General features: G+C 70.1%; 57 protein-coding genes (1 of these 57 running past the window's edge). 37 read left to right on the forward strand and 20 right to left on the reverse strand.

Annotated elements, in window-relative coordinates; all coding sequences use genetic code 11:
* A partial coding sequence (locus H2041_RS12115) for a replication initiation protein (RefSeq protein WP_293413003.1) occupies nt 1–918 on the reverse strand: 918 nt, incomplete at its 3' end.
* Nucleotides 919–1,310: 392 nt separating this feature from the next.
* Between H2041_RS12115 and H2041_RS12120 the strand changes: the two genes are divergently transcribed.
* The 10 genes from H2041_RS12120 to H2041_RS12165 all read left to right on the forward strand — a co-directional run bounded on the left by H2041_RS12120 (nt 1,311) and on the right by H2041_RS12165 (nt 13,759).
* Nucleotides 1,311–1,577, forward strand: coding sequence for a hypothetical protein (locus H2041_RS12120; protein ID WP_293393338.1), 267 nt, complete (start codon nt 1,311–1,313; stop codon nt 1,575–1,577).
* Between the two features lie 9 nt (nt 1,578–1,586).
* Nucleotides 1,587–2,351, forward strand: coding sequence for a ParA family protein (locus H2041_RS12125; protein ID WP_293413005.1), 765 nt, complete (start codon nt 1,587–1,589; stop codon nt 2,349–2,351).
* 4 nt (nt 2,352–2,355) lie between these two features.
* Nucleotides 2,356–3,297: a ParB/RepB/Spo0J family partition protein gene (locus H2041_RS12130; RefSeq protein WP_293393341.1), complete on the forward strand. Its 942-nt coding sequence runs from the start codon at nt 2,356–2,358 to the stop codon at nt 3,295–3,297.
* A 56-nt stretch (nt 3,298–3,353) separates the two neighbouring features.
* Entirely contained in the window at nt 3,354–4,277 is a 924-nt protein-coding gene (locus H2041_RS12135) for a toprim domain-containing protein (RefSeq protein ID WP_293393343.1), read from the forward strand.
* Between the two features lie 62 nt (nt 4,278–4,339).
* Nucleotides 4,340–6,328 (forward strand): ParB/RepB/Spo0J family partition protein, encoded by a 1,989-nt coding sequence (locus tag H2041_RS12140; protein WP_293393345.1) that lies wholly within the window; start codon nt 4,340–4,342, stop codon nt 6,326–6,328.
* Between the two features lie 171 nt (nt 6,329–6,499).
* Nucleotides 6,500–10,753 (forward strand): bifunctional class I SAM-dependent methyltransferase/DEAD/DEAH box helicase, encoded by a 4,254-nt coding sequence (locus H2041_RS12145; protein ID WP_293413008.1) that lies wholly within the window; start codon nt 6,500–6,502, stop codon nt 10,751–10,753.
* A gap of 245 nt (nt 10,754–10,998) precedes the next feature.
* Entirely contained in the window at nt 10,999–11,886 is an 888-nt protein-coding gene (locus H2041_RS12150; protein WP_293413009.1) for a zincin-like metallopeptidase domain-containing protein, read from the forward strand.
* Nucleotides 11,887–11,958: 72 nt separating this feature from the next.
* Entirely contained in the window at nt 11,959–12,450 is a 492-nt protein-coding gene (locus H2041_RS12155; protein WP_293413011.1) for a GcrA family cell cycle regulator, read from the forward strand.
* A gap of 11 nt (nt 12,451–12,461) precedes the next feature.
* Nucleotides 12,462–13,061 (forward strand): hypothetical protein, encoded by a 600-nt coding sequence (locus H2041_RS12160; RefSeq protein ID WP_293413013.1) that lies wholly within the window; start codon nt 12,462–12,464, stop codon nt 13,059–13,061.
* On the forward strand, nt 13,058–13,759 hold the full coding sequence (locus H2041_RS12165) for a RadC family protein (RefSeq protein WP_293413015.1): 702 nt from the start codon (nt 13,058–13,060) through the stop codon (nt 13,757–13,759). The genes H2041_RS12160 and H2041_RS12165 overlap by 4 nt, the downstream gene beginning before the upstream one ends.
* A gap of 16 nt (nt 13,760–13,775) precedes the next feature.
* Here the strand turns inward: H2041_RS12165 and H2041_RS12170 are convergent, their stop codons facing one another.
* A complete protein-coding gene (locus H2041_RS12170; protein WP_293392747.1) occupies nt 13,776–14,012 on the reverse strand; it encodes a hypothetical protein in 237 nt (78 codons plus the stop codon).
* 146 nt (nt 14,013–14,158) lie between these two features.
* Here H2041_RS12170 and H2041_RS12175 point away from each other — a divergent pair, with 146 nt between their 5' ends.
* The 11 genes from H2041_RS12175 to H2041_RS12225 all read left to right on the forward strand — a co-directional run bounded on the left by H2041_RS12175 (nt 14,159) and on the right by H2041_RS12225 (nt 22,401).
* Nucleotides 14,159–15,145 (forward strand): hypothetical protein, encoded by a 987-nt coding sequence (locus H2041_RS12175; RefSeq protein WP_293392750.1) that lies wholly within the window; start codon nt 14,159–14,161, stop codon nt 15,143–15,145.
* Nucleotides 15,145–16,101, forward strand: coding sequence for a phosphoadenosine phosphosulfate reductase family protein (locus tag H2041_RS12180; protein ID WP_293413017.1), 957 nt, complete (start codon nt 15,145–15,147; stop codon nt 16,099–16,101). The genes H2041_RS12175 and H2041_RS12180 overlap by 1 nt, the downstream gene beginning before the upstream one ends.
* Nucleotides 16,102–16,178: 77 nt before the next feature.
* Nucleotides 16,179–16,370 (forward strand): hypothetical protein, encoded by a 192-nt coding sequence (locus H2041_RS12185; protein WP_293392755.1) that lies wholly within the window; start codon nt 16,179–16,181, stop codon nt 16,368–16,370.
* Nucleotides 16,371–16,421: 51 nt separating this feature from the next.
* A complete protein-coding gene (locus tag H2041_RS12190) occupies nt 16,422–17,024 on the forward strand; it encodes a GNAT family N-acetyltransferase (protein WP_293392757.1) in 603 nt (200 codons plus the stop codon).
* A gap of 102 nt (nt 17,025–17,126) precedes the next feature.
* Nucleotides 17,127–17,393, forward strand: a complete 267-nt coding sequence (locus H2041_RS12195) for a hypothetical protein (RefSeq protein WP_293392760.1) — start codon at nt 17,127–17,129, stop codon at nt 17,391–17,393.
* A gap of 1 nt (nt 17,394) precedes the next feature.
* Nucleotides 17,395–18,165, forward strand: coding sequence for a hypothetical protein (locus H2041_RS12200; RefSeq protein ID WP_293392763.1), 771 nt, complete (start codon nt 17,395–17,397; stop codon nt 18,163–18,165).
* A gap of 271 nt (nt 18,166–18,436) precedes the next feature.
* On the forward strand, nt 18,437–19,363 hold the full coding sequence (locus H2041_RS12205) for a DUF2493 domain-containing protein (RefSeq protein ID WP_293392766.1): 927 nt from the start codon (nt 18,437–18,439) through the stop codon (nt 19,361–19,363).
* A 95-nt stretch (nt 19,364–19,458) separates the two neighbouring features.
* On the forward strand, nt 19,459–20,367 hold the full coding sequence (locus H2041_RS12210; protein WP_293392768.1) for a hypothetical protein: 909 nt from the start codon (nt 19,459–19,461) through the stop codon (nt 20,365–20,367).
* A 596-nt stretch (nt 20,368–20,963) separates the two neighbouring features.
* Nucleotides 20,964–21,368 (forward strand): single-stranded DNA-binding protein, encoded by a 405-nt coding sequence (locus tag H2041_RS12215; protein ID WP_293392770.1) that lies wholly within the window; start codon nt 20,964–20,966, stop codon nt 21,366–21,368.
* 85 nt (nt 21,369–21,453) lie between these two features.
* Nucleotides 21,454–21,711 (forward strand): type II toxin-antitoxin system Phd/YefM family antitoxin, encoded by a 258-nt coding sequence (locus H2041_RS12220; protein WP_293392773.1) that lies wholly within the window; start codon nt 21,454–21,456, stop codon nt 21,709–21,711.
* A gap of 81 nt (nt 21,712–21,792) precedes the next feature.
* Nucleotides 21,793–22,401 carry a hypothetical protein gene (locus H2041_RS12225; protein WP_293413021.1) on the forward strand — a complete coding sequence of 203 codons (609 nt, stop codon included), beginning with the start codon at nt 21,793–21,795 and terminating at the stop codon, nt 22,399–22,401.
* Here the strand turns inward: H2041_RS12225 and H2041_RS12230 are convergent.
* The 5 genes from H2041_RS12230 to H2041_RS12250 form a co-directional block, all read right to left on the reverse strand.
* Nucleotides 22,398–22,994, reverse strand: coding sequence for an RES family NAD+ phosphorylase (locus tag H2041_RS12230; RefSeq protein ID WP_293392778.1), 597 nt, complete (start codon nt 22,992–22,994; stop codon nt 22,398–22,400). The genes H2041_RS12225 and H2041_RS12230 overlap by 4 nt on opposite strands.
* Entirely contained in the window at nt 22,991–23,701 is a 711-nt protein-coding gene (locus H2041_RS12235) for a hypothetical protein (protein WP_293413023.1), read from the reverse strand. The genes H2041_RS12230 and H2041_RS12235 overlap by 4 nt, the downstream gene beginning before the upstream one ends.
* 262 nt (nt 23,702–23,963) lie before the next feature.
* Entirely contained in the window at nt 23,964–24,944 is a 981-nt protein-coding gene (locus H2041_RS12240; RefSeq protein WP_293392782.1) for a TerC family protein, read from the reverse strand.
* A gap of 49 nt (nt 24,945–24,993) precedes the next feature.
* Nucleotides 24,994–25,197 carry a hypothetical protein gene (locus H2041_RS12245; protein ID WP_293392785.1) on the reverse strand — a complete coding sequence of 68 codons (204 nt, stop codon included), beginning with the start codon at nt 25,195–25,197 and terminating at the stop codon, nt 24,994–24,996.
* A 242-nt stretch (nt 25,198–25,439) separates the two neighbouring features.
* Nucleotides 25,440–25,631 (reverse strand): hypothetical protein, encoded by a 192-nt coding sequence (locus H2041_RS12250; RefSeq protein WP_293392788.1) that lies wholly within the window; start codon nt 25,629–25,631, stop codon nt 25,440–25,442.
* A 119-nt stretch (nt 25,632–25,750) separates the two neighbouring features.
* On the opposite strand from H2041_RS12250, the gene H2041_RS12255 reads away from it, so the two are divergent.
* Nucleotides 25,751–26,152 (forward strand): response regulator, encoded by a 402-nt coding sequence (locus H2041_RS12255; RefSeq protein WP_293392791.1) that lies wholly within the window; start codon nt 25,751–25,753, stop codon nt 26,150–26,152.
* Between the two features lie 44 nt (nt 26,153–26,196).
* On the opposite strand, the gene H2041_RS12260 is transcribed toward H2041_RS12255, so the two are convergent.
* Nucleotides 26,197–26,613, reverse strand: coding sequence for a hypothetical protein (locus H2041_RS12260; protein ID WP_293392793.1), 417 nt, complete (start codon nt 26,611–26,613; stop codon nt 26,197–26,199).
* Nucleotides 26,614–26,798: 185 nt separating this feature from the next.
* On the opposite strand from H2041_RS12260, the gene H2041_RS12265 reads away from it, so the two are divergent.
* Nucleotides 26,799–28,355, forward strand: coding sequence for an SH3 domain-containing protein (locus H2041_RS12265; RefSeq protein WP_293392796.1), 1,557 nt, complete (start codon nt 26,799–26,801; stop codon nt 28,353–28,355).
* Between the two features lie 32 nt (nt 28,356–28,387).
* Here the strand turns inward: H2041_RS12265 and H2041_RS12270 are convergent, their stop codons facing one another.
* Nucleotides 28,388–29,041, reverse strand: a complete 654-nt coding sequence (locus H2041_RS12270) for an MBL fold metallo-hydrolase (protein ID WP_293392799.1) — start codon at nt 29,039–29,041, stop codon at nt 28,388–28,390.
* 94 nt (nt 29,042–29,135) lie between these two features.
* Between H2041_RS12270 and H2041_RS12275 the strand changes: the two genes are divergently transcribed.
* The 5 genes from H2041_RS12275 (at nt 29,136) to H2041_RS12295 (ending at nt 32,981) form a co-directional block, all read left to right on the forward strand.
* Nucleotides 29,136–30,068 (forward strand): LysR family transcriptional regulator, encoded by a 933-nt coding sequence (locus H2041_RS12275; RefSeq protein WP_293392802.1) that lies wholly within the window; start codon nt 29,136–29,138, stop codon nt 30,066–30,068.
* A 305-nt stretch (nt 30,069–30,373) separates the two neighbouring features.
* Nucleotides 30,374–30,730: a hypothetical protein gene (locus tag H2041_RS12280; RefSeq protein ID WP_293413027.1), complete on the forward strand. Its 357-nt coding sequence runs from the start codon at nt 30,374–30,376 to the stop codon at nt 30,728–30,730.
* Between the two features lie 223 nt (nt 30,731–30,953).
* Nucleotides 30,954–31,481 carry a plasmid mobilization relaxosome protein MobC gene (locus tag H2041_RS12285; protein WP_293413029.1) on the forward strand — a complete coding sequence of 176 codons (528 nt, stop codon included), beginning with the start codon at nt 30,954–30,956 and terminating at the stop codon, nt 31,479–31,481.
* Nucleotides 31,478–32,503, forward strand: a complete 1,026-nt coding sequence (locus H2041_RS12290) for a relaxase/mobilization nuclease domain-containing protein (RefSeq protein ID WP_293413031.1) — start codon at nt 31,478–31,480, stop codon at nt 32,501–32,503. The genes H2041_RS12285 and H2041_RS12290 overlap by 4 nt, the downstream gene beginning before the upstream one ends.
* A gap of 79 nt (nt 32,504–32,582) precedes the next feature.
* Nucleotides 32,583–32,981, forward strand: a complete 399-nt coding sequence (locus tag H2041_RS12295) for a hypothetical protein (protein WP_293413033.1) — start codon at nt 32,583–32,585, stop codon at nt 32,979–32,981.
* On the opposite strand, the gene H2041_RS12300 is transcribed toward H2041_RS12295, so the two are convergent.
* Entirely contained in the window at nt 32,978–33,430 is a 453-nt protein-coding gene (locus tag H2041_RS12300) for a hypothetical protein (RefSeq protein WP_293413035.1), read from the reverse strand. The genes H2041_RS12295 and H2041_RS12300 overlap by 4 nt on opposite strands.
* Before the next feature lie 140 nt (nt 33,431–33,570).
* Between H2041_RS12300 and H2041_RS12305 the strand changes: the two genes are divergently transcribed.
* On the forward strand, nt 33,571–33,879 hold the full coding sequence (locus tag H2041_RS12305) for a hypothetical protein (RefSeq protein WP_293413037.1): 309 nt from the start codon (nt 33,571–33,573) through the stop codon (nt 33,877–33,879).
* Nucleotides 33,880–33,892: 13 nt separating this feature from the next.
* Here the strand turns inward: H2041_RS12305 and H2041_RS12310 are convergent, their stop codons facing one another.
* On the reverse strand, nt 33,893–34,789 hold the full coding sequence (locus H2041_RS12310) for a mechanosensitive ion channel family protein (protein WP_293413039.1): 897 nt from the start codon (nt 34,787–34,789) through the stop codon (nt 33,893–33,895).
* Between the two features lie 72 nt (nt 34,790–34,861).
* A complete protein-coding gene (gene rpoH, locus H2041_RS12315; RefSeq protein WP_293413041.1) occupies nt 34,862–35,818 on the reverse strand; it encodes an RNA polymerase sigma factor RpoH in 957 nt (318 codons plus the stop codon).
* A gap of 413 nt (nt 35,819–36,231) precedes the next feature.
* Here rpoH and H2041_RS12320 point away from each other — a divergent pair, with 413 nt between their 5' ends.
* The gene (locus H2041_RS12320) at nt 36,232–36,459 is read left to right on the forward strand and encodes a hypothetical protein (RefSeq protein ID WP_293396213.1); all 228 of its coding nucleotides are present in this window, start codon (nt 36,232–36,234) and stop codon (nt 36,457–36,459) included.
* Nucleotides 36,460–36,559: 100 nt separating this feature from the next.
* Here the strand turns inward: H2041_RS12320 and H2041_RS12325 are convergent, their stop codons facing one another.
* Nucleotides 36,560–38,455: an antitoxin Xre/MbcA/ParS toxin-binding domain-containing protein gene (locus H2041_RS12325; RefSeq protein ID WP_293413043.1), complete on the reverse strand. Its 1,896-nt coding sequence runs from the start codon at nt 38,453–38,455 to the stop codon at nt 36,560–36,562.
* A gap of 3 nt (nt 38,456–38,458) precedes the next feature.
* On the reverse strand, nt 38,459–39,841 hold the full coding sequence (locus tag H2041_RS12330) for a hypothetical protein (protein ID WP_293413045.1): 1,383 nt from the start codon (nt 39,839–39,841) through the stop codon (nt 38,459–38,461).
* A gap of 101 nt (nt 39,842–39,942) precedes the next feature.
* On the opposite strand from H2041_RS12330, the gene H2041_RS12335 reads away from it, so the two are divergent.
* The 3 genes from H2041_RS12335 (at nt 39,943) to H2041_RS12345 (ending at nt 42,951) form a co-directional block, all read left to right on the forward strand.
* Entirely contained in the window at nt 39,943–40,350 is a 408-nt protein-coding gene (locus H2041_RS12335; protein WP_293396204.1) for a VOC family protein, read from the forward strand.
* A gap of 283 nt (nt 40,351–40,633) precedes the next feature.
* Entirely contained in the window at nt 40,634–42,709 is a 2,076-nt protein-coding gene (locus H2041_RS12340; protein WP_293413047.1) for a PAS domain S-box protein, read from the forward strand.
* Complete coding sequence (locus H2041_RS12345; RefSeq protein WP_293413218.1) at nt 42,709–42,951, forward strand: response regulator; 243 nt, start codon at nt 42,709–42,711, stop codon at nt 42,949–42,951. Before H2041_RS12340 ends, H2041_RS12345 begins: the two co-directional genes overlap by 1 nt.
* On the opposite strand, the gene H2041_RS12350 is transcribed toward H2041_RS12345, so the two are convergent.
* Nucleotides 42,902–43,795: a phosphatase PAP2 family protein gene (locus H2041_RS12350; RefSeq protein WP_293413049.1), complete on the reverse strand. Its 894-nt coding sequence runs from the start codon at nt 43,793–43,795 to the stop codon at nt 42,902–42,904. The two genes, H2041_RS12345 and H2041_RS12350, sit on opposite strands and share 50 nt — an antisense overlap.
* Nucleotides 43,796–44,058: 263 nt before the next feature.
* On the opposite strand from H2041_RS12350, the gene H2041_RS12355 reads away from it, so the two are divergent.
* Nucleotides 44,059–46,800, forward strand: a complete 2,742-nt coding sequence (locus H2041_RS12355) for a pitrilysin family protein (protein ID WP_293413051.1) — start codon at nt 44,059–44,061, stop codon at nt 46,798–46,800.
* A gap of 61 nt (nt 46,801–46,861) precedes the next feature.
* Here the strand turns inward: H2041_RS12355 and H2041_RS12360 are convergent, their stop codons facing one another.
* Nucleotides 46,862–47,563, reverse strand: coding sequence for a cation transporter (locus H2041_RS12360; RefSeq protein WP_293396192.1), 702 nt, complete (start codon nt 47,561–47,563; stop codon nt 46,862–46,864).
* 101 nt (nt 47,564–47,664) lie between these two features.
* Here H2041_RS12360 and H2041_RS12365 point away from each other — a divergent pair, with 101 nt between their 5' ends.
* From H2041_RS12365 to H2041_RS12375, 3 genes are all read left to right on the forward strand, one after another.
* The gene (locus H2041_RS12365) at nt 47,665–47,955 is read left to right on the forward strand and encodes a hypothetical protein (RefSeq protein ID WP_293396189.1); all 291 of its coding nucleotides are present in this window, start codon (nt 47,665–47,667) and stop codon (nt 47,953–47,955) included.
* 193 nt (nt 47,956–48,148) lie between these two features.
* Nucleotides 48,149–49,570, forward strand: coding sequence for an SMEK domain-containing protein (locus tag H2041_RS12370; RefSeq protein ID WP_293396186.1), 1,422 nt, complete (start codon nt 48,149–48,151; stop codon nt 49,568–49,570).
* Entirely contained in the window at nt 49,567–50,976 is a 1,410-nt protein-coding gene (locus tag H2041_RS12375) for a hypothetical protein (RefSeq protein ID WP_293396183.1), read from the forward strand. Before H2041_RS12370 ends, H2041_RS12375 begins: the two co-directional genes overlap by 4 nt.
* Nucleotides 50,977–51,196: 220 nt before the next feature.
* On the opposite strand, the gene H2041_RS12380 is transcribed toward H2041_RS12375, so the two are convergent.
* The 4 genes from H2041_RS12380 to H2041_RS12395 form a co-directional block, all read right to left on the reverse strand.
* Nucleotides 51,197–51,871 (reverse strand): hypothetical protein, encoded by a 675-nt coding sequence (locus tag H2041_RS12380; protein ID WP_293413054.1) that lies wholly within the window; start codon nt 51,869–51,871, stop codon nt 51,197–51,199.
* Between the two features lie 83 nt (nt 51,872–51,954).
* Nucleotides 51,955–53,757 carry a DUF4209 domain-containing protein gene (locus H2041_RS12385; RefSeq protein WP_293413056.1) on the reverse strand — a complete coding sequence of 601 codons (1,803 nt, stop codon included), beginning with the start codon at nt 53,755–53,757 and terminating at the stop codon, nt 51,955–51,957.
* Between the two features lie 145 nt (nt 53,758–53,902).
* Nucleotides 53,903–54,124, reverse strand: a complete 222-nt coding sequence (locus tag H2041_RS12390) for a hypothetical protein (protein WP_293413058.1) — start codon at nt 54,122–54,124, stop codon at nt 53,903–53,905.
* 195 nt (nt 54,125–54,319) lie between these two features.
* Nucleotides 54,320–55,676 carry the 3' portion of a S8 family peptidase gene (locus H2041_RS12395; protein WP_293413060.1) on the reverse strand. Its footprint extends 983 nt past the window's final position, so the window shows 1,357 of its 2,340 coding nt (coding positions 984–2,340); its start codon lies beyond the right edge, outside the window — the gene reads right to left on this strand; it ends in the stop codon at nt 54,320–54,322.

The following is a 55,676-nucleotide window of genomic DNA, read 5'->3' on the forward strand; positions in this document are numbered from 1 at the left end:
GGCGGCGAGCTTGCGCGGCGGGGAGGGGAGGGGCGGCGCCACATCCAACACGACCTCGACCGCGTCTTCCCGCCGGGCGCGGCGGCCGGCCGAATGCCGCTCGTTCTCCACGACCGTCGCCAGCTGCTCGGGCGCGTCCTTGGGATGGAAGACGAACTCGATCTCGACCACGGCGCGCCCTCGACGGATCTCCCGCCACTCGACGGTGAAGTGGGCGAGCTGATCGATCTCGGCCTTGGCGCGCTCCAATACCTTGCGGCGCAGCTGGGCGAAATCCTTGTAGAGCTCCGGCGCGATCCCGAACGCCGCGCGCAGCGCGGTCATGTCGCCGCGCCAGGTGGATTGCCGGCGATGGATGCGCAGGGCGCCCATCTCGTAGAGGCGCAGCGCATAGGTCGAACGGAAGCCCAGCACCGCCTGCCGGTTCAGGACCGCATAGGTCTCCGACTCCTTGATCAGCCGGCGCGCGTCGGGGGTGAACTCCCATTCGATCCAGCCGCGTTCGGCGCCGTCTTCCTCCACCTCCTCGCGTGAGGACTGGATCAGCGGGAAGCGCTTCGTCGCCTTTCGACCGCGCCAAGACAGGTCATCGATGGCGAAGAGCGTCCGGTGCAGCTCCTCCAGCATGTCGGCGATGCGCTCGTTGCCCTTGTGGCCGCGGCGGATGTCCGACTTGCGCATCTTGTGCGCGACCGGCCGCCAGGCGTCGCCGCCGGCGGTCAGGATCATCAAGGCGAGAAGTCGAGACGCCGTCAGGCTCAGGGACTGTCCCTTGACGAACCGGACCTCGACGAGATTGCCTGGCTTGGCGAACTCATCGCCGTCGCGCGCACGCAGGGCATGGGCCACGCGCATGGCGCGCCCTGGCTCGCCCTCGGCCGTCGGCTCCTCGACAACGATGTCGGCGCTGGCTTCCACAGAGAATCTCAGGACCTTGACGGCCGCAGCTTTCCTGACCTTCATTCAAAACACAAGTCAGGATACTCGCCGGTTGGCCCGGCGCCCCCAATTGGTCAGGATGCCCCCCAAGGGTCAGGATAGCTCCCCCGATCGGTCAGGATCAGGCCCCCGTCCGGTCAGGAACTTGCCCCCGCGCAGTCAGGACGGTTCTGCTAAGCTACTGAGATTCCTCCGTACTTCTCGCTCTGAATCTGAATCTACGAATCTAGAAATCACCCGCTGCGTTCGCAGCGGTCGTTTTTGTAAGTCGAAGGGGAGGGAAGGGGGCATAGCAGAAGCGTTTCCGCTCAAGGTTGCAATGCCCGGCCCGAAGCACTCAGAATCGGTGAGCCCGCCTCTGGAGCCGCCGGATGGACCTCGAACGCTTCCTGCTCGACAACAAGGTCAGCGACCTGCTGGCGACCTACTTCTGGGTCTGGGTCGCGCTGGGCGTCGCCCTGTTCTGCGGCCTCTACCGCTTCGGGCTCGCCAGCCTTCCCCGGCCCGGCGCCGTTGTTCGCGGCGCAGGCCGGGGTGTGCTGGCGCTTCTGCTGTTCGTCATCACCGCCCCTTTCCTGGCGTTTGGCGGCGGCGGCTATCGCTCGGGCGCGCCCTGGGACGATGACTCGGACGGGTGACGTCGCGCTGTGAAGACCCTCGTCGTGAACAATCAGAAGGGGGGCGTCGGCAAGACGATGCTCGCCGTGCATGCCGCCTGGTTTCTGGCCGAAGCCGGCGCGCGGGTGCTGTTCGTCGATCTCGATCCGCAGGGCAATGCGAGCTACAGCCTGGCCAACACCCGCCAGGTCGGGCCGAGCAGCCTGCTCTTCTTCGAAGCGCCGCCGTCGCTCGAGGACGCGACCGGCGTCACGCTGTTCGCGGGTGACCGCGGCCTGGACCGGGTCGATGGAGCCCTCGCGAGCGCCGTCCTCAACTACCGCACGGCGTTCACGGCCCTGGCGGACCGGTTCGACTATGCGGTCCTGGACACCCCGCCCACCTGGAGCGGGCGCAACTACGCCGCCCTGATGGTGGCCAGCAGCCTGGTCTCGCCCATCGACCTGGAAACCTACGCCCTTCAGGGCGTCAAACAGCTCTGGGCGCAGAAGGCGACGGTGGAGAAGGCGGCCCGGGCCGGTCGGCCGATCGACTTCCTCGGCCTGCTTCCGTCCCGATTCCAGAGCAACTCGCCTCGGCAGCGGGAGAACCTCACCAGCCTCCTGCGCGAGCAGGGCGCCCGCATCATGTTTCCCGGCCAAGCGGTCCTGACCCAGCGCCAGGGCTATGCGGAGGCGCTCGACCTTCGCCAGCCGGTGTGGTCGCTGAAGAAGACCGCTGCGCAGGACGCCGGTCGCGAGATCCGTGGCGTGCTGGCCACCATCAAGTCCCGTTTGGATGCTTTACCGGCCTGAAGTGATGGCAGAATCCGGCTTCCTCGACACCTTCGCCGACCTCAGCGCTGCGCTGGGCGCCGCCGCCGACACGGTCCTCAGCCTGCCGCTGGATCTGATCGACGAGGACCCAGCCAACCCGCGCCAGGCCTTCGACCCCGACGAACTGGCGGCGCTCGCCGAAACCCTGAAGTCGCGGGGATTGAAGCAGCCGATCGTGGTGCGTCCAGCGAACGAAGCCGGGCGCTATGTGATCCGCTACGGGGCCCGCCGGTTCCGCGCCGCGCGGCTGGCGGGCCTTGCTGAAATCCGCGCCGTGGTCGAGGCGGGCGAGGTCGACGAAGCCGACGCCCTGACCGACCAGCTCATTGAAAACGAGCAGCGCGCGCCGCTCTCGACCGCGGACATGGCCCAGGCCGTCGCCCGGCTGCTGGCGCTCGGCAAGAGCCAGGCGGAGATCGCCCGCCGGCTTGGCCGCGGCAAGGACCTGATCGCCATTTACGCCGCCGTGCCGCAGATGCCGGCCGAGCTTCGCGCCCGGGCCGACGGGCTCGGGGCGCGAACCCTCTACGAGATCTGGGGGGCGTGGAAGGCGGACCCTCGCCGGACCCAGGCCTGGCTGGCCGAGCGCGAGCCTGCCCAGATCACCCAGGCGGCCGCGCGCGCCTTCGCCGCGACGCTCAAACCCTCGCGGCAGCCCACACCCCGGTCATCCGAACCGAAGGCCGCACGGCCCCCCGCCCCGCGGGACGTCGTTGCGGAGCATCCGGTCGTGGCGGCGCCGTCCGCGGCGGCGGGTGCGGCGACAGGACAGACGGTCGTGCGGGTGCAGGTGGGTCGCCGCCAGGGGCGCCTCCTGCTCGACCGTCCCAGCGTCGCCGACGGGATCTGGGTGGAATTCGACGGCGTAGCCGAGCGGGTTCCAGCGGCGACGGTGAAGCTCCTCGCGGTGACTTTGGACGGCTGAGGGGCGGGGGAGGGCGCGGCAGGAGAGCCCGATGGGCGAGACGGAAGGAGGCTCCCATGTCCCTGCACAGCATCGTGGCCGCCCTGGGCGGCGACCTCTATGCCCGCGGCTCGCGCGCCAATGTCCCGGCGCCCGGCCACAGCGCCCATGATCGGTCCGTGTCGCTGCGCCTGGTGGACGGCCGGGTTCTCGTCCATGCCTTCAACGGGGCGGATTGGCGGGAGATCCTGGACGATCTTCGCGCCCGCAACTTGATCGACGACCTGAACCGGCCAACCGGGTTGACCGTGGCGGCCGGCCTACGGCCGGGCCGTCCGGAGCCCTCCGACCATGAACGGATCGATGCGGCGCGGCGGCTCTGGGATGGTGCGCGGCCCGTGGCCGGCAGCCTGTCGGAGACGCACCTGCGGCTGCGGCGGGTGCGGCGGGAGGCGCCCGGGCCCGACGCGCTGCGGCACCATCCCGCGGCGCCGATCTCGGCCTATCGCCCCCGTGCGCCGACGCGACCTGCGCTGCTCGCCGGCATCCGCGGACCGGACGGCGAGCTCACCGCCGTCGAGATCACCTACCTCGATCCGAACGGGCAGCGGACGCGTCGGCTTCGCCTGCCCCGCAAGACGGTCGGCGTGATCGCGCCCAGCTCGGCGGTGCGGCTCAACCCGGTGGAGCCCGACCTCCTGGTGGGGGAAGGCGTCTTCACGGTCCTATCGGCGGCGGAACGGTTCGGCCGCCCAGGCTGGGCCCTGATGTCGACGCGCAACCTCAGGTCCTGGCGCGCGCCCGACGGCGTGCGGAGCGTCTGGATCGCGGCCGATCGCGGCAAGGACGGGGAGCGCTCCGCGCGCGAGCTCTCCGAGGCGCTGCGCCAGGCGGGAATCCGGACCCGGATCCTGCTGCCGCCCCGTCCCCATGGCGACTGGAACGACGCGGCGCCGGCTGTGGAGCCGGTCCGGCGGCAGCGCCAAAAAGTGGAAGGGTAGGGCGGGGGAGGGTGCGCCCAAGGGCAGGATGGCCCTCGCTCAAGGCGCTGGAAACCGACCCCATGACCGACGTCACCACCACGCCCGCCGCAACCCAGGTGCATGTGCCGCTGCAGGACCTGGCGCTTGCGCCCGAGAACATCCGCTTCAAGACGCCCGCCGACGAGGGCGTGCCGCAGCTCGCCGAGACCATCGCGGCGGCCAATGTCGTGATCCCTCTGGCGATCCGGCCCGGACGCAAGGGCGAGAAGCCCTACATGGTGCTGGACGGCCGCCGCCGGCTCTTCGCCCTTCAGGTGCTGCTGGAGTCGGGTCGGCTCGAGGCGAGCTTCCCCGTCAAGTGCGAGCTCTTCGAGACGAAGGAGGCCCAGGCGGCCGCGGCGATGCTGACCAATGTCGAGCGCGCGCCTGTCCACATGGCCGACGTCATCGAGGCGATCGGCAAGATGCGGCGCAAGAAGATGGACACCGCCTCGATCGCCGGCGCGCTCGGCTATGACGAGCTGGAGATCAAGCGGCTGGAAGCGCTGGCCCACGTCCATGGCGACGTGCTCAAGGCCTACCGGAGAGGCAACCTCAGCCTCAAGCAGGTGCGCCTGTTCGCTCGGCTGCCCGACCGGAAGACCCAGGGCGAGCTCGCCGCGACCGCGCTGCAGGGCTACTTCCACGAGTACCAGCTGCACCAGGCGCTCGCGACCGACCGTGTCACCAGCGAGGATGAGCGCTTTGCCCTGGTGGGCCTCGACCGCTACACGGCGGCGGGCGGCCGGGTCGAGACGGACCTCTTCGGCGAGATGCCGGAGCGGCTGCTCGATCCCGAGATGCTGCAGGATCTCTGGCGCGGCCGCGTTCAGCCGCTGGTCGATGCGTTCAAGGCGGCCGGGCTCGCGGTGTTCATCGGCCGGGACACGGGCTACCGCGCCCCGGAAGGTTTCGAGACCCTGCCCTACGTCTACGTCGGCGACCTGGATGAGGCGGCCAAGACGCGTCTGGCCGAGGCGCGGCGGGCGGCCGCCGAAGCGGTGGCAGCGCTGGACGGTGAGGACCTCGCGGCCGACGAAGCGCCGGCCAAGATCCTGCCGGCGCTGATGGCCAAGATGGACGTCGCGGCGGCGCCCCTGAAGCGACTCGCCCTCGGCGCGGTGCTGCTCGCCCCCGACGGCGGCACGGGCGTGAAGGCGGAGTTCTTCGGGACGCCGGTTGCGGTCGATGAGGCCGAGGAGAGCCTCGACGAAGAGACGGACGACGACGAGATCGCCGCTCCGGCCGCGCCGGACATCGACGTGCCGACGATCGAGGTCGAGGTGGAGGGCGCCAGCCACGTCCTTCACGAGACCCGGACCGACGTCGCCACCCGCGCCCTGATCCGCGACCTGGCGGACAATCCGGGCGCTGCGCTCGTCGCCCTCGTGGCCCAGCTCTTCAAGCATCTGGCCCTGCACGGCCCGGTCTATCAGGGCGAGTCGGCCCTGGTGATCTCCGCGACCGGCTACCGCCGTGGCCAGACCCCCGCCATTCCGGCGCTGGATGGCGAGGTGCGGACGCGTCTCGATCAGCGGCGCGCGGCCTACCTGGCGTCGGGACTGCGCCCCATTTCGTGGGTCGAAAGCCTGCCGCACGGGGAGCGGATGGCGCTGCTCGCCGAACTCGTGGCGATCAGCCTGAACGTCCGGGAAGAGCGGACGACCAGCCTTCGCCGCGCGGCGCGAGCCGAGGCGGCGGAGATCGCCGAGCTGTGCGGGGCCGACATCGCCGCCCACTGGACGCCCGACGTCGACTTCCTCTCGGTCCATCCCAAGAAGCAGCTGCTGTCGCTGCTGGACGACATGGGCGTCGACGATCCGCGGGTGAAGACCCTCAAGAAGGACGAGCTGGTGGCGTTCGTCGCCGAGGCGGCCGCCGAGCGCCAATGGGCGCCTTCGGTGCTCTCCTGGACCGCCGCGGCGCCCGTCGAGGTGGTCGATGAGGAGGCTGTCGCTGACGCCGAGCCGGGACCGGACGAAGTCGACGGCCTCGCCGTCGGTTCGGACGGCCAACAAGCCGCCGCCTGATCGGGCCTGCGGCTGATCCTGCGCCCCATCGGCACCGCCGGTGGGGCGTTTACTTGCACCTTGGTCTGGCGCCGCACGCCGCCGGCCAAAGGAGAAGGGCAGGGCAGGGGGCCTGCGAGCCCGCGGGAGAGGAGGGAAGCGCCCTCCGCCGCCGGCGATCAGGACCGCCCGATGAACGCCCCGCTTCCCCTCTTCGGCGCCGCCCCGGCAGGCGACAAGGCCGTGAACACCCTGGCCGCCGCCCGTGCGCTTGCGGCGCAACTCAACCGCTCGCGGCCGCTCGACCGGCGCCACGTCGCCGCCACCCTCACCACCTCCTTCGGCGGCACGGACGCCGAGGGCGCCTGGCTGTGGCGCGACGCCTATGACGCGGTGGAGGCCGCATTGGTCTTGCAGCTTCGCCGCCTGGCTCCGCAGCTCGGGCGGCTGGAGGACGCGCCGGCCGAGATCGTGGCGCTGCTCGCGAACCTGACGGCGCTCGCCCCCACCCACACGCGCCGCAGCGAGGAGCAGGTGGCGCTCGACCAGTTCTCGTCGCCCCCAGTCCTGGCCGCCGTCGCCGTCGCCGCGGCGCAGGTGCGGCCCGGCGACCGGGTGCTCGAGCCCTCGGCGGGGACGGGCCTGATCGCGATCCTGGCGGAGGCCTGCGGGGTCGAGCTTACGCTCAACGAGATCGCGTCCCATCGCACGGCCTTGCTGGAGGGCCTGTTCCCCGCGGCGGCGCGCGTCAGCCACGACGCCGTTCACCTGAAGGATCTCCTGCCGGCCGCCGGCAGCTTCGACGCCGCTGTCCTCAATCCCCCGTTCCAGCATCTGGAGCGGCATCTGCATGCCGCCATCGACTGCCTGGCGATCGGCGGGCGCATGTCGGCGATCGTGCCGGCGCGCCTGTTCGACGACCGCGCCGCCCTGGAGGCGCTGCAGCGCCGCGGCCAGCTCGTCGCCACCCTGGCCTTTCCGCCCGGGGCTTTCGCCAAGCACGGAACCTCCGTGGAGGTGGGCCTTCTGGTCCTCGACCGGGCGGAGGCCGCGGGTGCGGCGGCGCCTGCCGTGAGCTTCGCCGAGACCGTGGCCGAGGCGGCCGTGGCCGCGACCGCGCTTCCCGCGCGTCCGACCGCCAAGCCGCGAGCCTTCCGCGCCGCTTCGGCCTCGGCGCTGCTGGCGCCCCGGGCCCGACCCCTAGCCGGACCGGTCAACCGGCTGAGTTTCCTGGGCGGCAGCGCGCCGGTGGCCTACGCCACCATGCCCTGGACCGGGGAAGGCCGCGACGTCGGCCTCTACCAGGCCTTCCGGGTGAGCCGCGTCAACGCGCCCGACACGCGGCCGCATCCCTCGCCGCTGGTGGAGTCGGCCGCCATGGCCTCGGTGGCGCCGCCAGCCCCGACCTACAGGCCCGTCCTGCCGCCACGCCTCGTGGCCGAAGGCCTGATCTCCGACGCCCAGCTCGAGACGGTGATCTACGCCGGCGAGGCCCACGCCAGGACGCTGCCCGGCTGGTGGACGCTCGGCGACGCGCCGCACCGTCTGGCCCTCGCGCGCGAGGACGTGCCCGGCGCCTTCCAGCTGCGCTGCGGCTTCATGCTGGGGGACGGCACGGGCTGCGGAAAAGGACGCCAGGCCGCCGCCGTCATCGCCGACAACATGGCCCAGGGGCGCGTGCGCGCCCTGTGGATCTCCAAGAACGACCATCTGCTGGAGGACGCCCGCCGCGACTGGACCGCGATCGGCGGCGCCGCGCGCGAGATCACCCCGCAGAGCGCCTGGAAGCAGGGCGACGCCATCCGTCTGGACCGAGGGGTGCTCTTCACCACCTACGCCACCCTCCGCCAGCCGGGGCGGGGCGACAAGCCCTCGCGCCTCGACCAGATCATCGCCTGGCTCGGCGAGGACTTCGACGGCGCGATCGTCTTCGACGAAGGCCACGCCATGGCCAATGCGGCCGGCGGGGGCAAGGGCGGGCGCGGCCCCAAGAAGGCCTCGCTGCAGGGCATGGCGGGCCTCGCCCTGCAGAACCGGCTGCCGCAGGCGCGGGTGATGTACGTGAGCGCCACGGGGGCCACGACGCCGGAGAACCTCGCCTATGCCGCCCGGCTCGGCCTCTGGGGCGGACCGGAGGCGCCCTTCCCCACCCGCGACGCCTTCATGGACGCGGTGGAGAAGGGCGGCGTGGCGGTCATGGAGCTGATCGCGCGCGAGCTGAAGGCCCTCGGCCTCTACATCGCCCGTTCGCTTTCCTTCGAAGGCGTGGAGTACGAGGCGGTCCGGCACGTCCTCACCGCCGACGACATCGCGATCTGGAACGCCTGGGCCGACGCCTACCAGGTGATCCATCAGAACCTGCGCGCCGCTCTGGAGGCCGTCGGCGTGACCGAAGACGGCAAACCGAAGAGCGGCCAGGCGGCCTCCGCCGTCATGTCGGCGTTCGAGGGCGCGAAGCTGCGCTTCTTTGGCGCCCTGCTCTCGGGCCTGAAGGCGCCAACCCTCATCGCAGCCGTCCGCGACGATCTCGTGCAAGGGCGCTCGGCCGTCGTCCAGATCGTCTCCACCCATGAGGCCGTGATGGAGCGGCGCCTCGCCGAGATCCCGCCGGAGGAGTGGAACAACCTGGCCGTCGATCTGACGCCCAAGGACCAGGCGCTCGACTACCTCATGGGCGCCTTCCCGGTCACGGCGATGGAAAGCATCGAGGACGAGGACGGAAACGTCACCTTGCGCCCCCTCATCGTCGACGGCCGGCCGGTGCTCAGCCAGGAAGCGCTTCGCCTGCGCGAGGCGCTCGTCAGCGAGCTCGCCTGCCTGCCGGCGGTCCCGGGCGTGCTGGACGCGTTGATCGAGGCCTTCGGGCCCGACCAGGTGGCCGAGATCACCGGACGCTCCCGCAGGATCGTCACCCGCGACGGGCGGCGGGTCGTGGAACGCCGCAGCGCCTCGGCGGCCCGCGCCGAGACCGACGCCTTCATGTCGGGACGCAAGCGGATCCTGGTCTTCTCGGACGCCGGCGGGACCGGGCGCAGCTATCACGCAGACCTTGCCTGCGCGAACACCCAGCGACGCCGCCACTACCTGGTGGAGCCCGGCTGGCGGGCGGACGTCGCTATCCAGGGGCTCGGCCGTTCGCATCGGACCAACCAGGCGAGTGCGCCGCTGTTCTGCCCGGTGACCACGGACATCCATGGCGAGAAGCGGTTCACCTCGACGATCTCGCGGCGGTTAGACAGCCTGGGCGCCCTGACCAAGGGGGAGCGGCGGACGGCGGGGCAGGGGCTCTTCCGCGCGGAGGACAACCTCGAAAGCCCCTGGGCGCACCGCGCGCTACAGGCCTTCTACGTCGCGCTGCACTGGGGCGACGTCGCCGCCATGGACCGGGAGACGTTCGAGCGGAAGACCGGCCTGCATCTGCTGGACGCCGAGGGCGCGCTGAAGGCGCCCGAGGACCTGCCGCCGATGAATACCTTCCTTAACCGCATGCTGGCGCTTCGCATCGAAGACCAGAACGCCCTCTTCGAGGCGTTCGAGTCGCTGCTGGCCGGCATCCTGGAGCGCGCTGCGGCCGCCGGGGCGCTTGACCGTGGTCTCGAGGACATTGACGCCGACGACGTCAGCATCCTGGCGGAGGAGGTGGTCCGTACCGACACCGCCACGGGCGCGGAGACCAAGCTGATCACCTTCGCGGTCCGCACGCGCCGGGAGCTCATGTCGGCCGACGAGGCGCTCGGCGGCCAGGACGCCGCCTCGCTGGCGTTCGCCGTCAACAGCAAATCCGGGCGCGCCGCCCTCGTGGTGCAGGGCTTGACCACGACCGACGATCAGGACCGGCTGGTCCCAGCCGTGCGGCTGCTTCGGCCGGAGAAGCGCTCGCTCCTCTCGCTCAAGAGCTTCGATGAGTCGGCGTGGGAGCCCGTGGACGAGGACGCCTGGCGCAAAGCTTGGGCGACGGAGATCGCCGAGGCCGACCCGTGGCGTACGCGCGACCTCATTCTCGCCACCGGCCTGCTGCTGCCGGTGTGGAGCAGCCTGCCCGATCAGCGCACCCTCGTGCGGCGCCTGAAGGCGCCGGACGGCCGCCGCTGGCTCGGCCGGGTGCTGGAGCCGTCGGACGCGGCGAAGCTGAAGGTGGGGCTTGGCCTCAGCGACGTGGCGACCGCGGTCGGCGATGGCGCGAGCGCCGCACAGCTGGTGCTCCAAGAAAACACCTCCATTGCGTTGGCCGGCGGCCTTTGGCTGCGACGCGCCAAGGTCATGGATCGGTTCCGGCTGGAGATCGTCGGGGCCGCCGGACAGCGTTCGGTCTTCCAGGCGCTCGGCTGCTTCGTCGAGATCATCGCCTACACGCCGCGCGTCTTCGTGCCGGTGGACAAGCCGCAGGTGCTGACCGCCGTCCTCGCCAAGTGGCCGCCGCAGACCCTGCTGAAGGCCGCCGCCTGAGGACTCGCGCTGCCGCCGGGTTTGTTTGAACAAACATCCCGGCGGAGGCCTGCATCGCGGGGAACCAGATCTTCGCTTTTCGGTTCATCGCCGCGGCGGCGCCCTGTTGCGGCCGGCGCCGCCCCTACGACCCGCCCCCGGTCTGACCCGCCGGGGGTTTTTCGTAGCCGCATGGCGAAAGGCGAGGGGAGGGCCCGGTCGGGCGAGCGCGGGATGGCCTGCGCGGACCTGCACGGAGCCCCCCGATGTCCAATCCCCTCGAGCCCCTGATGGCCGACTTCATCGCGCGCATCGAACGCGGCGTGCCGCCGTGGCGCCAGCCCTGGGCCGGCGGCCGGGAGCCGTCCGCGCCGCTGCGGGCCGACGGCGAGCCGTTCAGCGGCAGCAACGCCTGGCTGCTCGCCTTCGTGGGCGCCGTGCGCGGCTACGCCTCCCCCTACTGGTTCACCTTCCGCCAGGCGCTCGACATCGAAGCTCCGGTGCGCAAGGGCGAGCGCGGCGCGCCGGCCGTGCTCTACAAGACCCGCACGGTCGAGGGCGAAGCCGCCGCCTCCGACCAGCCGGGTGACGATGGGGCGCGCGTGCTGCGCTACCTGAAGGGCTACACGGTGTTCAACGCCGAGCAGCTCAGCGGCTGCCCGGACCGCTACCTCGCCGCGCCGGCGGTCGATCCCGTCGCCCGGGCGGCGGCGCGCAACCGGGTGCTGGACGCTGTGCCCGCGACGGTCGAGCTGGGCGGCGCGATGGCCGCCTATCTTCGTGATCGCGACGTGATCCGCCTGCCGCCGCCGGAGTCCTTCGTGAGCGTCGACGACTTCCTGGCCACCAAGGCGCACGAACAGCTGCATTGGACGGGCGCCCCGCACCGGCTGAACCGGGTGTTCGGCCAGCGCTTCGGCGACGCCGCCTACGCCTTCGAAGAACTCGTGGCGGAGATCGGGGCCGCCGCGCTCGGCCTGCGGATCGGCCTCAGGCCCCAGCTGCTCGACAGCCACGCCGCCTACCTCGCCCACTGGGCGGGGATCCTGCGCGAGCGCCCGGGCGCGCTCCTGGAGGCCTCCGGTCACGCGCAGAAGGCGGTGGACTATCTGCTGGCGTTCAGCACGGCGGACGAGGCGCGGGCGGCCGCCTGAGCGGCCGGAGGGGAAAGGGAAGGGACGGGGGAGGCGCGCTCAGTTCCGGGCGCGCAAGCGGAGGCTCCTCCCATGTCCGATCAAGCTTGGACCGACGACCGCGTGGATCGTCTGAAGTCCCTCTGGAACGACGGCCTCAGCGCCGCGCAGGTGGCCAAGGCGCTGGGCGGCGTCACACGCAACGCCGTCATCGGCAAGCTCCACCGCCTGAAGCTCACCGGGACCCGGCCGGCGACGCCGCGGCCGCCGCGGCCCACCTCATCGCGCCGGTCGCGCCCGCCCGCGCGCCTCCCGCGGCCGCGCCTGGCGCCGCCGCCGCCGGCGCCGGTCGTCGTCACGCCGGAAGGGCGGGGGCTCTTTCGCGCCTTCGCCGACCTGCCGCCGCGATGCTGCAAGTGGCCGATCGGCGATCCGCTCGGCCCGGACTTCAGCCTGTGCGGGTGCGCCACGGACGGGGGGCCGTATTGCCCCGGCCATCACCGCGCGGCCCACCAGCCGCGCAAGGCGCCCCCGATCTCCGCCGATCCCCTGGTCCGCCGCGCGCTCGCCGGCGAGCGGGTTTGAGGAGACGCGCCGTGGGATGGACCTACGCCTTCGAGCGCCCCGCCGACCCCAAGGCCGAGCTCAACGGTCTCCTGTCCTGGTCGGACGCCCGCGGGCGCCGCCGCGTGCTGGACTCCGCCATCGTGCGCCTGCGCGTCTACTACGCCGCGGTCGAGCACATAGCCCCGGACGGGACCCGGCAAGTCTGGGCCGCCGTCTTCCTGGTGGATTTCCGCCGCGGGGCCGACGGGCTGGCCTTCGGCTACAAGGACATGACCGAGCACATGGGCCCGGTCGAAAGCGAATGCCCCGAGCGCATCCTGCGCCGTCTGACGCCGCTCTCCGACGCCGAGGATCCGCAAGGGTGGGCGCGGGCCTGGCGCGAGCGCTGCTGGGCGCACCTGACGGCCCGCCAGTCGCGGCGGCTGGTCGACGGCGCGCTGGTGAAGACGAAGGGGCCGTTCGTCCTGCCGAGCGGCGACTGCGATCTGTTCACCGCCGTGCGCTCGGGGCGGTCCTGGCGCTTCCGCGCCAGCACGGACGGGCGGCTCTATCGCTTGCGCGGCTACCAGAGCCACATCGAGCGCGTCGAGGCTGTCGCGCCGGCGCCGAACGCCGGAGCCCTGTCATGACGGCCCCCGGTACGAACACGCTCTCCGAGGCGGCTCCGCGCTTCGCCGCGGCGCCGCCGGCCAGCCGGCCGCTGGCGGCCCTGGCGCCGCGGATCGACAGCTTGCCGGAGCATGAGACCCTGGCCCTGCTCCTGCGTCGGTCAGGGGCGGCGGACCCGGCCGCACTCAGCCACGCCTTGCTCGCCCGGTTCGGCTGCATGGCCCGGGTGCTGGGCGCCACCCTTCCGGAGCTGCTGCAGGTCGCCCCGCACGAGGTGGCCCTAGATCTGCAGCTGCTGCAGGAGGCGACCCGCCGCGTCGTCGAGTTCCCGATCCTGCGGCGCCCGCTCCTGAACTCCTTCGCCGCGGTCCAGGCCTATCTGCGGTGCCGCCTTGCTGGGCTTGCGCGAGAAGAGTTCCGGGTTCTGTTCCTCGACCGCGCCAACCAGCTCATCGCCGACGAGCTGATGGGCGAGGGCACGGTGGATCACGCGCCGGTCTATCCGCGCGAGGTCGTGCGCCGAGCCCTGGAGCTCAACGCCAGCGGTTGCTGCCTCACCCACAACCACCCAACCGGCAATCCCGCCCCTTCGCAGGCCGATATCGTCGTGACCCGCCAGATCGTCGAAGCGGCGCGCGCGCTGAACATCGCCGTCCACGACCACTTCCTGGTGGCCGGCGACGAGGTGGTTAGCTTTCGCGCCCAGGGGCTGATGTAGGCCGGGGCGCTCGCGTTCAGACGATGAGCGGCGATACCAGGCGCTGGCGCGCCGGCGCCACCTCGCGCCAGCGCCCGTCGGGGTCCTGCTCCAGGACCTCGATCGGACGGCCGCGCACCTGGGCGACGGAGACGACGGCGATCGCCGCGCCGACGGCCTGGGAGCGGTCGGCGAAGGCGCCGATGCGTCGGCGGGCGCAGCGCAGCGTCCAATGCCGTTCGCGGGGCACGAGGAAGTAGCGGACCTTCGCCATGAGGCAGCTCCGGTGGAGGGTGGCTGAGCACTATAGTCCACACTCCGGGGCTCGCGGGCAAGCACAGCCGCAGCAAAGCGAACGGGAGGGACGGGGCGGGCAGCCGGTCGGGGGCGCAGGTCCTCCGAGGCGCCCGGAGGATTCCCATGCGAATTGGTCATCATCGGCCGCCGGTGCTGGCGGCCTGGGGCGGTGGCCTCGACTCCACGGCGATGCTGGTGGAGCTGGTGAGCCGCGGCGAGCCCGTCGACCAGGTCCTGTTCGCCGACACAGGCGCCGAGAAGCTCGAGACCTACCGTTTCATCCCGCTGTTCCGGCGCTGGCTGAGCGAGCGGGGCGTGCCGTCGGAAGTCGTCCGCTACCAGCCGGCCCGCTTCAAGAACTGGCCGCCCTACCGAACCCTCACCGAAAACCTGCTGACCAACGGCACCTTGCCGAGCATCGCCTTCGGCCGGGGCACGTGTTCGCAGAAATGGAAGGTCGCGCCGCAGCACGCCTGGGCGAGACGGTGGCCGGCCGCCCAGGCGGCCTGGGCGCGCGGCCAGAAGGTGGTCAAGCTGATCGGCTTCGACTGCAGCCGCGCCGACGACCGGCGCTACGCCGAGGCGGCGAAGCGGGACGATCCTCTCTACAGCCATCGCTATCCCCTGCGGGAATGGGGCTGGACGCGCGAGCACTGCGCCGCCCGCATCGAGCGGGAAGATCTGCCGACGCCGCCGAAGTCGGCGTGCTTCTTCTGCACCGCCTCGCGGCCGTCCGAGGTCCGGGACCTGCCGACGGCGCAGCTGCGCCAGATCGTTCTGATCGAGGCGCGCGCGCGGCCGCGCCTGCGCACCATCGAGGGCCTCTGGCGGAAAGCCGTCGCCGGCCGGCGCGGCGCGGAGGCCCGCCCGGGCTCGATGACCGCCTTCATCCGCAGCGAAGGCTTGCTGCCGCAGGACGAGGTCGACGCCATCGAGGCGCTGGCGCCTGACGCCCTGGTGCGTTGGCAGGGCCGCGCGGCCGAGCGCCCCGCCGAGCAGCGGCCCGAGATGCGGCAGTGGCTGCAGCTCTTCGACGAGACGGCGGGCCAGGCCTGGCGGCTCGAAGCCGCGCCGACCCTCTATGACGGCGTATCGGACGGGGCTCGGTGATGCGCCCGGACCTGTCCCGTTACGACCGCGTGCTGGTGGCCTTCAGCGGCGGCAAGGACTCGCTCGCCGCCCTGCTGCATCTGCTGGACCTCGGCGTGCCGCCCGAGGGCATCGAGCTGCACCATCACGACGTCGACGGCGGCGAGGCGTTCATGGATTGGCCCTGCACCCCGGCCTACGCCCGCGCGCTCGGCGCAGCCTTCGGCGTCCCGGCCTATCTCTCCTGGCGGGCCGGCGGCTTCGCCGCCGAGCTCGGGCGCGACGGCGCGCCCACGGCCCCGGCATTGTTCGAAACGCCGGAGGGGCGGCTCGGCCGGGCTGGCGGGGAGGGCCCGCCGGGGGTGCGTGGCCGCTTCCCCCAGGTCTGCGCCGACCTGCGGCTACGCTGGTGCAGCAGCGCCTTGAAGATCGAGGTGATGGCGGCGCTGATCCGCAACCAGCCGCGGTTCCTGGCCGGCGAGACCCTGGTGGTGACCGGCGAGCGAGCCGAGGAAAGCCCCATGCGCGCCCGCTACGCGCCCTTCGGCCCGCACCGGACCGCGACCCGGCAGCGGCGGATCGACCACTGGCGGCCGGTGCTGTCCTGGCCGGAGGCCGAGGTGTGGGCGATCATCGCCCGCTATGGCGTGACCCCGCACCCGGCCTACGGCCTTGGGTGGTCGCGGGTGAGCTGTCGCAGCTGCATCTTCGGCTCGCCCAACCAATGGGCGACGCTCCGCGCCCTTTATCCCGAGGCGTTCCGGCGGATCGTAGAGCGGGAGGCGGCGAGCGGCCTGACGATCCAGCAGCACGCCAGCGTCTCCGAGCTTGCTGACCGCGGCCGGCCTTATGCGGCGGCGCTGGCGAACCCCGCGTTGGCGGCTCAGGCGGGCGCGACGACCTGGATCGCGCCGGTCTTCACCCGGCCCTGGCGGCTGCCGGCCGGGGCCTTCGGCGAGGCGGCCGGGCCGAACTGAGCGGGCGTCTCGCCGGCGTGGCCCGCTTGACCCGGCCCCTCCGGGCCATGCAGCTTCACCTGCAGGAGCCAGAACCCATGCCCGAGCCGATGAACCTCACCCTGTCCCTCTCCTCGGACGAAGCCTGGGCGCTGGCGCAGTTCGTGAAGCGCGCCGACCGCGAGACCGCCCGGCGACATGCAGGGGACGCGCAGGAGGCCGACCTCATCTTCGAGGCCTGGATCGCGCTACGGGCCGCCCTGGCCGAGGCGGGCGTCGCCCCGCGCTGACATCTGCGGCTTCAGTCTGGCGCCGCGGCGGGCGCGCCCTAGCTAGGGCTCATGGACGAGCCTGACTTCCAGGTGCGGCCGGTCACCGCGGCGACCTGGCCCGACCTCGAGCGCCTGTTCGAAGGGCGCGGCGGACCCAAGTACTGCTGGTGCATGGCCTGGCGGCCGATGGCGAACCGCGCCTCGGCGCGCAACGCGGACCGAAAGGCGGCCCTGCAGGCGCGCCTGGCGGAGGGCGTGCCGATCGGCCTGATCGGCTACGTCGCCGGCGAGCCGGCCGCCTGGTGCTCCGTCGGCCCGCGCGAGCGCTTCACGCGGCTCCGGCCCGACCAGGACCAGGCCGAGGCCGGGATCTGGGCGGTGACCTGCTTCTTCATCCGCCGCGAGCATCGCGGGCGCGGCCTCACCGGCAAGCTGCTGGAGGCCGCCGCCGACTACGCGCGGGCCCAGGGCGGAACGGTGCTCGAGGCCTACCCCGTCGATCCGGAGTCGCCGAGCTACCGCAACATGGGCTTTCGGTCGCTCTACGCGGACCACGGCTTTGAGGAGGTCGGCCGCGCCGGCTCGCGGCGGCACGTGGTGCGCCGGGCGCTCGCCGGCCCGCGGCCATCACACACGGCGTCACAAGGAGGAGGGGAGGGCGGCGCGGGGTGAGCCAAGCCACAGGAGGCGCCCAAGACCACCCTGACTTCCCCTTCCACGCCCTTCGTCGGCGGCCATCCGGTCGGACAGCTGGTCCGCCGCGACGACCCCGCCGTGGAGATCCGCGGGACCCTTGAGCGCACGCCGGGCTGCGCCCTGATCGCTTCGGCCGAGATCGACGCGCAAGGCCGACTCTGCGTCGAATACGGCGGAGAGACCCAGATGTACTGGGAAGAGCAGCGCCCGGTGCGCGAGGGCGGCCGGCTGGTGCTGATCGACGTCAACGGGCTCGAGGTCCTGGAGACCGAGGTTCTCCTGCGGCTGGACGACGGCGCCCTGGTAGATCCGCTGCGGACCGCCGCCGCCTCGCCGGAGCGCTGAAGTGCGCTTCTTCGTCGGCGTGCATCATCCGAAGGACGGCTGGCCGCTCAGCCTTCGCGGGCACCCCGTCTGCATATCGGCCAACGCCTTGCGGAGCCGCGCCGGCCGCATCGCCTTCGTGGGGCAGGGCGACGGCTGGATGCTCGATTCCGGCGCCTTCACCCAGGTGGCGCTGAGCGGCGGCTTTGCCGAGAGCCCGGACGACTACGCCGCCCTGGTGCGCCGCTTCGGCGACTGGCCGGGCTCCGGGCTCGAGGCGGCGGTTTCTCAGGACTGGATGTGCGAGCCCGCCATGCTGGACCGCACGGGGCTTTCGGTGCGGGCGCACCAGCGGCTGACGCTCGAGCGCTACGACGCCATCCGCGCGGCCGGGGTCGGGCGCGTGCGGCTGATGCCGGTGCTGCAGGGCTGGACCCCGGACGACTACCGCCGGCACCTGGACGACTACGGCGCGCGGCTGGGTCACGGCGCCTGGGTCGGGGTCGGATCGGTCTGCAAGCGCCAGGGCGATCCGCGCGCGATCGGCGTGATCCTCGGACGCATCCTGCGCGCCCGGCCGGACCTGCGGCTGCACGGCTTCGGCGTCAAGCTCACGGCCCTGCGCAGCGCGGCGGTGCGGTCGATGCTCCACTCGGCCGACTCCATGGACTGGTCCTATGCGGCGCGCCGTCAGGGCGGCGACCAGAACGACTGGATGGAGGCCTTCCGCTTCGCCGAGCGCATCGCCGGCCGCGCGCGCGTGGCCTGCGACAGCCAACCTGGGCTCTTCTGACGCCGGGCGCCGCCGGTGTCGGGGCGGGGAAGGGGGCGTCGGCGGTCTTCGGGGCGAGCGGAGCGGCTGGCGGTCGGCTCCGCCGCGCCGGTTCAGGCTGGACCTTGCCCCAAGATCGGCGGGCTTCAAGGGCGGCCCTGCGGGCCGTCGCCGGCGATCCGCGTGCCGCGGCCCCTTGAGGCCCGCCGCTCGTGGGGCCCGGGCGGTCCAGAGGCGCGGCGAGGAAGCCGCCCTCCCGGAGCAGCTCCGGCGTCCCTGAAAGGCCCTTGCCATGTCCCTTCTCCTCACCCCCGACCTCTCCACCTTCGAAGGCGTCTGCGCCGCCGCCCACGACGGCCGCGACCATCCCGAGCGCGACGAGCTGTTGCAGCTCGGCGAGGCGCTGATGACCGAGACCCTCGACGTCACCGCCGACACCGCCCTGGAGGACTTCCAGACGACCATCGCCGAGGGGCTGATCGGCGCGTTCCAGTCGATCGCGCTTCGGCTGCAGCGGGAGGCCGATCGGGCGTCGGACGAGGTGAAGCGGCTGACCCGCGACTTCGACGGCTCGGAGATCGCCGACGTCGAGTTGCAGGAGGCGACCCGCAAGGCGCACGCCGCCGAGGCCGCCGTCCAGGCCGTGGAGCTGATCCGCGACCGCGCCAGCGAGACCTACACCCTCATCACCGGCGAGATCTGGTCGCCGTGGCGGGGCAGCGTCCGGCGCACCGCCTCGACCGCGGCCCAGATCGACGCCCGGGAGGCGCTCCGGGCCAAGCGCGCCCGGGCCCAGGCGAGCGTCGAGCCGGGCGCCCAGGTGGTGGCCTTCCGCGGCTCGCCCAAGGCCGACACCCAGGCGGACGTGAGCCGCATCTTCGACGCGCTGAACTGGGCGCTCGCCCACTGGCCGCAGATGAAGCTCGCCACCACGGGCCTCAACGGCGCCGAGCGCCTGGCGATCAAGTGGGCGCGCCGTCAGGGCGTCGACCACATCGCAGCCAAGCCGGACTTCGACCAGTTCCGCACCGCCGCGCCCTTCCGGGCCAACGACGACATGCTGGCGCTGGAGCCGGTGCTGGTGCTGACGCTTCCCAACAGCCTCGATGCGGCGCGGGCGGCGGACCTCAAGCCCTTCGGCCCGGCCCTGAACCTCGGCCAGAAGGCCGTGGAGAGCGGCGTTCGGCACGTGGCGATCAGCGGCCGCCGCGCCGGATAGGCGCCGCGCGGCGGCCCTGGCGGGCCGCCGCTCCCGCTCCGGTCGGGAGGCGAAGGGAGGGCCGGCTGGGGCGAACGCCTGGAGGAGCTCGCCCGATGGACCTGATGGAGACTGTTTCGCCCGCCGCACGCCGGCGCGCGCAGCGCAGCCAGCGCTGGCGCGACCGGCGGGCGCTGTTCGTACCCGACGCGACCGTCATCGATCCGGCCGCCTACGCCGTCGACGTGATCGGCCCGGCGCTCGCCCGCGCCTTCGTGGTCCGCCACCACTACGCCGGCAGCTTCCCGGCCGCGCGGCTGAGCCTCGGCCTCTTCGGGCCCGGGCCGGCCGGACGCTCGCAGCTGGTCGGAGTGGCCGCCTTCTCGGTGCCCATCAACGACCGCTGCGTGGCGCGGCACACCGGCCTGCCTGAGCCGCGGGCGGGCGCCGACCTCGGCCGCTTCGTGCTGCTGGACGAGGTGGCCGGCAACGGCGAGACCTGGTTCCTGGCCCGTGCGTTCCGGCTGCTCCGGCGGGAGAAGCCGGAGATCGAGGCGGTGATCGCCTATTCCGACCCTATGCCGCGGGTGGGGCCGGGCGGCCGTCTCGCCAGCCCCGGCCATATCGGCGCCGTCTACCGGGACTTCGGCCGTGGCCTGGCCTACCGCGGGCGGGCGCGTCCGCGCACCGAGCACGTGACACCGGACGGGCGGGTCTTCTCCGCCCGCGCCGCCTCCAAGATCCGGGGCGGCGAGCGGGGTTTCGCCTACGCCGTCGACGAGCTCGTGCGCCGCGGCGCGCCCGCGCCCACGGGCGATGACCTGCGCGGCTGGTACGACGGTCTGGCAGCCTCAGGGTTCCTGCGGCCCCGCCGGCATCCGGGCAACCACGTCTACACCTTCGCGCTCACCCAGCGCGCCCGGGTCGCCAGCCGTCCGCTGCCCGCCCTGGCGCCGCCCGGGCGCCGGTCCGCGGCGTGGGGGTCCGAGGCTTCTCATCTGGAGCCGCTCGGCGCGGCGGCCTGATCCTGCCCGCCGGCTCGAGGACGCGCGCGACCCGCCTCCCGGCGGCTCCGGTGTCGCCTTCCTTCGCGGCCGCCTCTTGCGGCCAGGGTCTGCCGGCCTCCGGCCGGAGAGGCCAACCCTGCGCCGGCCCGGCTTCGTCGCCCTCGCGGTCCTTCCTCTCCGGCGCGCGGCGCTGACCTCGGTGTTTGGCCGCGCTGATCTCTCGGCGGCCGGCTTGCCAGGTCTGTGGTGCGCGAGGGGGTTGTGGCCTTGGCGGTCGAGTTCGGCTCCGGCGCTCCGCGCGGGGCAGTGGGGCCGAGGATGCCGGGGCGAGGTCCTTTGGCGGGAGCCTGATCCGGTCCGGTCGGCGCGCAGGAACGCCGCTCTCCATCACGATCCCTGACCCGGGCCGGCCCGGTCCAAAAGCCGACCTCGCGGGGCGAGGCGCGGGCCGGCGGACCCTCCGGCCTTCCGCGCTGCGCTTGTGCAGGCCGGTTTCCACCGCCCGCGGGCTTTCGTCCCGGCCCTGACGGCCCTGGTCCGAAGGGGACGTGATCGCGGCGATGTCCGCGAGCCGGTCAGACAGGTCTGGCCGGTCAAGCCCAAGGAGCCACCCCATGAACCTCGTCGTCCTCACCGGCCGCATCGGCGCCCAACCGGAGATCCGCACCCTCAATTCCGGCGACAAGGTCGCCAACTTCAGCCTCGCGACCGAGGAACGCTGGCGCGACCGGCAGTCCGGAGAGAAGAAGTCGCGCACCACCTGGCACCGGGTGGTCACCTACGCCCCGGGCACGGTCAAGTTCCTGGAGGAGTACGTCGACAAGGGCGACCTGATCCAGGTGGTAGGCATGCTCCGCAACGAGGCCTGGGAAGACGCTCAGGGCCAGAAGCGCCAGGCCACCAAGATCGCCGTCACCGGCGCCGGCCACCGGGTGGAGAAGCTGGCGAGCCCCCGCGACGAGGCCGCCCAGGGCGAGGCCGCCCCCGAGCCGGACCTCGACGACGAGATCCCCTTCTGAGGGCGCGCGCGGCCCGCCCGGTTCGCCGGGCGGGCCTTGTCCTTGTCGTGTGTTCCGTCGGATGAGGACGCTGGGAGAACCGCTGGTGCCTGTCACCGCCTCGGCCGGCGAGGTCGAAAACAACTTCGCAGCCTTTCATGACCTCGCCCTGAGCGCGCCGGTCCGCGTCACCCGGGAGGGGCGGGAGACCGTGTACATCGTCTCGGCCGAGACCTTCCACTGGCTAAAACAGAGCGAACGCGCCGCTCCGGCCTCGGAGGATCTCTCCGAGGCCGAGGTTGCGGCCAACACGGCGGCGGAAATCCCGCCCGAGCATCGCTACAGTCTGAAGGGTTCGGATTAGCGGGCGGCCTGGTGGGGGCGACCGCCGCTGAATCGGCGCCGGCATGGAATCGCCGCAGCCTCGGCTTTGGGAGGACCGCCGATGCCGAACCAGACCGAAGTGGGCGCCGCCGTCGCCGAGGCCCTGGCGCGGGCCCAGCACCATCGCCAGCGCTCGCCGCGCAAGATGCGGGTGCGCCTGCTCACCCAATGGGGCGAGGGCGAAGGGCTGACGGTCCAGGCCCGCATCGCCGGCCGCTGCGAGTCCGAACTGGTCGCGCAGGAGGGGCTGGGGGTGCGGGTGATCCCCTGGGCCGAGCTCGACCGGCGGGCCGGCGAGCTCCCGGGCCTGGTGGACGCGGCGGTGGAGGAGATCGAAACGGCCGTGGCCGCAGCGCCGGCTCCAGCGCGGCCGAGCCGGGTCGAGGGCGGGCTCGATTGGGAGGCTTACGAGGGCCTCGCCGAGGCGGCCTATGAGCGGGTGCTGGCGGTGATGCGGCCGCTGGTGGAAGAGGCGCCGGCCTCTCTGTCGCTTGGCGGCGCCCTGGAGGCGGTGTTCCTCGGGCTGATGAAGGCGGCGGCGCTGGCCAGCGTCGGGGCCGGCATGGGGAAGGACGACGCGCGCGAGATGCTGGAGGCGGCGGTGGCCGAGCTGCTCGGCCGAGTCTCGGAGGGCCATCGCGCCAGCCTCGCGCCCCGTCTGGACGCCTAGCGGGCGGGGGCCAGGCCCACGCCATAGTGCTCGGCCAGAAGGTAGAAGCCCTCCTCGTTGTCGAGGTCTTCGGTCTTGGCCTCAAGCGTGAGCGCCGTGGCGGCGCGGTCGAAGATCGCGTAGCAGACCTCGGCGTCGTCGTGCCGGGCCGTATAGGCGACGCCGTCGGCCTGAAGGGGATGGTCGTGCAGGGCCGCCGACCAGGCCTGGGGCGCATCATAGGGCAGGCCGCCGTGCGTCACCTCGGCAGTGGCGCCCAGGCGCGCGAGGCCCGGCCCGTGCAGCTGGATCAAGGTGAGCGGGCGCAGGGTCCTCAGCAGCGCCTGGCCCTTGGCGGCGATGAGCTCCGGGGCCAGCAGGGTTTTTCCGGGCGTGCGCAGGAAGGTCTCGGCGAAGGCGCCCTGCGGCCGGGCGGCGGCGTAGAGCACGCCGTAGCGGCCGTCCGGCGCGTTGAGCCGGCCGGAGAGGCTGTTGTCGAAATAGATCGGCTCGAGGCCCGCGGGGTAGAACCTGTGCAGCTCGGTCCCTGTCGTCAGAGTGAGCGTGAGCGGCGTGCGGCCGGCGAGGTCCGCGGGCGGGCGCGGCGCCGTCACGCCCCCTGCTGGCCGATGCGGCGCGCGGCCTCGACGACCTCGTCGGTTTCGCCGGCCTTGAGGGCGTCGATCGGTCGGCGGCCGCCCAGGCGATCGTCGGGGTTCACCAGGAAGTTCAGCACGGCCCAGGGATTGCGGAACGGCAGGGCCTGGCGGACTTCGCGGAGGCCGTCCACCACCTCGCCGTCGTCGGTGAACTGGACGGTGGGGAAGCGCCGGCGGTTGCTGGGGCCCGGCACCGCCAGCAGCGAGCCTTCGCGGACGCGCTTTTCCACCGCCTGGCGGGAGACGCCGTTCAGGAGGGCGCGCACCTCGCCCAGTTCATAGGCGCCGCCGGCCCGCTTCAGGTCCTCCTGGGCGGTGCGGACGCCGCGCAGCAGGGCGCGGGCCTTGGCGCTGGGCTCGAAGGCTTCGGTGTCGATGACCGCAGTCGGGCCCGGCTGGGCGCGTTCGAGGATGCGGCCCCTGGCGTCCTGGACCCGCACCTGTCCATAGCGTTCCACCAGGCCCGAGCTCTCCAGGTAGCTCTGGTCGGCGGCGCCTTCCGGGATGATGACCAGGGTGGCGTCCTTAGGCGGGGTGATCTTTTCGAGCGCCCGGGCGCCGCCCTTGACCTTGTAGGCGTAGACGAACTGGCCGCTGCCGGCGTTGCGCGTGGCGCCTTTGCGCATCGCGCCGCCGTCGGTGGACTTCTGGGCCTGGGCCATGGGCGGACTCCTCGGCTGCAATATGGTCCTGTTGCGGCTTGGATGCAACTTTCGCAACTTCGACAACTTCTTGCGCGTCCCTTTGGCCGCGAGAGGTTGGGCGTGTCCCGCCGCTGGCGCGGCGGGCCGGGCTCTACTCGCCGGCCTGGCCGGCTCCCGGAGCCCCGTTCCGGGTCTCCGCCCATGCGGGTTGCGATCCCTCACGCGGACGGCGGCCCTTGGGCGCGGCGAGGCGCAGGCCGGGACCTGCGCCTCGCTGGAGCTACTGGGCCGCCACGGCGGCGGGCTGGCGGGTCTTCCACAGCGACCAGCCGATGCCGCCGGCCAGCAGCAGGGCGGTGACCGCCAGGGACACCGGTGCGGGGAACTTCTCCCAGCCCATGGCCTCGGCGAAGAACACCTTGGCGCCGATGAAGACCAGCAGGGCCGCCAGCGCCTGCTTCAAATAGGCGAAGCGGGCGACGACCGCGGCCAGGGCGAAATAGAGCGCCCGCAGACCCAGGATGGCGAAGATGTTGGACGTGTAGACGATGTAGGGATCCGTCGTGATCGAGAAGATCGCGGGGACGGAGTCGACCGCGAACACCACGTCGGCCAGCTCCACCATGACCAGGGCCATGAACAGCGGGGTTGCGAACCAGACCAGCTTGCCGGTCCGGCCGGGCTGCTTCACAAAGAAGCGGGAGCCATGCAGGTCAGGCGTGACGCGGATGTGGCGGGTCAGCCAGCGGTAGACCGGGCTGTCGTGCGGGTCCTTGGGCGCCTTGTCGGCGAAGAACATCTTCACCCCCATGACGATGAGCAGGGCGGCGAAGATGAAGAGCACCCACTCGAAGCTCGCCACCAGGGCCGCGCCGAAGCCGATCATGACGCCGCGCAGGACGATGACGCCCAGGATGCCCCAGAACAGCACCCGGTGCTGGTAGGCCCGCGGCACGGCGAAGGCGGCGAAGATGGTGGCGATGACGAAGATGTTGTCGAGCGCCAGGCTCTTCTCGATCAGGAAGCCGGTCACGTACTCGATGCCGGGCTCGCGGCCGAGCTGGTGCCAGACCCAGGCCCCGAAGGCGAGGCCCAGGCCCAGGTAGCCGCCGGAAAGCAGGAGGCTCTCGCGCACCCCGATCTCGTGCTGGTCACGGTGCAGCACGCCAAGATCGAGCACGAGCAGAAGTATGACGAGGCCGGCGAAGGCCAGCCACATCCAGAGCGGCTGGCCGAGCACGGCCGTCATGAGCATGTCCATGATGTGAGATCCCGCAAGGCGCGGCGCGCGGCGCCGCTGGCTTCAACGCTTAGCGACGGCGACGCACCGGAACGGGCTGAAGACCCAGCTCCGCGAACATCATGGCGCGTCGAAGCTCGTCCTTGCGGCGCAGCAGGTCGCTGGCGTGGTCGGGGGCCTGGTCGCGGGCGGCGGGATTGCGACTGATGCTCCGGATCATCCGCAGCAGCTCGCGGTAGCTCTGGCGCAGACGCCAGACTTGGATGTGTTTCATGTGCTCCTCCGTTTGGAGGCGCACCTGGCGGCCATCAGGCGGAAACGAGCACAACGGACCCCAGGCGCACCTGTGCGGTCCGACATCACGATCACGGTGATCGTCAGAGGGGCCCGGTCCCGCATCCCGCCATGTAGGCGCCCCAGGGCGTCGCGCAAGGGCTGCGGCGCGCGGTTCAGCTTTCCGCGATCAGGCGGCCCAACGGGTCGAGCGGGCCGCGACCTGGCCGCGTCAGCGGTCCATCAGAGCTGAGCGTCGGCGGCGGTTTGCGGCAGCAGGGGGCGCCGGGTGGCGCGGCGATGCGCCCTCGCGGCGTTCAGCTCCCAGTCCGGCACGGTCGGGACGAGGATGAGGCCGCCGTCGCCCTCCCGGAAGAGGTCGAGCAACAGCCCGCCTCGGGTGATGCGGGCGGAGATGCGTGTTCCAAAGGCCATGTCGGCTCGCCTGCGCCTCGGGAGTGAAGCGCGCCGTTGGGAGGGAACCTCCGCCGGGCATGTTCGTTCCAAGCCGACTGTCGGGAAGCCGACGCAAGCTTAAGCCTGCTGGGGAAGTCATGCCTGTCGAGCCGGCGCCTCTCGTGCTCTACGTGGAGGACGACCCGGCCGTGTGCGATCTGGGCGTGACTGCCTTGGAGGAGGGCGGCTACCGCGTTACGGCGGTGGATAGTGGCGCGGCGGCCATCGCCTTGCTCGAGACGCCGGGGGCGGACTTCGTCGCGCTCGTGACCGACATCGACCTTAAGGGCGATAGCAGCGGGTGGGACGTCGCGCGGCGTGCGCGCGAGCTCTTCTGCGACCTGCCGATCATCTATGTCAGCGGCGCCAGCGGACACGAGTGGCCTTCGCGCGGCGTGCCCGGCAGCATCATGCTCGCCAAGCCCTTCGCCCTGGCCCAGATGGTGGTGGCCGTCGCCAACGTCAGCCTGGGCGCGCAGAGCGACCTGGGCGGCGCCTGAGCCGCCGGCCGCCGGCGCGCGAATGCACAGCGCTGGGGGCGGTCTCAAGCCGCCCGCAGGTAGGTGAGGCTGAAGTCCTCCCCCCAGGTCTGGCCGTCGTCGGACTTCTCCCACACCCCCTCGATCGAGGCTGGCGCAACGGTGGCCCGAAAGCGTTGGTGGAAGTCCTTAGGCTTGCTCTGCAGCGTCCAGGTCGTCCCGTCGAAGGTCATGGCGTAGATGCGCGAGACGCCCCGGTCGTCGTGGTAGACCATCGACCAGCGCTCCGAGCTGTCGTCGAAGCCGATGACCGCGACGGCTGTTGGCGGGAGAGCTGCCTCAAGCGTGCGGGAGCGCATGACCATGAGCCCCCCTTCATCGAGCCACTCAAAGGAGGCCTCGCCGTCCAAGGTCTCTTTCGGGAAACGCATCTTGGTGCGCCAGCGGCCGAGAAGCGGTGCGAGATCGATGGGTCCGGCCAATCGGGGCGCTCCAAATGTGCTCGGGTGCGAAGCCTAATCTGGCTTCGGACGTCCGCAAGACCGGTTGCGGCCAGCCGCGGCGCAGGCGCCCTCACCCTGGCTGCCGCGCGCAGAGCGACGTCGGCGCATGAGGCGCCGCCCGTCGTCGCGGCGCGAATCTCCGGCCGTTGGATTAAAGTGCTCGGGTGACTGAGCCCATCGACCTCTCCGCCTTCAGCAATCCCGTCGTCTTCGCCGTCGAGGGCCTGGGCGACGTCGTGATCGAGGCGCGCAAGAGCCGCTTCTACATCTGGCTCGGCACGGGGATGGAGCGCAGCCGCTGGCCGGACGGCCGCGCCCTGATGCGCGACCTCCTGGCCGAGCAGGCGCGGCGGCCCGACGGCGCGCCGCTGGACGCGTCCGCGGTGGCCGGGCTCACGGGTGAGGCGCTGGAGGCTGCGGCGGGCGGCTTCCTGGATGCGCGCGATCCGGTCATGGGGCCGCTCTCGGCCGAGGCCGGCGAGGCCGCCGACCTGCAGCCGGACGAGCGCCAGACCGAGCGGCTGCGCCGCATCCTCTTCGCCAACACCGAGGCGGCGCTCGCCCCGGCCCGGCGGATGAGGCAGGAGATGGAGCGGCGCACCGCCAGCGTCCTGCGGCTGGGGGAGACCTACAAGGTGCTCGGCCCCATGCAGGAGATGATGGAGCGGGATCGCAAGCTTGAGGCGATGTTCAAGCCGGCGTCCAGCCTGCTGGCGGCCGAAAGGGCGCTCTATGGCGGAACCGCCTCGGCGATGCTGCGGGCCGCCGAGCAGGCTGCGCGGCTGCCGACCTTCCGCTCGCCGCTGGAGGACCTCCTCGGCGCCGGCTCGGCGATCGCCGAGATGCAGGCGAGCGTGCGGCGGGCCACTCAGGTCCTCGGGATCGGCCAGGTCTACCCGCACCTCGCCCAGCCAGGGTTCCAGCCGAAGCTGGGCGTCTACGACCAGCTGTTCGGCGAGGCGACCTCGGTCGCCAGGCTGCTGCGCACCCAGTTCGATTTTCGGCTGCCCGGCGCGGCGCTGGCGTCGATCGGCGCCTTGCACGCGGCCGAGGCGAACCTCGCCAGCCGCGTCCTGGAGGCCATGCAGCGGCCCGGCTTCCAGGCGACGGTCGTCGCCGGGCTCGACGGCGTCGCCGCCCGTGGCGCCTCCGCCGCAGTGCTCGCCCACTACGGCGAGGACCTGGACCCGGACGCGCCGGTCTTCGCGGCGGTGATGTCCGGCGTGACCGCCCTGGACGAGGCCGACGAGGCGGCCCGGCTCGACCGGCTGGAGGCCGCCCTGGCGCGCCTGGCGGAGCTGGTGGCGGAGGTCCTGCGGCGCGAGAACAGGCCGATCACCTTCATGGGCGTCATGACCGTGGTCGGCACGCTGATGAGCGTGATCTCGGTCGGGATCGCCTGGATGGCCTACCAGGGCGATGAGGCCGGGCGGCGCGGGCCGGACACGGCCGCGGTCATCGCCAAGCTGGATGAGCTGAAGGCGGCGCAGCCGCCGGTGCGGGATCAGCGCGACATGCGCTTCGTCCATGACAAGGCCTGGCTGCGCACGGCGCCGGACGCCAAGGCGCTGGCGATCCGGGCGATCTATCCGGACCAGCCGCTGCGGGTGCTGGAGGCCAAGGACGCCTGGGCCAAGGTGGAGGCCTACGACTACGCCTCCGACCGGCCGCTGGTGGGCTGGATCAGCCGTCGGCGGCTGCGCATCCACCCGCTGGACTGACGCGGCCTTGCGGCCGCTGGACATCCAGCCGCTCAGGCCGCCTTCAGAAGCGGGGCCAGGGCCTCGTCCACGGCGGCCCGCCACTGCCCCGGCGCCGAGATCTCCGTGTGGGGGAAGTTGCGGCCAAAGGCGCTGGAGAGCACGACGTCCGGTGCAAGTTCTCCCAGCCGCCTGAGGGTCGTCACCAACTGCACCCTGTCGCTGAATGGCAGATAGCCGGCGGTCCAGGCGCCGTGGTCGTCGCGGCCGATGGTGTCCCCGGTGAAGAGGTAGGTCCGCCCGTGAGGGGAGCGGTACAGATAGGCCGTGCTGCCGGGCGTGTGGCCGGGCAGAGGCAACACGTCCAGGTCGCCGTGCGTCTCTGGACCGGCGAACGTCCGGTCCGGCGCGACGCCCGCTCTGCGGGCCACGGCCTCGGCCTCGACGGCATGGCCCCACAGTTCGGCGCCGAACGCCTCTCGCAGGGTCTTGAGCGCCGGGCCCGCCTCGTCCACGTGGCTGAGGTACTGGCGCCGGATCCCGCCTAGATCGCGGATCGCCTGGTGCTCGTCTGGAAGGCCGGTCGAGTAGATCAGTAGGTTTCCATCGGGCCGGGTGATCACATACGCGCGGGTCACAAGATCGGGCACGCTTGGCAGCGGCTGCTCGGGGCGGGTCTGCCAGAGGTCAGGATAGATCTGCTGCATCGGAAAGCCTCCATGGGTTCGCCTTGGAGATGAGGCTCGACGCGATCGGCGCAATCGCTGAAATCTTGCTGGATATGATCGATGGAATAGATCGGTGATCGACCCCCTCACCCTCGACCAGATGCGCGTCTTCGTGGCTGTGGCCGAGGCTGGCAGCTTCCGCGCCGCCGCCCAACGGCTGCGCAGGGTGCAGTCGGCAGTGAGCCATGCCGTGGCGTCACTCGAAGCGCACCTGGGCGTGCGCCTGTTCGACCGGTCGGGCCGCCGTCCGGTGCTCACCCCCGAGGGCCAGACCCTGCTGGGCGACGCGCGCGCCCTCCTCCTGAAGGCCGACGTGCTGCGCGCACGGGCCCGCGGGCTCGGCCAAAGCCTGGAGCTTGGGCTCACGCTTGCGCTCGACCCGCAGTTCCCATTGCCGCTGGCGGCGGCCGCCCTCAGGGCGGTGCGTGAGGCTTATCCCACAGTGGGCGTTCAGACCTGGACCCTGCCGCTCGGATCGGCGATTGCGGCGTTGCGTAGCCGGCAGTGTGCGCTAGCCGTGACCGGCGCGGACATCCCGGACCCGACGATTGAGCTGTCGTTCCTGGCCGACATCCCGCGCGCCGCGGTCACTGCGCCCGATCACCCGCTCGCTAAGCTCGCCCGGCGCGGCCAGCCGCTGACGCGGATCGCCCTCGCCGACCACATCCAGATCGTGGTGCCCGACCCGTCCCAGCTCACCGAGGGCCAGGACTTCGGCGTGCTGTCGCCCGGCGTGTGGCGGGCCAGCGACAATGAGAGCAAGCGGGCGCTCCTTGTGGCAGGTGTCGGCTGGGGCAGCCTGCCCCTGTGGCTCGTGGCGGACGACCTCGCCGCCGGACGGCTGGTTCGCCTGCCGGTGGAGGAGTTCGGTCCGGACGGCGTCACCTTCGCGACGGCGTGGCTCGGCTGGCGCATGGACGCGCCTCCGGGGCCAGCCGGACGCCTCTTCTGCCATGAACTGCAGCGCCTTTGCGCCGATCGGCTCCCGGCGGGCCGTCGCGCATAACCTGAGACATCCTGGCGGTCGCCCGAAGCTCGAACGCTCAACCGCTTTCGGGGGCCGTCGCGACCAGCCTGACCGCTGCTCCCGGCGCGCCCTTCGGGCAGGCGCCGGACGGAGCGCCCCTGGCGGGGCGCGGGCGCTGCGCGTCGTCGTCCCATCGTGCCAGGCCAGCCCGTAAGTCAACGGCTGCGCCGTTCCCCTCCGCCCCCAGCTTTCGCCGCGGGCTCCGGTGACTGCCGGGCGCCCAGGCCTGTCCCGAAGAGGCCGTCGCCGCTCGCGGTGAGCGGCTCAAGGACGGAGATCCTCCCATGGCCTCGATCGACCTCTTCACCACCTGGACCCAGCTCTCGGAAGCCCAACAGCTCAACGAGTGGCGCGCGTTCCTGACCAGCCTGGACGCCGGGGACGCCGGATATCATCGCTACTACCCGGTGCTGATGCCGCTCTGGGATCGCGGCGACGTGCCGGCGATCGTCGAAGACGAGGCAATGAGCGCCTACGAAACCGAGATGCGCGAACAGGCGGAGTGGGAAGCACGCAATCCGCCGGCCGCCGACGCCTGGATGGACCGCTGCATCCTGGCGGACGATCCGTCCGAGGCGGCGTTCTGGGACCGCTACGATCCGGAGGCCGCCGATCGGCTCCTGGGATGTCCGCCCTTCTGAGGGGAGCTTCGGCTCCCCCTTTTTGCGCAGCGTGAGGTTCGTCCGCAGCGCTGGCGGAGTCCGCTTTACCTCATCCGGGACTCGGCTGCTTATGGGGTCCAGCCGCGGCACGGCTCCGCTTCCTCAAAGCGCCAGACGTTTGTTCGACCAAACGTGAAGGGGTTTGTGGAGAGTAGGGCAGGATAGGCTTGCCGCCGGCATTGTTAAACGCCACGATGACGTCATGGCGTTTTTCGGCGTGCGGCTGTCCGACGATCTCGCCGTCCGCTTCGACGCCTTCGCGTCGTCCCGAGGCGGGCGATCCAAACTCCTGCGCCAGATGATCGAGACCGTCCTGCGCGGCGGCGGGTCTGCGCCGCTGTCCGCCGTGGAGCCCGAGGCGCGCGCCCGCGGCCGGTCGGAGAAGGTGACCATTCGCCTGCGCGACGAGGATCTGGCCGCCCTCGACACCGCCTGCCGCGCGGCGGGTCTTCGCCGGACGGAGTGGGTGGTTGGCCTAGTCCGCCGCCGGCTCCTGGGGCGGCCCCAGCTCAGCCGGGCTGAAGCCCAGGCGCTGCTCGACATACGCCGGGACCTGCGCCGGATCGGGGTGAACCTGAACCAGGCGGTGCAGGCGATGCACAGCCGCGGGGAGGGGGCTGCGATCGCCCGGGAGCTCCTGGCCTTCCGGCAGGAAGTCCGCGCTCAGCTGGAGGGCGTGCGGGCCGCGCTGGAGGGCGACCTGTCCTATTGGGCCGGAGAGGAGCGATGAGCCCGCTCGCCCAGGTCCGCGGCTTCGACGAGCTCTGGGCGCCGATCGCCCGGGGCGGGCGGCGGGTGGCCGACGTGCCGGTGCTGCCGCCGGCCCCCCATGGCCGCGACCCGAAGGCGCGGCTCGCCAATGTGGTGCGGCGCGCGTCGGAGGTGATGGTGAAGATCACCGGCAAGACCCGGGACGGGGATCACCTGAGGGCGCACCTGGAGTACATCTCGCGCGACGGCGAACTGCCGCTGGAGGGGCGCGACGGGGAGCAGCTGCAGGGCCTGGACGCCGTTCGCGAGCTTAGCGCGGACTGGGCGGCGGACGACCTGAAGCGGCGCAGCGACGCCTCGATGTCGGTCTCGATCGTGCTCTCGATGCCGCCGGGCACGGACTACATCCGCATGCGGGATGCGGCCCGGGCGTTCGCGCGCGACACCTTCGGCGAGACTCACGACTACGCCTTCGCCCTGCACACGGACGCCGGCCACCCGCATGTGCACCTCAGCGTCCGCTCGCTGGGAGAGGATGGGCGTCGCTTGAGCCCCCGCAAGGCGGACCTGGAGGCGTGGCGGCAGAGGTTTGCGGAGAAGCTGCGCGAGCGCGGCGTGGCCGCCGAGGCGACGCTGCGGCGCACGCGCGGGATCACCAAGAAGGCGGAGCGCACACCGATCCGGAAAATGCGCGAGCGCTACGAGCGAGGGCAGGGGCCGGCCCCCCGCGTTCTGGACGCGGCGTATCGGGAGGCCGCGCGGCTGGCCCGCGGCGGGGCCATGGAGCGCCCCTGGGAAGCGCAGATCCTGGCCCGGCAGACCGCCGTGCGCCGCGCCTATGCGGCCGTCGCCCAGGCGCTGGCCCGGTCCAGCGACCCGGCCGACAAGTCCCTGGCCAAGGACGTCGGCGCCTTCGTGAAGACGATGCCGGAGCCGGCCACCCGGCGGAACGAGCTGATCCGCGCCATCCGGGCGCTGCGGCCGGACGCCCGGGAGCGGCCGGCGCCCGAGCCGCCGAAGGATCGGCCGCGGCGCCGATGATCCGGGCCGTTACGCTAAGAGGCGCGCGCCCTAGCTCCTGAAGCGCCGCTCATGGTGAGCGGGAAGACGGAGTGAAGGCATGAACGACCTCGTCACGCACGCGGCTTGGGTGCTTAGCGCCACCTTCGCGCTCGCCTTTGTCTACGAACTCTGGCGGGCGACCGCCAAGGCGGGCGTGTCGCGCCACGACAACATGAAGGTGTTCGCGACCCAGGGCCTGGCGACCTATGTTGTGGCCGGCGCGGTGATTGCGACCCTGTTCGCCGGCTTCAGCTGGGCGCCCTGGCTGGCGCTGCTGTTCACGGCCGCCATCATCCTGGTGTCGATCTTCTACTACAACCCGAAGATCATGCTGGAGCGTCAGCCGGGGGCGGTCGACTGGATCGAGGATCTGGTGTTCACCGGCGGCCTGTTCGTGGCGGCGGCGCTGCTCGCCTACCACCTGGCCGACTGGCGGCTGACGCCGGCGCTCTCTTAAGCGACTTCGCCGGCGAAGAAGGCCTCCGCAACCGGCTCCGTGATCCGGCGCGGCAGGCCTTTGGCCTGGGCCATGCGGCGCACCAGCGCGCGGAGCCGGGCGACCGCTCGGCGACGCGCCGTGCGCTCCACGTGGTCGGCAAGGTCCTTCAGGGTCCGCAGGTCCTGGGCCGTTCCCAGCGGCGGCGCGTCGGGATAGAGGGCGCAGGCGTCGCAGAAGAAGTAGAGCTCGCTGCGCTCCGGCAAGGCGGCGGCCCGGGTGGCCGGCGCTCCGCAGGCCTGGCAATCACATTGGAGCGGGCGGGCGTCGAAAGCGGCCGCCAGTTCGCGGAAGTACTGCGCCAGTCGGCCGTCGGGCTGATGGCCCATCACCCAGAGCGCGTAGTCCGGCGCCCTCAGGAGGAGGGTCTCGGCGGTCCGTCCCTGGTGGCGGCCATACTGCAGGCGCATGCGCGAACCGTGCTGTCCGCATCCCGCGCGCGCAAGCGTCGCCGTGCGCCCGGCGTCCACAGGAAATCCACAGGCGCGCGATGGGGCGACTGACGCGGCGGCGGCCTGCATGAGATGCTCGGGGCGAGGAGGCCCACCCCGTGTCGAACTATCTGATCTTCCGCGGCGCGTCGGGCGCCGGGTACAGCTACATGCCGCTCTCGCGCGCGCCGCTTCTCAAGGGGCGGAGCGGGAACTACGTACTGGCCCGTGCAGGCGACAGCGGCTGGGAGATCGTGTCGGCGGGCGAAGCGCCTGACCTTGGAACGGCGCCGTGGCCTGACCCTGCGGCGGACGAGATGGTGCTGATCCGCTTCAACGTGAGCCGCTCGGCGCGTGAAGCCGAGCTCGCGGACCTGGTTGGCGGGGCCGAAGGCGGCGCCCAGCAGGGGCTCCGGGCGACAGGCTGATCTGGACGGCCCCTTAAGCGAGCGCCGGGCGCGGGCGCTGTTCTTCCCGTGGACGGTCGCCTTCCACCTCCGCCGTCGCCGGCAGGGGCGACTGGAGGTCCTTCTCCAGGAGCTTGGTCCAGAGAAGCACGTCGGCCTTGAGCCGCCCATAGTTCTCCCGCTCGGTCCATGGCCGAACGGTGAGCTCGGCCCAGGCCTCTCCCAGGCCCGTGAGCTCGAGGATCGGGGCGGGGTCCTTCAGGACCCGAGGATCTTCACCAAGGCGCTGGCGCAGGCGGTTCATGACAGCTGCGGCGTCGACGGTCGCGGGGAGGCGCACGGATACATCGGCGCGGCGGCGGTCGTGATGGGTGTGGTTCACGACCACGTCGCCGAACACCTTGCTGTTCGGGATGACGACTTTGAGATTGTCGAGCGTCGCCAGTTCGGTGACGAAGAGGTCGAGCGCCTCGACGCGGCCGACGCGGCCGCCGGTTTCGATGATGTCGCCAACGCGATAGGGGCGAAACAGCAGGATCATGACGCCGGCGGCGACGTTGGAGAGCGCGCCTTGCAGCGCCAGCCCGATCGCCAGGGACGCCGCACCGAGCACGGCGATGATCGAAGTCGTGCGCACCCCGAGTTGCTGCAGAACGGCGACCAAGCCGACCACCAGCACCAGGTTGCGGGCCATCGAGCCAGCGAAGGTCTGCAAGGTGACATCCGGCGCGCCGCGCCGCGGATGAACCCGGCCCAAGGCGGCGCGGACGAATCGGTTGGCCCAGCCCGCCAGCCAGAAGGTGACGGCGAGGATCGCCACGGCCGCAGCGAGGTTGACCGCCAGGTCGCCGGCCGTGTTGATCAGCTTGGTCCAGGCGAAGGTTTCGGCCGGGTTGGCGATCGCCGCCAGCCGGTTGGTCGCATCCTGCATGCACTCACCTTTTGGATCACGCCCGCCCGAGGCCCGAACGGCGGCCGCAGGCGGGGTGTTCCAGGCGCCGCCTCACGCGTAGGCCGCGGACCACGCCGTCGTTTCAACCGGGGCACGGGCAGCAAGCACCTCGGCGGCGCGTCTGCGACGCTTCTCCCGGAGCTTGCGTTTCACGCCCTCGGTGACGAAGCCCTGCACCTTCTCGAAGGCGCGAACCTCGATCTGCCGCACCCGTTCACGGCTGACCCCGAAGTCCCGGGCCAGCTCCTCGAGCAGGGCGGGCGGGTCCTGCAGCCTGCGCGCGGTGAAGATCACCCGTTCGCGTTCGTTGAGGGTCTGCATGGCCTGAGCCAGCAGATCCATGCGCAGCGAGCGCTCCTCCGCCTCGGCGACGGCCTCTTCGGGGTCGACGGCTTGATCGTCCTGGAGAACGTCCAGCCACTCCTGCTCGGAATCCGTCGCGAGCGGGGTGTTCAGGGACGCATCGCGCGAGGCCAGCCGGCGATCCATGGTGATCACCTCGTCCTCTTGGACGCCGAGGCGGGAGGCGATCGCCTTGGCCTGCTCGGGCCGCAGGTCGCCGTCCGAAAGGGCGGAGATGCGGGCCTTGGCGCGCCGCAGGTTGAAGAACAGCTTCTTCTGCACCGCGCTGGTGCCGAGCTTCACGAGCGACCAGGATCGCAGGATGTATTCCTGGATCGCGGCCCGGATCCACCAGATGGCGTAGGTGGCCAGCCGGAAGCCCTTGTCGGGATCGAACTTCTTCACCGCATGCATGAGGCCGAGATTGCCCTCGGAAATCACTTCCCCCATGGGCAGGCCGTAGCCGCGGTAGCTCAGGGCGATCTTGGCCGAGAGTCGCAGATGGCTGGTGACGAGGCGGTGCGCCGCCTCCGGATCCTCGTGTTCACGCCACCGCTTGGCCAGCATGTACTCTTCGTCTTTGCCGAGCAGCGGGTACTTCCGGATCTCGGTTAGGTATCGGCGCAGCCCGCCTTCGGCAGAAGGCAAGGTCAACGCAACGGACACGGTCTTTCACTCCATCAGTAAGCCATGGACTGTGCACTTTATTGCTCGCACGTGGCATCGCGCTTAACTGCCTACGCGCAGATTGGTTGCGCGGTTTAGGAAGATTTTCCGCTGCGGCGCCGCTAGGTATTGTTCAAGGGATTTCAAGGCGTTGAGGGTCCGCTCGCGCCGCTTTTTTGGGCCGGAGTTGCGGCGGCGTCGCGCGCTTTCGGAGGTCGCTGATGCGGGCGATGTCTCCGTCCTGCCGCTCCAGGGCGCGCGACAGCCATGACTCCATCTTTCGGCCTACGGGATGAGGTCGGATGCCGCGCGACAGGCTGTCCGCCCGTGGAACTGCCACCTCGTTAGCCGCTTTCGATCAGCGCATGTGCGCAGCCGAGCTGCGCCGTCGGCGACAATCAGGAGGTCCAGACATGACGATCCTCAACCGAGAGTCTCTGGAACGCGTGCTTGGTCCGCTCGACGAGGCGGCGGCGGCCGAGATCGCAGGACTCGGCGCCAGCGAAGAGGAGCTGCTGGAGGCCAGGTCCTGGCTGGCGAACGAGGAGGCGATGCGCGCCGCGGGCAAGCCGCTGCCGACCGGACGGGTCGCGCAGATCCTGGAATGGCTCGAGCCCTCCGAGGACGACCTCGGCGGCTAGGTTTCCCCTCGCGCCCGGCGCGCCTGTTCTCGCGGCCGCAGTCCACGCTTCTTCATGTCGTAGCGCTCCGGGCCGGTTCCCTGCTCAAGCTTGTTCCCTGTCAGGATCGGCGCCGCGCGGGCAGCAGGCCGAGGCAGGCGCGCAGGCTGACCGCATCGGCGCAGTAGGCGAGGGGGCTCTGGCCGCCGAGAGCCGGATGGGCGCTCTTCAAGAAGACCTCAGCCCGGGCCTCATCGAACACCCTGGCGGCGGCGCGCCGCAAGTCGTCCCTGGCGCTCGCCTGAGCGTCTTCGCGCGCCTGCTGTTCGCGCCTCTCGGTCTCGATGCGCTGGAGGGCCCGAAGAACCTTCTCGAGCCCTTCGCCGCTGGTCCTGGCCGCGTCGGCCGGACTGACCCCGCTGTTTCGCCCGGGTCGGCGAAGCCATTCAGCCGCCGCCTCGACTCCAAGGAGACCCTCTGCGCGCGCCACGGCGACGGCCAGCCGGTTCTGTGCGGCGGCCTCCTTCTCCTGACGTTTCCGTTCGGCGGCGGCTTCGTCCTTGGCCCGTTCGCGTTCCTTGGCTCGGGTCAACTCGCCCGCAAGCGGGAGGCCCACCAGGCTTTCGGTCCAGCTCCAGCCCGCCTGCATCGATTCCAAGCGATCGAGGCGCGCCTCGAAGGTCCACCAGGCCTGATCGTCCGCCTCGATCAGCTCTTCGACGCTTGTTCCGAGATCGGGCAGAGGCGCGTGCATCCATAGGGCCAGATCGAACCCTGTTCTTTCCAGTTCCGGGACCTTCTCGACGATGGCCGAGACCCGGTCCATCGCGCGGCTGCGCCGGGCGGCGATCACTTCTCGACGTCGCTTCAGCTTCGCGAGGTCCTGCGCTTCGCGGTGCGACACTTGATAGCCATAGCCGTCGTCAATCAGGGCACCGGCCTCAGCAAGCCAGGCCAGGTAGCGGCCGACCGTCACGGAGGGCGGTATGAAGCTGGGGTCTACTTCCCGCAGCGCCTCGACCAGCCCGCGGCCGAGGCGCTTGCCGAAAGCGGGCGCAACGCAGTCCTTGATGCGCTCCAGGACATCGTAGGCGTCGAAGCTCTGCCGGGACCACACAGGGCCGGAGCCGAAACCCATGATGCACCGAGCGAAGACAGCCGCCTGCCAGCTCGTGGGGTCCACGGTGAAGCCGTCCTGAGAAGGCGGGCTCCACAACAGGAACGCCCCACGGCCGAGACTTCTCACCTTTCCGCCCTCATCGCCGCGATGTCCCCCAGGCGATCGGCGGGCTTTCCGGGCGTCGGCGATCATCCGCGCGGCCTGCCGGCGCAGGGCGGCCGCAGCGTCGGCCTTTTCCCTGGCGACCCTCGCCCTCAGCTTCTGTGCCGTCGCGTCGACGAATGGATTGTACAGCCATGCACGAGGCGCCGTGCGAAGCAGCGCTGCTGCGACGCGTTTGGGATCCTGGCAGGTGCGGAGCCCGCTCAGGTCAACCTCCATCGCCGACACGCCGCCCGCCCTGATCTTGTCGACCTTGGCGTCGTCGCAGCGATGGGTGACGTAGACCTCGACGAGCAGTTCGCGCGCGCCCGCGCGGACGATCACGTCCGGCACGATGTCTCCGAACCGCTTCTCGAGCCGCACTTCGTCGAACTTGAACATGCTGGCTGGACGAGCGACTTCATGACGCCCCTCCTCTTCGGCTTCGATCGCCGGCAGGAGGATTTGCCGGGTCCGTTCCAGAACCTCCTTCGCCCAGATGTGAGCGTTGGTCTCCACCGCCTTTCCGCAGCCGGCGCCAGAGCCGTAGTGGGCGAAGTGATGGGCAGTCCGTTTGCCCTTGCGCGCCACCAGGCGCCGTTCGCACGCCGGACAGACGCAGGCGCATGCGAGACCCGAGCGAACAGCCGAGACATGGACGAGGGCGCCGTCCGCTTCGCGGCCGTAGATGAGCTCAAGGCCCGACGCGCCGAATGGCGTGTGGTCCGCCTCGCCGAAGACGCTTCGCCTCGCCATGGCTCAGTCGCCGGAGGTGCCGGGGACGGCGTGTAGTCTGAAGAGCTTGTCGAAGAAGTCGCGGATGCGGTGTTCGGCGCCGCTTCCCACCAGTTCGTTCGCGCCGAACCGATAGACCTCGTAGCCGGCGAGCCTCAGCTCGCGATCCGCGGAGACCATCTCGGCGTAGGCCGCCAGGGACGGCTGGCCATCTCGGGAGAAATGGTGGGAGCCGTCGACCTCGAGGACCACGCGTTGGCGCCGCGGCAGCAAAAGGAGAAAGTCCATGCGCTGCCGGGGAAGCGGCAGCCGGCGGCTGAGGGTCTTCACCACAGCGGGATCGTAGTGGAGGTAGACTTGCGGGATGAGCGCCGGAAGCGCGGCGCCGAGCGTCGGTCGGAAGTGCTTGAAGTATGTGGCGAAGAGCTTGCGCTCGGCGTCGGAGGCCAACGACTGCTGTAGGCGGGCGCCCAGGCGGGCCGCGGGGTCTTCCGTTCCGCCCTCAGGATGGCGCGCCCACCAGTCCACCAACTGCGACCAGAGCAGGCCGTCGGCGCCGATCGGGCGGTCGTAGACCAGACAGCTGTCCGCGCCGGATAGGATGACGATGTCGTTGTTGATCGCGTCCGCGAAGCCGATCTCGGGTTTGGGGCCGCGGGAGGCGAAGATCAGATTCTTGGGCCGGCCCCGCACGCCCCGGGCGACCGGCTGAAGGCGGAATATCGGATAGCCGGACTCCTCCCCACAGGGCGCCAGTTCATAGCCGTCCCGCGCCAGGACCTGGTTGACCGCAGCGACCTTCGTGGCTTGCGCCTCACCGCGGCGCGCGAGGGGATGGACCGCCGCTTCGATCAGGGCCGCGAACCGGGCGCGGGAGCACTGGAGGGCGCCGATCTTCAAGAACAGGTCCTCGACGCTCCAATCGCCGGGATTGCGCACCATGTGGCGCTCGATCTGATCGCGAAGGCTTTTGCCCGATGGGCCGAATAGGCTTTCGATTGGCGACTGCAGCTCGAAGAGCCGCTCCACCATCTCCAGCAGCGGCCGTTCGCCTGCGAGATCGTCTTCGAACACGCGCGCGACGTCGCGCCTGGTGATCTCGGTGATCGGGGGATCATCGGACTCCAGCTCGAGGAGCGCCGCCTCGTCCAGGCCGAGATCCCCCAGCGCCTCGGCCATCTGCTTGCCGATCCTGGCCAGCTCTCTGGCGGAGAGCCCGTCGAGAGCAAGCTTTATGCGGTCCGCCTTCGACAGGCCCTCTCCTTCGGGGACGAAGAAGCCGGCCATACGCTGGGGGCGTTCGCTCAGCTCCCGGTGCGTCATTCCGTGGAGCCGGTTGAAGATCAGCCTGTACAGGGTCTCGGTCACGGGCGTCGATCGTGAGTTCAACAACGGATCGGCGATCACTTCGAAGCGCGATCTCGAGCGGGAGTATTGGCGGAGTCCGCCTCCGCAGCCAGGGGCGATGGAGCGCGGAACGCGGTTCGAGGACTCTGCGTTCGGGCGGCATGCTGGACCATGGCGGCTTCGTTGGTTCAGACCTGGAGAGGGCGCGTCGCTTCTACTCGGCGATCGCCGGACCGCTCGGCCTGCAAATCCTCGACGGCGGCCCTGAGGCCTTCATCCTGTGCCACGGCGCAGAGGCGATGATCCCCTTCTTCTGGATCGGAACGACCCGGCCGACTTTCTGGGGGGAGAGCGCCAAGGCAGGGCAAAGTCCAATCCACGTCGCCTTCGCGGCGCCGAGCCGCAACGCTGTGGACGCCTTCCACCAGGCTGCACTCGCCGCTGGCGGCCGCGACAACGGCGAGCCCGGGCCTCGGCCCGGGCCGGGCGACTACTACGCCGCGTTCGTATTGGATCCTGATGGCAACAATATCGAAGCCTGCCACCGCGGACCGGCTCCAGCAGAATGAATGCTCCGTGGGATAAGCACGAGGCGATCCCCGGCGGCTCTTCTTCAACGGTTCGACAGAGCCGCTTGTCACTGAGGCCGGGGACCGGATAACTGGCGGCTGGGGGAGCGGCCAAGCCAACCAACCTGATCGGGCGAGGGCGCATGTTCAGTGAGTTTCCGGACGACTCCGGCAGTTTACGTCCCACCCGACAGGCAATCGGCCCCCGACCGTCATATCTCGCCCCGCGCTCTTCGGCGCCCTCGATGCTGACTAGAGCCGCGCGCTGAAAGACGCCGTCGTAATGAACCAGACCAGCGCAGCCGATTTCGGCGCAACCTTCTGGCGGACGGGCGCGAGAACAGCCGAGGCCGCCACAAACCTGACGGCCGGCGACCTCGATGGGCAGACATTCCGCCTGCTCGCCGACAACCTGCCGACCCTGTGCTGGGTCGCCAACGGCGACGGCTACATCGTCTGGTACAATCGGCGCTGGCACGAATACTGTGGGACGACCCCCGCCGAAATGGAGGGTTGGGGCTGGCAGTCGGTCCACGATCCCGCCGTGCTCCCCGAAGTGCTTGAGGCTTGGCAGCGCTCCATCGCCAGCGGCGAGCCGTTCGAAATGGTGTTTCCGCTGCGCGGCGCCGACGGGGTGTTCCGGCCGTTCCTCACGCGCGTCTGCCCCTTGCAGGACGACGCCGGCCGCGTGATCCGCTGGTTTGGCGTGAACACCGAAATTTCTCGCCAGATGCAGGCTGAAGCCGCATTCCGCGAGAGCGAGGCGCGCTTCCGCAACATGGCCGACCACGCGCCGGTCATGATGTGGGTGACGGACGCTGACGGCGCGTGCGTCTACCTGAACCGCAGCTGGTACGAGTTCACCGGTCAAACGGAAGCCGAAGCCTTGGGTCTTGGCTGGCTGAAGGCCGTCCACCCGGATGACGAGGCGGAGTCCGGCCGCATCTTTCTCGAAGCGAACGCCCGCCGGGAGCCCTTCCGGTTGGAGTATCGCCTGCGACGGGCCGACGGGTCCTACCGCCTGGCGATCGACGCGGCGGCGCCGAGGTTCGACTCCGACGGCGCGTTCCTAGGCTACATCGGCTCGGTGATCGACATCGAGGACCGTCGGGAACACGAGCAGGCGCTGCGGGAAACCGAGGAGCGGCTGCGCCTCGCTACCGAGGCCGCCGAGGTCGGGTTCTGGGACGTCGATGTCGTCAACGACGTGCTGATCTGGCCCCCGATCGTGAAGGCGATGTTCGGGATCTCGCCCGACGCGCCCGTCTCCATGCAGGACTTCTACGAAGGCCTGCATCCCGACGACCGGGAATCCACGGCCGCGGCCTTCGCCGCCGCCTGTGATCCCCTGGAGCGGGCGCTGTACGACGTAGAGTACAGAACGGTCGGCCGAGAGGACGGCCAGGTCCGTTGGGTGGCCGCCAAGGGCCGCGGAATCTTCGACGCGCAGGGCCGCTGCGTCCGGGTGATCGGCGCCGCCATCGACATCACGGCGCGGAAAAAGGCCGACGCGGAGCTGCGCGAGCTCAACGAGAACCTGGAACGCCGCGTCGCCGAGGAGGTGGCTGAGCGCGAGCAGGTCTCCGAGGCGCTGCGCCAGGCGCAGAAGATGGAGACGGTGGGCCAGCTCACCGGCGGCATCGGCCATGACTTCAACAACATGCTGGCCGTGGTCATGGGCTCGCTGGACCTATTGAAGCGCCGCCTCCCGCCAACGGACGCGCGCGCCGTCCGCTACCTGGACGCCGCCGTGGAGGGCGCCCAGCGGGCCGCGACATTGACCCAGCGGCTGCTGGCGTTCTCCCGCCAGCAGCCGCTTCGCCCGGAGCCGCTCGACACCAACAAGCTGGTCGGCGGCATGTCCGAGTTCCTGCATCATTCGCTGGGCGGCTCGGTGCGCCTGGAGACGGTGCTGGCGGCGGGCGTCTGGCGGATCGAGGCCGACCGCAACCAGCTCGAAAGCGCCATCCTGAACCTTGCGGTCAATGCACGCGACGCCATGCCGGAGCGCGGCCGGCTCACCATTGAGACCCAGAACTGTCACCTCGACGAGCGGTACGTCGCCCAGCACATCGGCGTGCCCCCCGGCCAGTACGTCATGATCGCGGTCACCGACACGGGTGTCGGGATGAGCGCGGAGACCGCGGCGAAGGCCTTCGATCCGTTCTTCACCACCAAGTCCGTGGGGAAGGGCACCGGCCTGGGCCTCAGCCAGGTGTACGGCTTCGTCAAGCAGTCCGGCGGCCACGTGAAGATCTATTCCGAAGTGGGGCAGGGGACGACGGTCAAGATCTACCTGCCCCGCTCGATGGCTACCGGGTCCTTTCGGCCGACGGCGCCGAACAAGCTCTGCGGCTGATCGATTCGAACCCCGAGATCACCCTGCTGTTCACCGACGTGGTGATGCCCGAGGTCAACGGCCGCAAGCTCGCCGACGAAGCGCTGCGCCGGCGCCCTGAGCTGAAGGTGCTGTTCACGACCGGCTACACGCGCAACGCGGTCGTGCACAATGGCGTGCTCGATCCCGGCGTCGAGCTGATCGGCAAACCCTTCACGGTGGACCAGCTCGCGGCGAAGGTGCGCGCGATCCTGGACGCCTAGGCCCGGCTGCCCTCTCCCGACCCTCTGTCGCTGAGGTGCGCCAGCGAAGCTCGATCGCCCGCGCCGCGAGCCAGCAGGCGAGCGCCCATGCAGCGCCCAGGCTCCAGCCGGCCAGCACGTCGCTTGGCCAATGCACCCCAAGATAAACCCGCGTCAGCCCGATCAGCAGGGCGGCGGTGATCGCCGCGGCCACGACATAGACCTTCACCCGCGTTCGCTGCGCGAAGTGGGCGGAGAGGACGCCGATGGTCAGGAACACCACGGCCGAGAGCATCGCGTGGCCCGAGGGGAAGCTGGGGTTCATCACCTCGACGGCGCGGAGCGCGGCCTCGGGCCGTTCGCGATCGAACAGCGCCTTCAGCCCATTGCTCAGGGCGGTCCCGCCCGCGGCCGCGACCACGAGCAGGAAGGCTTCGCGGCGGCGGCTCAGCATCGTGAACAGACCGGCGACGAAGGCGACCACCAGCACGAGGACCGAGGTGGAGCCCAGCGCCGTTATGTCCGCGGCCGTCATCTCGAGCCACTTTGGGCCGAGTGGGTCATTGCCGTCCCCGGTCCGCAAGGCGACGACGATCTGGCGATCGACCGTCTCAGTCTCGCCCTCGACCACCTCATCGACGATCTCCAGGAACACCAGAGCGCAAAGCGCCACGACGAGAAGGGCGACGACGGCGCCGATCTCCCGCACCATGAGCTCCATGGAGCGCACGAGCCCCTGGCGCACCGCCGAACCTTCGGCTGTCCAGCGCTCGGGCGCGAGGCGCTCCCAGTCTTTTCGGTTTGGTCTGCTCAGTCCCATTCCAGGCGCGGATGTGCTCCAACCTGGTTCTAGATAGGTCGCCATGAGGGGCTGCAAGGGCAGCGGACGTCTTCCGGAACGTGAAGCGCGACCTAAATCCAGTCGATCCAAACGAAGCGCGGCTGCTGTCGCGCTCGCGACGAAGCCAACACACAAGAGATCCAATGCGCCGGTTGCTCATGGTTCTTTCGATGGTGCCCAGCATGTTGGTCGCCGCTGGCGCGACCTCAGTCGCCGACGCTCGCGAAACGCCGCGTGCGGCCACCGCCAGCTCACCTCCCGCCACGGTCGCCGACCTGGTGAGGAAAGTGGATATCCCTTACACCCAGTTCACCCTGGCCAACGGATTGCGCGTCCTCGTGCACGAGGACCGCAAGGCGCCCGTGGTGGCGGTGTCGGTCTGGTACAATGTCGGTTCGAAGGACGAGCCGCCTGGACGAACGGGCTTCGCCCACCTGTTCGAACACCTGATGTTCAACGGCTCGGAGAACGCGCCGGGCGACTACTTCGAGCCCCTTCGTGAGGTCGGAGCCACCGACTTCAACGGGACGACCTGGTTCGACCGCACCAACTATTTCCAGACCGTCCCGCGCCCCGCCCTGGAGCGCGTGCTCTTCCTGGAAAGCGACCGAATGGGCCTCCTTCTGGGGGCGGTCAGCCAGGAGACGCTGACCAACCAGGTCGGCGTGGTGCAGAACGAGAAGCGCCAGGGCGACAACCAACCGTTCGGCCTGGTGGAGTATGCGCAGCTCGCCGCCCTATTTCCCGCAGGCCACCCTTATCGTCATGCCACCATCGGCTCGATGGCCGATCTCGACGCCGCCTCGCTGGACGACGTGAGGTCCTGGTTCCGCGCAAAATACGGCCCGAACAACGCCGTCCTTGTGCTCGCGGGCGACATATCCGCCGCCGAGGCCCGACCGCTTGTGGAGAAGTACTTCGGGCACATTCCCCGCGGGCCAGAGAACCGTCCGGCGATGGCCCCCGTGCCGACGCTCCCCGCGCCCGCCATCGAGGTGATGAAGGACCGAGTGGCCAACACCCGGCTGTACCGCAACTGGGCCGTTCCGGGCCTGCTGGACTCCGAGAGCGCCGCCTTGACAGTCGCCGCCGGCGTCCTTGGCGGCCTGTCGAGCTCTCGCCTCGACAACGAGCTGGTCCGCAAGGACCAGACGGCCGTGCGGGTGTCAGCCGAGAACCAGGCCTTCCACCGGGTCGGAATCTTCGAGGTGCAGGTCGACGTGAAACCGGGCGCCGACGCCGACGCGGTGGCGCGCCGCCTGGACGCCATCATCGCCGACCTGATCGCCAAGGGGCCGACAGCGGATGAGGTCCAGCGGGTCGTCATGACCGAAGTCGCCGGCCGCATCCGCGGCCTCGAACAGGTCGGCGGCTTCGGCGGGAAGGCCACCGCGCTGGCGGAGGGCGCGCTCTACGCCGACGACCCGGAATTCTACCGCAAGCGGCTCCTCGCGCTCGGCCGCGTGACGCCGGCCGACGTCCAGCAGGTGCTGCGCAAGTGGCTCACGCGCCCGGTCTACGCGCTGACCGTCGTCCCCGGCGAACGGGGACCTTACGAAGAGGCGGCCGCGGCGCGGGCGTCTGCGAGCGAGACCGCAACGTCTGGGCAGGCGACCGTCGCGAAGCCCGGAGAGCCCGCCGCCGCCGGGGCGGCCGCGCTTGCGAGAACCGAACGGAAGCCGCCGTCGGTCGGCCAAATCGCTGACCTCGACTTCCCGGAAGTGGAGCGGGCGCGCCTCTCCAACGGCATCGAGGTGGTGTACGCCCGGCGCCAGACGGTGCCGGTGATCCGCCTCGCCGCGGAGTTCAACGCCGGCGTCGCGGCGGACCCGCCGAACGCCGCCGGCGTCCAGTCTCTGATGCTACGCCTGCTGCCCGAGGGCACGACCAGCCGCAGCTCCGTGCAGATCGCCGAGGAACAGGAGCGGCTCGGCGCCCAGATTCAGCCTGCAGCCTCGCGCGACCGCTCGGCCCTGCTCATGACGGCCATGACGCCGAACCTCGGGCCGTCGCTGGACCTGCTGGCGGACATCATCCGCAACCCGGCGTTTGCGCCGGCGGAGGTGGAGCGCTTGCGGGCCCAGCAGCTCGCCCTCATCGCCGAGGAGCTCACCCAGCCGGCCGGCTTGGCGCAGCGAGCGCTTCCGCCGCTGATCTACGGTCCAGAGCACCCCTATGGACATCCGCCCTCCGGGACCGGACGTGAAGCGTCGATCAAGGCGGTGCGCCGTGAGGACCTGGTCCGAGTGCATCAGGCGTGGATCCGGCCGGACACGGCCACGATCTTCGCGGTTGGCGACATCCCGCTCTCGAGCCTGGTCGCCGAGCTGGAGCGCCGCTTCGGGGACTGGCGTCCGCCGGCTGCGCCCAAAGGTGAGAAGCACTTCGCTGTCGAACCTCCCGCGGCTCACGCGCGGATTGTCCTGGTGGACCGGCCGCAGTCGCCGCAGTCCTACATCTACGCCGGCCAAGTGCTTCCCGTCCGCGGCAGCGACGATACGCTCGACCTCAGGGCCGCCAACGAGGTGCTCGGTGGCAATTTCCTGTCGCGCATCAACATGGACCTGAGGGAGACCAAGGGCTGGTCGTACGGCGCCCGGAGCAGCGTCGATCTGCTCGAGGACCGCTCAAGCCTGCTGCTGATCGCGCCCGTCCAGGCCGACAAGACCGGCCCAGCGGTGCAGGCCCTGGTCACCCACGTCCGCGATATGGTGGGCGGCAGGGGGATCACGCCGGTCGAGCTCCAGCAGGTGATCAACGCCAACACGCGTCAGCTCGCCGGTCAGTTCGAGACCTCCGCGGCGGTCCTCGGCGCCCTGCGGAGCAACGCCCTCTACCGCCGCCCCGACGACTACTGGGAGAAGGTCGCGGACCGCTATCGCGGCATGACCGCTCAGAAGCTCGACGCCGCGGCCCGCGCGGCGATCGACCCGGCGCGGATTGTCTGGGTGGTCGTCGGCGATGCTTCCAAGGTCAGAGGACAGCTCGAGGGCCTTGGACTGCCCGTTGAGACCGTACGGCCGGATTAGGCCCAGGTACTCAGCCCAGGCTTCACGGCGGTGACCGCTTGGCCGCTGCCGAGGACTGGGGTTAGTCGACCTTCGCGGCGCGACGGGGCGAGATCGCGAAGGTCGGCTGGTCCGTGTTCGGCCGCTTGAACTCACGCCAGCCGGAGCTCAGGACGCGCGCTGACGATCGGAGGAACAGCGCGGCGATCGCCGCGGCGACCAGGATGTCGGGCCAGGCGGCGTGGGTCACGGAAACAGCAAAGGCCGCCGAGAGCACGCCGACGTTTGCGATGACGTCGTTCCTGGAGCACTCGAAGGTGCTCGACATGTTCACGTCCTCCCGACGATAGCGCCACAGCAGGCCAAGGCAGGCCAGGTTCGCCGCAAGGGCGAGACCCCCGAACAGCAGCATTAGGCCGGACGCCGGGGGCGCACCGGTAACGATCTTGACGCCGATCTCCACCAGCACGCCTATCCCGAACAAAAGGATGAACCCGCCCTTGGCGAGCGCCGCCCCGGCCTTCCAGCGCGGACCTCGTGCGAGGGCGTAGAGGCTTAGGCCGTACACGAAGGCGTCGCCGAGCATGTCCACCGCGTCGGCCATCAGCGCGGCCGATCCTGCGACCACGCCGGCGCCGAACTCCACGAAGAACATCACCGTATTGATGGCGATCATCACGCGGCGCTGGCCAGCCTCGCGGGCCAGCTGCTCCAGCTCGCATCCCTTCGCGGAACAGCAGTCGTCCATGGTGCGGAGGTAAGGTTGGCGGCCTGCGTTCAGCAACCGTGCGCGTGCCAATACGCGCGCGTTGGCGGTCGTCTTGCCGTGAGGCCGCTCCGCCCTAGCTATGTGTGGACGAACCGCAGTGGTGGAGGCCATCGATGTTGGAGCAGGGAGACGGCGCGGCGCACGCGCATGGCCGATTTCTCTTCCTCACGCAGCTCATGCGCCCTCCTGTCGGCTTCAACCGACCGGAGGACGTGGTGAAGGATCCCGCCCTTAGCCTGGAGGAGAAGCGCGAACTTCTGGCCGCCTGGGCCTCGGACGCCTTCGCCCCTCCCGATCATCCTGGGCTGCGCTGGCTTCCCGGCGCGGAGGATCCTGTGCCGCTCATGGAGATCAACGACGCCCTTCGCCGCCTCGATGAGCCTCGTTCGACGGCGCCTGATCAATAATCGAAGGAGGCCGGCGCCCCGGACGCGTAGAGGGGGGGGCGGCTCGGTATCCCACCGACGGCAACCGCGGCAGCGCTTTGGCCCTCGGCGGCGGAGGGTGAGGAGCGGCTGTGACAGGTTGCCCCGCCCCCTTGAAGTGTTCTCACTGCGTTCCCATCGTTTGACCTGCTGTTCGTGGGACCGGGGACGAGGGATGAGGCAGCTTGAAATCGAGAATCAGCTCCGCGACGTGGTCAGCCGCATTGTCGTCCAGGTAGAGTTGGCGACCGCCCAGGGGCGGACCGACATCAACCTCGCGCTTGAGGATGCGTTCATCCCCATCCTGAAATCGGTCTACAACCTACCGCACCTCGTCAACCTGAACCGGAAGCAAAAGAACTTCCCTGGCATCGACCTTGGAGACGACCACGACCGCGTCGCCTTCCAGGTCACCTCGTCGACTACCCTCGAAAAGGTGAAGTTCACCGTCCGACAGTTCATGGACCGGGCCTACTACAACACCTTCGACGAGCTCTTCATCCTCATGCTCGCCAGGAAGCAGGCCTCGTACAGCCAGGCTTCGGTGAACGAGCTGCTGAGCGGGCGGTTCGCGTTCAACTGTAAGAAGCACATTATCGACCTCACCGACCTGCTCGGGCAGGTGTCTGGGCTGAGGCTCGCCGCGCAGGAACGGGTGCTGGCCGAGTTCAAGCACATCCTGGGCGAAGTTGACGCCTACATCAGCTTCAGCACCGAGAGCGTGGCGGCACCGACGGCGATCACGTCCAACCTTCAAGAGATCCGGCTCCCGCCGGCCGTCCATGTGGCCGAGCTTTCCATCGACGATGAGGCCGTGATCGCGCGGGCTAAGGTGGAGCTCGGTTACAAGGGCAAGGCGCGGGGCCGGAGGTCGATCGCAAAGATGGCCCTGCTGTTGAACGGCGTGGAGACGGACGCGTGGGTCTGCCACGACAATAAGCTCTTCTCGTTCCACGATATCGAGCAGTGCGGCCTGAACAGCGTCGTCGACCCCGGGTCGGTCGAGCGACTCCAGGTCTCAGACCTCGCCGACTCGCCCGAGCCGGACAATGTGAACATCCTCAAGCAACTGCTCGCCGCCGAGACCCGCGAGATGCTCAAGCCGCGCCATGTGCGGCTGCAGACCCAAGAGGGGGTGTTCTACTTTGTGCCCACGGCGGAGGGGCAGCTGGAGCGCAAGGAGACCTGGGTCGGGAAGAAGACGTCGACCCGCCGCGTTTATGAGCTCAAGTACCAGAGGAAGGACCCGTCAAAGGTCTCCCATCACCAGCATCTGTCGTTCGAGCTCTCGTTCACGAAACTGGGGGAGACCTGGTACGCGCAGATCGTGCCGAGCTGGTTCTATTCCTACGACGCCTACCGCAGATCGAACTGGCACGACGATCTCCTGTCCCAGCAGAAGCGCCTGGAGCATAATGAGACCGTCCGCAACATGGTGCGGTTCGTCGCCTACTTCTTGTCCAACACCCGCGGCGACCCGGACAGCGGATTGGCTTTCCTTTCCCTCGTCGAGTTCGACGTCCACGACGCGGACGAAACGGGGGCCGGCGAGGGCGATGCCGGCGCCGCAGACCTTGCGGAAGGCGCAGCGGCATGAAGCTCACCACCCTCACCGAGCCTCTGCTGGAGTTCGGCACCGGCACGCACATCTGCCCGCGGACCGGGATTGAGCATATGGGCGTCTACGACCAGCGCGACGAGTTGCGACGCACGGAGCTGCGCATTGGGGTGGTTGGCCGCGGGGAGGGGATCGACCTTCTTGATGAGTGGCTCGAGCGGTGCCGCGGAGGGATCGAGCGCAAGAAAGAATCGCAGCTGCTGAACCTCTTCCGCGGCTTCGGCGGCATCAATCAGAGCTACGGATTCCTGACCCGGCTCATCAATTCGCCGCAGTACACCCGAACTCTCAAGAAGTCGGAGATCTCGGCGGTCATGAAGCTCACGTCCCGCCCGGACCGGGTGGAGCGGGCCGTCGAGCTCTATTACGAGCAGATCCGCTTCCTGGCCGAGAACAGGTCCGTGGACGTCATCGTCTGCGTGGTGCCGAACGAGATGTTCGACTCCATGACGGCGATGGCCAGCGGCGACGAAGAGAACGAAAGCGAGCTTGAGCACAATTTCAGGCGTATCCTGAAGGCCCGGTGCATGCACCTTGGCACGCCCCTACAGTTGGTGCGCGAGAAGACTATCGTGTTCACCAAGCACGTCGCCGACCAGCAGGACGCCGCGACTAAGGCCTGGAACTTCTGCACCGCGCTCTACTACAAGGGCAACCGGACGATTCCCTGGCGGCTTGTCGAGGACAAGGCGAAGCTTAGGTCGTGCTACATCGGCATAGGGTTCTACAAGAGCCGGGACGGGGAGACGGTGTCGTCAAGCTTGGCGCAGGTCTTCGACGAGTTCGGGCACGGGATCATTCTGCGCGGGACGCCGGTGTCGATCGACAAGAGGAACCGGCACCCGTATCTGAGCGAGGATCAGGCCTACGAGTTGCTGCGCGATGCGCTCGACGAGTACGACCGAGCTCTGGAGCACATGCCGGCTCGGATCGTGATCCACAAGTCGAGTCACTTCCGGGACAGCGAGCGAAAAGGGTTCCTACGCGCCCTCGATGAAAAGGGCATCCGCGCCAAGGATTTCGTCGCGATCACAGACACCGACATTCGGCTGTTCGGCGACAAGGACTATCCGCCGAAGCGCGGCACGCTGCTGACGATCTCCGAGGCCGAGGGCGTGCTCTATACCCGCGGCACGGTTGATTTCTACAAGACCTACCCCGGCATGTATGTGCCCAGCCCGCTCAAGATAACGGTCTACGAGCAGGACTCGTCGCTGGAGAGCCTTTGCGATGAAATCTTGGGGCTGACGAAGATGAACTGGAACAACACCCAGATGGACGGTCGGCTGCCGATCACCCTGGAGTGCGCCCGGAAGATCGGGGACATCATGAAGTACGTCGCCGCGGGCGAAAAGCCTCAGGTCAGCTACAGCTTCTACATGTAACGGCTGCAGGGGGTGCGGCTACGCGGCCGTGCGGTGTGAGCTTTCAGTTCAAGTTTTCTCCTCGAAATTGAGCAAGCGCGCGCTCATACGGGCGCGAGATCATATTATCGCCTAATATATCTTATCGGAAATATTAATAGGAACGCTTGGTAATTTCAGCCAATGCTGATGAATGTCTCTGATATACCATTAGGTTCGCCAGATCTTCACCTTCCGTGGCTCATCCGCCGTGGCGGCCGCAGTAGCCGCCTCTTGCTTTGGCCTCTTTCCAAGCCTTCACAGGAAGCTGGCTCGAAACGCCGACAACGCCAGCCTTGCACCTGGCGCCGCTCAGAGTGACGCCCTCGCAGCGGATCGACCCCTCCGAAGAGAGCCACTCGACGAAGTCCTCACGGCTGAGGCCAGCTTGGCGCGCCATGGCGCCCGTCGGATTCACCAGGTATTCCTCCGCCACTTCAGGCTCGAGGGCGATCCTGACGTTCCCCCATCCAAGGCCCTTATCGATCCAATAGGCTTGTCCATGTGCGATGTGGGAACGGATGAGCTCCCTCTCGAGCGCATCAGGCGCCGGCCACTCCGTCATGGGCTCCGCAGGTTGAACTGAACCGCCGCCGTGTCCCTTGGGCTGGTGCTCCTTGCGCCCTGCGCGTACTAGAAAGGTGGATTGGGCGCGCCGGCCTGGCAGGCCCGTCGCAGCTTCAGCGAGCTGGAGGCTGAGCCCCTTCCCGAATTTGGCGTAGGCGAACAGCGCCGCCTGCCACCGCTCAGCCTCATCTTCGATTTCGGACAGCTGTAGAGCGCAGGCGCGCCTTTGGTCCTGGGCGGACTCCAGCGCCTGCTGCGCCTTTGTCAGTTCGGCGTTGGCTTCGATCAGCCGTTTCAGAGCAGGATGCATCAGAACCTCGAACGTCGGCTGGAGCTTAGTTCAGCCAGTGATTCGTAGCTCGGTGCCTGAGGTCAAAGATTGAAGCGATTGGTTCACGACGAGGCTTTCCCTTCGGCGGTCGCCGCGGCACCAGGAGCGCGCCACAGGCCGAGGAGCACGACGGTCTGGACCAGCCAGAGAACCGTCTGTTGCTCCATCTGATCGCGAGCAAGCAGGCCATGGGCGACCTCGTTGCGGAGGTTTGGGCCGCGCGGATCGGCGTAAAGCGTTGCGAGATGCACCGCGAGGTCGGGTCCGTGTTGGCCGAGCGCCGCCACGGTCTCCTTGCTGTAGAGCCCGTCCCCCATCGTCACCGCCACCTGCGCGCCCTTAAACTTGGGGTGCGGCTTGCTCGTCGGCCGGCCAATCAGGCCCATCAGACTGCGGAAACCGCGTTCGATCTGCGGCACCAGCACATGCACCGCCTTCACGTGGTCGCCCTCGAACCAAGCCTCCAGTCCGTCGGACAACAGCGCGCCGTCGCCAAACAGCCCGGCCCTATTGCTCCAAGCGACGAAGTGGCCGGCGTGCAACTGGTAATGCTCGATCGCGGCCTCGAGCGCCCACCCTAGCCAGGGGGTGTTCATGCTGAGGCTGAAGTGGGCGTGCCGAAGGACGCGGCCATAGGGGTCGTCTTCGATGCTCCCGACGGTGGCGACGACGTGGTCCTCGCCCATGATCTGCTGCGGGATCATCGCCATCAGCGGCGCGGCGTCTCCGATCGTCGCCAGCTGCTCCTCGAGCTGGGCTCGGCGCAGCATGAACTCGGCGCCGATGCGAGCGAACGCATCTACGACCGTGCCTTCGACGATCCGCGCCTGGAACGCCTCCACCTCGTCGAACGAGATGCGGACCTCCTGGCTGATTTCCGCCATCTGGTCGCGGGCTCCGCGGACCTTGGCCTGCATGAGGCGGCGGACCCGCTCGACATCGTCCGCGAGCCCGGCCTTCCGATAAGACTCCATGCTGTCGTTGAGCACGCTCGAGGCGGCGAGCGCCTCGGCGCGGCTGGCATGGTGTTCGCGGGCGCGGGCGATGATCGCGTGAATGCGCTTCTCGTCGGAGCTCTGCTTTAACTGACGGTAGTGCTTGATGAGCCGCTCGCCCGTTCGTTCAACGAAGTGAACGTCGAAGCGCTTCGGGTCTGCGGCGTCGGCGTAGCCGGCGAGCACGGTTTCCAGGTCCGCGACGAGGTGCGTCCTCTCCGCCTCCGTCAAGCCGGACTTCCGCTGCTCCGTGAGGATGTCGTAGGCCTGCCACCAGAGTTCGCCTTCGCTCAGCGCCACCCCGTGGAGCTGCAGGATCTCGGCCCGGATCGCGTCCACAAGGGCTTGATCATCCAGCTGAATGGCAAGCCCGAGCGCGCGGCGTAGGCGCATGAAGGCGTGGAGACGCTGCTCGGAGGGAACGCCGCTCGCCGCGCGGTAAGCATCAATGGCCAATCGCGCGAAGTGGGGTTCGCGCCGCGCGCCGGTCAGCACCTTCGGCCCAAGATCCCAGATCAAGTCGGCGTAATGGGCCTTCAAGGTGGGTGTCGTGAGCCCATCGGCGCGTAGCCGCCAAGCGTCCAGCACGTCGGCGTCCACAGCCGCCAGAGGCGGGCTGTCCACGACCTCGCCATTCTCATAGGTGGCGCTGAAGCGTGGTCCGAAATAACCGCCCCAAGGGCTGGGGTTGCCGGGATACGGCCGAATTTCGGCCGCCAGCCGATCGGCCTTCCATAGCTCTGGCTCACCTTCGGCTGCACCGGCTCGCAGCGCTTCAGCCACGTCCGTCAGGTCGACAGGACCGCCGGCGCGATCGAAGCGGGCCAGCACCTCGTCCGGCGTTTCACTCGGGGCCGATGATGATGACATGGTCTATCACGCGGGGACCGACCGCCCGCGTAGAGACAGGCCGACGGTGACATGGGTGGGAGCGGGCAGAGGTATATAGGTGCGCGTCTCGGCCGGTCCCAAGCCTAGAGACCGAGCGACCTCGCCTCGCCCGACGTTCCTTTCCTCACGCCGCCGTGGCGAACTCTGGGAGCGTACATGACCCGTCGCCGACCGACGCCGGGGGACAGAGAAAGCGGCTCAGCCGAACGTAGTCGGGTGAGGTCACCTTGATCTCCGCCCAGGCGCCCTTGTCCGTGAGCGCCCGTGCGATGCGCCAGGCCGCGTCTTCCGCCATCGCGCCCGATCGGAAAACCAGCGGCGCGGCGAGCTGTTCAGACTGCACCATCCAACCCGCCCCCGTGGGGACGACCGAAATGGGATGAAGCACCGCTGTTCCTCCTCTCCTGCGCAAGCGTAGCCTTGGTCGATTTAGGTCGCTTGGGTGGGCCCACAAGAGGCTGAAGGCAGGGTTCGTGCTGCGGCTGAGCCAAGCATGCGGAGGGGCAGATCGAGATCGACTGCAGCGCGACCCGGATCGCCTTCAGGCGGGCAGGCGAACCTGGGCGCGGAGGCGGGCATAGAGCTGAACCTCGGGCTGGTGCTGCATCTCCACCACGAGGGCGAAGCGTTGGCGCGTCTCGAACGAGGCCGCCCAGCCGGCTTCACATCGGACCACCAGGTGGTAGGAGCCGCCATAGGCATCGGTGTCTCGCGTGAACGTCACGCTGGCGGTCTGGACGGTGTTCCGTTCCCGCTCGCGCGGCCCCGGCTCCATGCCGCAGTTGAACCGATTGTCGAGATCGGGGCGGCGACCCTCCGCCTGGGTGCGACGGCGAAAGTGATCGAAGATCAGCGCCGGATCACACCCGCGGACCAGGCGGAAGCTCATCCCGACACCCGCATAGTCGGCGCGGGTATGGCGGACCGGGGGATCGTAGGCGAGGCTGACCCGGATGGTGCGCCGCCCTCCTCCCTGGAAGAGTTCGGGTATGGGGACCTGATAGACGGCGAAATGGTCCAGTGGCAGCTCGTCCTCGGCGAACAGGACCACGCGATGGTCGTCCGAGTAGGCGGCGCGTTCAGCGTCGGGCCGGCCATTCCCGCAAACCGCCCTCACGGTGTCGTTGCCCAGCGGCTGCAGCCGCAGCTCCGCCGGCTGCGGGACCTCGCTGGCGCCGGCGAGAAGGGCCCGCATCAAATTGGCTGACGCGTTCGGGAACCGGCCCAGGAGCCGCGCCGCCTTCGACGCCACCAGGGGGGCTGCGTATGACGTGCCGGAGCCCGCGGTGAAGAGACGGTCCAGGAAGCGATGATGGAGGGTGAGCACGCCGGCGGAAGCGAGATCCTCGCCGAGGCGCAGCCGCCCAACCATAGGGTCGAACACCATCGTGCCGCCGACATCCACCAGGTCCGGCTTCGTGGAGCCCCCGATCCCCGGGCCCACGCGGGAAAACGGGGCTGGCTCCAGCGCCCGCGTGATCGGCCGAACATGCACGTCGTCGGCGAACTCCGGCCCCAGCCCCTCCCCGTGCGCCAAGGCGCCGACGGTCAGGACGTTCATGGCGCCGGCCGGCTCGCAAATGCGATTGGCGGGCTCGGTGAGATAGCCCGGGTACTCTGTCACCGCCTGCTCGATCCGATTGCCGCCGCGCGGCGCGCGGTTTCCGGCCGAGACGATGATTAGGACGTCGAGCTCGCGGGCCAGCTCGTCCAGCGTCTGCGCCCAGGGACCGACCTTGCCGCCGTCATACGGGCGCTTTGGATCACCGAGCGCCACGACGAAGATGCGGCAGCCAAACCGCCCGTGGAGGCCGGCGATCGCCTCACGCATCTGGGTCGGCACGAGGCGACGGTCGTCGAAGCCGCCGCGGTCGTTGATCACCTTGGCGACGGCCAGC

It is taken from the genome of Phenylobacterium sp. (genome assembly GCF_013911965.1).
In the GTDB taxonomy this organism is placed as follows: domain Bacteria; phylum Pseudomonadota; class Alphaproteobacteria; order Caulobacterales; family Caulobacteraceae; genus Phenylobacterium.

Coding starts and splice junctions, on each gene's coding strand:
- H2041_RS12120 (WP_293393338.1), top strand. CDS start 1,311: ATGGACCTCGAACGCTTCCTGCTCGACAACAAGGTCAGCGACCTGCTG.
- H2041_RS12130 (WP_293393341.1), top strand. CDS start 2,356: ATGGCAGAATCCGGCTTCCTCGACACCTTCGCCGACCTCAGCGCTGCG.
- H2041_RS12135 (WP_293393343.1), top strand. CDS start 3,354: ATGTCCCTGCACAGCATCGTGGCCGCCCTGGGCGGCGACCTCTATGCC.
- H2041_RS12140 (WP_293393345.1), top strand. CDS start 4,340: ATGACCGACGTCACCACCACGCCCGCCGCAACCCAGGTGCATGTGCCG.
- H2041_RS12145 (WP_293413008.1), top strand. CDS start 6,500: ATGAACGCCCCGCTTCCCCTCTTCGGCGCCGCCCCGGCAGGCGACAAG.
- H2041_RS12150 (WP_293413009.1), top strand. CDS start 10,999: ATGTCCAATCCCCTCGAGCCCCTGATGGCCGACTTCATCGCGCGCATC.
- H2041_RS12155 (WP_293413011.1), top strand. CDS start 11,959: ATGTCCGATCAAGCTTGGACCGACGACCGCGTGGATCGTCTGAAGTCC.
- H2041_RS12165 (WP_293413015.1), top strand. CDS start 13,058: ATGACGGCCCCCGGTACGAACACGCTCTCCGAGGCGGCTCCGCGCTTC.
- H2041_RS12170 (WP_293392747.1), bottom strand. CDS start 14,012: ATGGCGAAGGTCCGCTACTTCCTCGTGCCCCGCGAACGGCATTGGACG.
- H2041_RS12175 (WP_293392750.1), top strand. CDS start 14,159: ATGCGAATTGGTCATCATCGGCCGCCGGTGCTGGCGGCCTGGGGCGGT.
- H2041_RS12180 (WP_293413017.1), top strand. CDS start 15,145: ATGCGCCCGGACCTGTCCCGTTACGACCGCGTGCTGGTGGCCTTCAGC.
- H2041_RS12185 (WP_293392755.1), top strand. CDS start 16,179: ATGCCCGAGCCGATGAACCTCACCCTGTCCCTCTCCTCGGACGAAGCC.
- H2041_RS12190 (WP_293392757.1), top strand. CDS start 16,422: ATGGACGAGCCTGACTTCCAGGTGCGGCCGGTCACCGCGGCGACCTGG.
- H2041_RS12205 (WP_293392766.1), top strand. CDS start 18,437: ATGTCCCTTCTCCTCACCCCCGACCTCTCCACCTTCGAAGGCGTCTGC.
- H2041_RS12210 (WP_293392768.1), top strand. CDS start 19,459: ATGGACCTGATGGAGACTGTTTCGCCCGCCGCACGCCGGCGCGCGCAG.
- H2041_RS12215 (WP_293392770.1), top strand. CDS start 20,964: ATGAACCTCGTCGTCCTCACCGGCCGCATCGGCGCCCAACCGGAGATC.
- H2041_RS12225 (WP_293413021.1), top strand. CDS start 21,793: ATGCCGAACCAGACCGAAGTGGGCGCCGCCGTCGCCGAGGCCCTGGCG.
- H2041_RS12235 (WP_293413023.1), bottom strand. CDS start 23,701: ATGGCCCAGGCCCAGAAGTCCACCGACGGCGGCGCGATGCGCAAAGGC.
- H2041_RS12240 (WP_293392782.1), bottom strand. CDS start 24,944: ATGGACATGCTCATGACGGCCGTGCTCGGCCAGCCGCTCTGGATGTGG.
- H2041_RS12245 (WP_293392785.1), bottom strand. CDS start 25,197: ATGAAACACATCCAAGTCTGGCGTCTGCGCCAGAGCTACCGCGAGCTG.
- H2041_RS12250 (WP_293392788.1), bottom strand. CDS start 25,631: ATGGCCTTTGGAACACGCATCTCCGCCCGCATCACCCGAGGCGGGCTG.
- H2041_RS12255 (WP_293392791.1), top strand. CDS start 25,751: ATGCCTGTCGAGCCGGCGCCTCTCGTGCTCTACGTGGAGGACGACCCG.
- H2041_RS12270 (WP_293392799.1), bottom strand. CDS start 29,041: ATGCAGCAGATCTATCCTGACCTCTGGCAGACCCGCCCCGAGCAGCCG.
- H2041_RS12280 (WP_293413027.1), top strand. CDS start 30,374: ATGGCCTCGATCGACCTCTTCACCACCTGGACCCAGCTCTCGGAAGCC.
- H2041_RS12285 (WP_293413029.1), top strand. CDS start 30,954: ATGGCGTTTTTCGGCGTGCGGCTGTCCGACGATCTCGCCGTCCGCTTC.
- H2041_RS12290 (WP_293413031.1), top strand. CDS start 31,478: ATGAGCCCGCTCGCCCAGGTCCGCGGCTTCGACGAGCTCTGGGCGCCG.
- H2041_RS12295 (WP_293413033.1), top strand. CDS start 32,583: ATGAACGACCTCGTCACGCACGCGGCTTGGGTGCTTAGCGCCACCTTC.
- H2041_RS12300 (WP_293413035.1), bottom strand. CDS start 33,430: ATGCGCCTGCAGTATGGCCGCCACCAGGGACGGACCGCCGAGACCCTC.
- H2041_RS12310 (WP_293413039.1), bottom strand. CDS start 34,789: ATGCAGGATGCGACCAACCGGCTGGCGGCGATCGCCAACCCGGCCGAA.
- H2041_RS12320 (WP_293396213.1), top strand. CDS start 36,232: ATGACGATCCTCAACCGAGAGTCTCTGGAACGCGTGCTTGGTCCGCTC.
- H2041_RS12325 (WP_293413043.1), bottom strand. CDS start 38,455: ATGGCGAGGCGAAGCGTCTTCGGCGAGGCGGACCACACGCCATTCGGC.
- H2041_RS12335 (WP_293396204.1), top strand. CDS start 39,943: ATGCTGGACCATGGCGGCTTCGTTGGTTCAGACCTGGAGAGGGCGCGT.
- H2041_RS12340 (WP_293413047.1), top strand. CDS start 40,634: ATGAACCAGACCAGCGCAGCCGATTTCGGCGCAACCTTCTGGCGGACG.
- H2041_RS12350 (WP_293413049.1), bottom strand. CDS start 43,795: ATGGCGACCTATCTAGAACCAGGTTGGAGCACATCCGCGCCTGGAATG.
- H2041_RS12370 (WP_293396186.1), top strand. CDS start 48,149: ATGAGGCAGCTTGAAATCGAGAATCAGCTCCGCGACGTGGTCAGCCGC.
- H2041_RS12375 (WP_293396183.1), top strand. CDS start 49,567: ATGAAGCTCACCACCCTCACCGAGCCTCTGCTGGAGTTCGGCACCGGC.
- H2041_RS12380 (WP_293413054.1), bottom strand. CDS start 51,871: ATGCATCCTGCTCTGAAACGGCTGATCGAAGCCAACGCCGAACTGACA.
- H2041_RS12385 (WP_293413056.1), bottom strand. CDS start 53,757: ATGTCATCATCATCGGCCCCGAGTGAAACGCCGGACGAGGTGCTGGCC.
- H2041_RS12390 (WP_293413058.1), bottom strand. CDS start 54,124: ATGGTGCAGTCTGAACAGCTCGCCGCGCCGCTGGTTTTCCGATCGGGC.